Origin of the sequence: Profundicola chukchiensis (assembly GCF_029664245.1) — a bacterium.
Lineage (GTDB): Bacteria > Bacteroidota > Bacteroidia > Flavobacteriales > Weeksellaceae > Profundicola > Profundicola chukchiensis.
This window is the reverse complement of the sequence record NZ_JANAIE010000004.1, coordinates 115,343-173,013: the sequence shown is the minus strand read 5'-3', so window position 1 is coordinate 173,013 and position 57,671 is coordinate 115,343. Positions and strand designations below refer to the sequence as shown.

The window sequence follows — 57,671 nt, the reverse complement described above, 5'->3', positions numbered from 1 at the left end:
CAGATCGTTCATATGCTGGATTCTATCAAGCTGCTATTGACGATAACAGAGAGAACGGAACATTAGACGTTACAACTATGGGTACGGTACCAAATGTTGGTTTGATGGCTCAAAAAGCTGAAGAATATGGATCTCATGATAAAACTTTCCAAGCTAAAGGCGAAGGAAAAATCAAAGTTGTAGACCAAGACGGAAGCATCTATATGGAGCAGAAAGTTGAGGAAGGAGATATCTTCAGAATGTGTCAAGTTAAAGATGCTCCTATTAAAGATTGGGTAAAATTAGCTGTTAATAGAGCTAGATTATCTGATACGCCAGCGATTTTCTGGTTAGACCAAGGAAGAGCTCACGATAGAGAGATCATTAAAAAAGTAAATACTTATTTAGCTGATCACGACACCGAAGGTTTAGATATTAGCATCATGGATGTAAAAGACGCCATGAGAAAAACATTAGAAAGAGCACGTGCAGGTAAAGATACCATCTCAGTTTCTGGAAATGTTTTAAGAGATTATTTAACGGATTTATTCCCAATTCTTGAGTTAGGTACTTCTGCTAAAATGTTATCTATCGTTCCATTAATGGAAGGCGGTGGATTGTTCGAAACTGGTGCAGGAGGAACAGCTCCAAAGCATATCGAACAATTTATTGAAGAAGGATATTTACGTTGGGATTCATTAGGTGAATTCTTAGCCTTAGGTGCTTCATTAGAGCATCTAGGACAAGCATTTAATAATCCAAAAGCTTTGGTTTTATCTGAAACCTTAGACGATGCCGTAGATAAATTCTTACAAGAAGATAAATCTCCAGCTAGAAAATTAGGTTCTATCGACAACCGTGGATCTCACTTCTATTTAGCTAAATATTGGGCAGAAGCCTTAGCTAAGCAAGATAAAGATCAAGAGTTGAAAGATAAGTTTACTCAAGTTTCTAATGAGTTAGATAAAAATGAAGATAAGATCAACGAAGAATTGATTGGATCTCAAGGTAAAGCTCAAGAAATTGGAGGTTACTACAAACCAGACGAGAAGTTGACTGAAGCGGCTATGCGTCCTTCTAAAACTTTAAACGAAATTATTAATTCGATTTAATCGATATTTTTAAATTGTTATTGTTCATCTCTCCAAGGTCATAGACTTTGGAGAGATTTTTTTTAATACTTTTGAGTTCATTATTTTTGTCTCCATTAATCCCTTCATTATATGAAAAAGCACATTCTGTTCTTAATATCAATGCTATATGTTGCTGTACAGGCGCAGGACAACACGCATCCACTCTACAAAGACGTCCGACAAGCTGCTTGGGTAGACAGTGTCTATAATAGCATGAGCATGGACCAAAAAATCGGTCAGCTTTTTATGATGGCAGCCTACTCCAACAAGGGTACATCTCACAAAGAAGAGCTAAAAAGACTGATTCAAGAAGAAGAAATTGGTGGAATGATTTTCATGCAAGACGATGCTCAAGTTCAAGTGGAAATGATCAACGAATTCCAAAGCTTAAGCAAAGTTCCACTTCTAATTGGAATGGACGCTGAATGGGATTTATCTATGAGGTTAAAAAACACAAATAAATTTCCATGGGCCATGACCACTGCCGCACTAGCAGAAAATGATTTAATCACCCAAATGGGAACCAAAGTTAGTGATCATTTAAAACGTGTTGGAGCTCATTTTAACTTTGCTCCCGTGGTGGATGTAAACGTGAATCCTAAAAATCCAATTATTGGTAATCGTGCATTTGGAGCAGATCCGGTGAATGTGAGCGAAAAAGGATTTGCCTATATGAATGGAATGCAAAAAAATGGAATTTTAGCTTCTGCTAAACATTTCCCTGGCCATGGAGATACAGATAAAGACTCTCACAAAACCCTTCCTTTAATTGGACATGATCGCCAAAGATTAGATTCCATCGAACTTTATCCATATAGATATTTAATAGACAGAGGCTTAACCAGCATTATGGTGGCACATTTGAACGTTCCATCTTTAGAACCGAATGCGAATCTTCCTTCTTCCTTATCTAAGAAAATTGTAACTGAACTTTTAAAAGAAAAGCTAGGTTTTAAAGGTTTAATTATTACCGACGCTTTGAATATGAGCGGTGTAACCAATAGCTATCCGAATGGATTGACGGATTATATGGCTTTTGAGGCTGGAAATGATATTTTGTTATTCTCTCAAGCTGTGAAAGTAGGAAAAGAGAAAATCAAAGCAGGAATTGAATCGGGAGACATTCCAGAAAGTCGATTAGAGGAAAGTGTGAAAAAGATATTAATGTCTAAGTATTTTGTTGGTTTAAATAATTTCAAACCTATTTCAACTAAGAACTTAATGGCGGATTTAAATGATGCTGAAAGCAAAGCTTTAACCCAAAAAATATTCGAGAAATCTGCTACTTTACTTAAAAATGAGAAATCTATTCTTCCGATTGTTGATATAAAAGGCAAAAAGTTCGCTTGGTTAGGATTAGAAGAAGGCGACAAAGAAGATTACTATCAATATTTAAGAAAATATGTTGAAGTTGACAAAATCGACTTAAACAAAGGATTCACAGTTAATGACCTAGATAAATATGACTATGTATTTATTTCTGTTCATAAATCAAATGAAACACCTTATAAGTCTTATGTGGTATCACAAAACTCAAGGGATTTGATTCGCAGAATCGGAATGAAATCTAAGGTGATTCTTAGTGTTTTTGGTAGTCCTTATGCCCTATTAAATTTAGATGATCATACGTCTAATGCCACCATTGTAGCTTACCAAAACCACGAGGATGCAATGAAAGCTGTTCCACAGTTAATCTTTGGTGCGATTCCGTTTAAAGGTAAATTACCTGTAACAATTAATAAAGATTATCATTATGGAAGTTGTTTAGAAACTGAAACTACGCAACGTTTGGGATATTCTGCCCCTGAAAATGTAGGAATGAGCAGTGCTATGTTAGATCGCATTGACGAAATTGCGAATTGGGCGATGCAAATTCAAGCTACGCCGGGTATGCAAATTATTGTAGCAAAGAATGGAAAGGTAGTTTATGATAAATCCTTTGGTTATTTCACCTACGACAAGAAAAAAAAAGTTGAGTGGGATGATTTGTATGATGTAGCTTCCATTACCAAAGTGGTTGGAGCACTTCCACTAATTATGGACCAAGTAGATCAGAAAAAGTTTAACCTAGACGAGCCTCTGCGAAATTTAATTCCAAGGGCTATTTTTAGTGATAAAAGCAATGTTACACCAAGAGAAATCTTAGCGCATCAAGCGGGTTTTTATCCTTGGATTCCTTTTTATAAAGAAACCTTGGATAGTGTGAACTACACACCTCTTCCTACCTATTATTCAAGCGCACCTAAAGCGGGATATGAAATTCCCGTAGCAAATAATATGTTTATGTTGAATTCTTATAAAGATTCAATGATGAACAAAATCTTTTTAAAAGAAAGCGTTCCTAAAAGATATAGATATAGTGATTTAGGTTATTATTTATTCAAAGATTACTTAGAAAGAAGCAAATATCAACCGCTAGATATTCAGGTTAAGAATCAATTCTATGCTCCGCTAGGGATGAGTTTCACCACCTATAATCCATTGAATGAGTTTCCGAAAGATAAAATTGTACCGACAGAAAATGATCAGATTTTCAGAAAGCAATTAATCCAAGGTTATGTTCATGACCAAGGTGCTGCTATGATGGGTGGTGTTGCAGGACATGCGGGTATATTTTCGAACGCGAATGATTTAGCCAAGATGATGCAAATGTTTTTGAACGATGGTTTGTATGGAGGGAAAAGATATTTCAGCAAAGAGGTAATTCGTGAATTTACTAAGTACCAATATAGAGCTCAAAGCAATCGCAGAGGCTTAGGTTTTGACAAGCAATTTGGAAACAAAGGACCTGCTTGCCCATGTGTTTCATCTTCTAGCTTTGGACATTCTGGTTTCACTGGCACTTTAGCTTGGGCAGATCCAGACAAGGATTTAGTGTATATTTTCTTATCAAATCGAGTTTATCCATCGGCAGAGAATAGAAAATTAATTCAACACGATATCCGAGAGAAAATTCATCAGCGTATTTATGACGCAATTAATTAAGTGAAAAATGAAGAATGAAAAGTGACGAATGGAAATTGAAAAATGATGAGTGAAAAGTACTGACTTTTTCATTGTCTCTTAAATTTCTTTCTCCTTTATAGCTCCTTCTTTCTATTCAATTAATATCTTTACATTCAAATTACAGGAATATGAATATCGGAATTGTCTGCTATCCTACATATGGAGGAAGTGGTATTGTAGCAACGGAGTTAGGTATGGAAATGGCCAAAAAAGGGCATAATGTACACTTTATTAGCTATAGCTTACCCGCCAGATTAGATGTTACAATTCCTAATATCACCTTTCACCAGGTGAATATTCAAGAATATGATTTATTCCATTATCAGCCTTATTCATTAGCGCTAAGTACCTTAATTGTTGATATTGCTGAGAGAGTTGGTTTGGATGTGATTCATGTGCATTATGCAATTCCACATGCTTATGCAGCCTATATCGCTCGACAAATCTTACACGAAAAAGGAATTACACTACCGGTGATTACAACTTTACACGGAACAGATATTACCTTAGTTGGTAAACATCCCGTTTATAAATCGGCGGTAGAGTTTAGCATTAACAAATCGGATGTAGTTACCACAGTATCAGAAAGCTTGAAGAAAGAAACTTTTGAAGTTTTTGATATTAAAAAAGAAATTTTAGTTATTCCTAACTTTATTGATAATCAGCTTTATAAAGAAAATGGGAATTGCATAAGAAGCAATTTTGCTGAACCTGATGAGAAAATCGTAATCCATGTTTCTAACCTTAGAAAGGTGAAACGCGTAATGGATGTGATTAAAATTTTCAATGAAATTCAGAAAGAGGTTAAATCTAAATTAATCATTGTGGGTGAAGGTCCTGAATGGGATAATGCTCAGCAATTGATTTATGAATTTGGCATTGAAGATAAAGTTAGAAACGTAGGAAAAGTCAAGAATTTAAATTCTATTCTTAAAGTTTCAGACGTATTCTTATTACCATCTCAACAGGAAAGTTTTGGTTTAGCCGCTTTAGAAGCTATGGCTGCGGGAGTTCCTGTGGTGAGTTCTAATGCCGGTGGAATTCCAGAAGTGAATGTAGACGGGGAAACAGGTTATGTAAGAGAAATTGGTGACGTTAAAGCCATGGCACAAGCAGCAATTGGCTTATTGAAAGATGATGAAAAACTGAATCAGTTTAAGAAATCAGCTAAGAAGCATGCCTTGAAATTTGATATCGATGCTATTTTACCAATGTATGAGAATTTGTATTGCGAATTAAGCCAATGCAAAGGCGTTCTTAAAAATTAAAACTTATTTTGCTGGACTAGTAAAAGGATTGTCTTTTATTCTAAATCGCCACGGCATAGAATAATAAGGCTCGGGTACACTTTGGCCTAAACCTACCCTAGCCGATGCAATTATCTCACTGTCATCCACTCTGGGAGCATCTTCTATCCAAATCAAATCTTCTTGTAAGGATTCATTATTATGCTCTAATTCTATTCCTAAGGCCATAGAAGTTAAACCCGGTCCACCTGTGATATTTCTTTTAACTTGTTTTAAGTTTCTACGTTTCAGCATAATACCTATCCCATCAACAGGTTCAATCGCACGAATCAATACCGCATGTGGAATGCCCTCGACATTGGTAATTACATTGAATAATTTATAAACGCCATAAATTAAGTACACATAACTAATGCCGCCCATTTCATAAAAAGCCTTAGTTCTTGGTGTGAATCGATTATTAAAGGCATGTGAAGCTGGATCTTCAGGTGCTCGGTAAGCTTCGGTTTCTACAATAATGCCCGAAGTAAATTCGTTGTTGATGTTGGTACACAACTTCTTCCCTAAAAGATCTTTAGCTATTTGAACGACATCATTTCGTTGATAAAAAGACGTAGATAATTTAGAATGATTCATTCTACAATAATACTCTAATTGCCTATTTTTATAAAAAAATAAGCATGAAAAGAATTGCATTTGTTACGGGCGCCACTTCGGGTATTGGCGAATCCTTGGCGTATCAGCTTTCTACGATGGATTATAAGCTGATTTTGTGTGGTAGAAATCAACAAAAGTTAGATCGATTACAGTCAGATTTATCTTCTCAAACCGAAATCATCACCTTAAAATTTGATGTTCGAGATAAACAAGCAGTTTATGATGCAGTCAACTCACTTCCAGACGAATGGAAAAAGATTCAAGTTTTGGTCAATAACGCTGGAAATGCACATGGTTTGGCTGAGTTTAAAGATGCGATGATGCAGGATTTAGAAGACATGATCGACATCAATGTAAAAGGTGTAATGTATGTTTCAAAAGTGGTGATTCCACTAATGATAGAAAACGCTCCAGGGCATATTGTCAACATTTCGTCTATTGCCGGGAAAAGCACTTATAAGAATGGCGTTGGATATTGTGCTTCTAAAAAGGCTGTTGAAGCTATTTCCGAAGGTTTTAGGCTAGAACTTTTAGATAAAAACATCAAAGTGAGCAATATTGCGCCTGGACTGGTAGAAACAAACTTCTCTATGGTTAGGTTTAAAGGCGACGAGGAGCGTTCAAAAGCAGTTTATTCAGGATATGATGCTCTGCAAGCAAAAGACGTCTCTAACTTGATTATGTACATTCTAGAAGCGCCTGCACATGTAAATATCGCGGATGTGACCATTCTTCCTAAAGCACAAGCCTCTTCTACTGATTTAGTAAAGGATAGCTAAAAAGTTTAATATATACTGAAAGCAATAGAGATCGCCTTGGATTAATAAGACGATCTCTTTCTATTTAAATCTAATTGTGTTTAATTATAATTTAATTTTCTTACGAATTATTTTTCCCGAAATGGTTCTAGGAAACTCATCAACAAAAATAATTTCTTTAGGCTGTTGATTTCTTGGAATTAAATCAGATGGATAGTTAATTTCAAAAGCTTCTTTACTTTCCACAACTAAAACTAGCTTTTGCCCCAATACTCTATCTTCCTTATAATGAATAATGAAAGGCGTGTTTATATAAAGCTTTAGTTTGCCTTCTAAAGTTTCTGGATTTACTTTAATTCCGCCGGAGTTTATAATATTATCTACTCTTCCTACGAGTTTAAAACTGTTTTTATTTACGATTTCAACCACGTCATTTGTGATAATTTCCTCATCAAAATAAGGAGTTTTAATCACCAAACAAGCTCTGTTATCTTGACTAATTTCTACATTTTTCAAGGTTTTGAAATAAGCATCTTGATTGAGTTCGCGCATAGCGATATGCGTAATAGTTTCGGTCATTCCATAAGTTTCGTAGATTTGAATATCGATAGATGCAAATCTCTTTTCTAAATCCGTAGAAACTTTAGCGCCTCCTAAAATGACTTTATCCATCTTTAAGGTTGAATCGGAATTAAAGAAAGAAGCCTCGGCTTGCATAGGTGTTAATGCTCCAAAATTAATTTCTTGATCGAATTCAATTTTCGTTTTAGGTTCAACGCAATAAAGCTTCAAGCCTATCTCTATCGCACGGACTATCATCATCTTACCAGCTATATACTTAACCGGCATGCACAATAAGGCAGAATCTCCGTGTTTTAAACCTAAAAACTCTCCCGTCATCTGAGCCGATTGAATCATGGCAGATTTAGGCAATTCAATGCTTTTAGGCTTACCTGTAGAGCCAGAAGTATTTACTGTAATTATTTGATTTTCAGAAAACTCTTGAATAAAGTCAATAATTTCTTGTTGCCAAGGTTGGTCAACCTTTGGCAATTCAATTTCTTTGGTAAAATCTAATAACAAATTCCCTTGTTTAAAACATTAAAAACCAACAAACCACAATTCCTCACCTCTTATTTCTAAAGGCGATTCTGTGTTATTGGTGAACAATCCTCCAGTCCCCAAACCTTGTGGCATAGGATTATTTAAGGTAAATGTCCATTGTGCAATAGCGTTTAAACCTACATTAGATTCCAACGCAGAAGTAATCCACCATCCAATGCCTAGTTCTTCCGATAGATCTATCCACTCTTTACTCCCTTGAAAACCACCAACTAAGGCAGGTTTTAAAATGATGTATTGCGGACGAATAGCCTCCAACAAACGTTTTTTATCTTCTAATTCAAATACACCGATTAATTCCTCATCTAAAGCAATTGGCGTTGGTGTAGTTTTACATAAGTCTGCCATTTCCTGCCAGTTTCCGGCTTTAATCGGCTGTTCAATCGAATGTATTTCTAAAGCTGCTAAATCTTTTAAAACTTGTTGAGCTTCCTCAAAACTAAAAGCTCCATTGGCATCTACTCTTAATTCTAATTGTTCCGCCGGGAAATCCTTTCTAAGCTCGGTTAACATAGCTTTTTCTTGTTCCCAATTCGGACCAATTTTGAGCTTAATGCATGTAAATCCTTGATCTAATTTATCCTGAATCTGTGATTTCATATAATCGAAATCTCCCATCCAAATTAAACCATTGATTTGAATTCCCTTTTTAGAATCCGTAAAAGCAGAAGGAAATAAAACTTCTCCCTCTGCTTCTAAAGATAAAAGAGCTTGTTCGTAGCCGAATTGAATTGATGGAAATCTTCTATAATCTTCCCATTTAATTTCATCTCCTCGATTGATTTTTTCACAAAATTCAGAGAGGACTTCTTCGTAATTACTAACATCGTCAGCACTTAAACCTTTGAATAAATTACACTCTCCAACCCCCTTATTATCAAAATCTTTTAATTCTAAAAAATAAGTTTCTTTTTGTCTTAAAACACCTCGAGAAGTTCCACTAGGAACTTTAAAATCTAATATGTATTTTTGATATGATGCTTCCAAGAATATTAAGCTTCAACCTTTAATAAATCACAAATTTGATCTGCTAATTCTACTCCGATTCTATCTTGAGCTTCCACAGTTGATCCTCCCACATGTGGTGATAAAGATAATTTTGGATGCATCAATAACTGAATTTCTGGCGTAGGTTCTTTCTCAAATACATCTAAAGCCGCTGCAGCTACTTTACCTGAATCTAAAGCTTCTACCAAAGCAACTTCGTCAATCACACCACCACGAGCTGCATTTACAATAAATACCCCCGTTTTCATGCTTTCTAGTTCCTTTTTACTGATAACATAATCCTTTTGTGCCGGAATATGGAAAGTAATAAAATCCGCCTCTTCTATGGCTTCAATCATAGGTTTTACCTCAATCTTATAATTGAAAACTTCGTCATTAAAGAATTGGAAAGGAATGGTCTTGATTCCATCTGTATCAGAGCTATCCACACCGATTACGTGCATTCCTATACCTAAACCAATTTTAGCTACTTCTTTTCCAATACGACCTAAACCAACAACGGCTAAGGTTTTACCTCTTAATTCAACCGCACCTGCATAAGATTTCTTTAAATCCTTAAATCTAGAGTCACCTTCTAATGGCATATTTCTATTGGAATCGTGTAAACCTCTCGCCATACCAAACATATGTGCAAAAACTAATTCCGCCACAGAAGTTGAAGATGCTGCAGGCGTGTTAATCACATAAATTCCCTTTTTTCTAGCATGATCTACATCAATATTGTCAAGTCCAACTCCACCTCTACCAATCAGTTTAAGGCTCTCTACATTGTCGATGATATCTTTTCCAACTTTGGTTGCACTTCTCACTAAAATGGCATCGATTTGCTCTTTATTCATAAAAGAAATCAAATCATCTTGAGCAACTTTATCCTCATATAAAGTAAAACCTGCTTCTTTTAAAGCCTTTGCGCCAGAAGCTGACATTCCATCATTTACTAATATCTTCATTTATCTATTTTTCTATTCTAATTAAGCTTGTTTTTCTAATTCTTGCATACAATCCACTAAAACTTGAACGCTTTCTAAGCTAAGCGCATTGTACATACTTGCGCGGTAACCACCTACCGAACGGTGTCCTTTTAAACCATTGATTCCAGCATCCATCCAAATGCCATCGAATTTCTCTTGATAAGCCTCATCGACTAAATTAAATGTTGCATTCATTGTAGAACGATCCTCTGCTACAGCATAAGCTTTAAACATTGGGTTTCGCTCGATTTCTGCGTATAATAAATTTGCTTTTTCTTGATTGATTTTTTCAATCGCAGGAATTCCACCTTGTTGATCTAACCAATGCAGCGTCAACATAGAAACATAAACCGCAAATACAGAAGGTGTATTGAACATAGAATCCTTATCTATATGCACTTGGTAATCTAAATAAGCAGGAATATTTCGGCCTGTTTTACCTAAAATATCTTTCTTAACCACCACTAAAGTAGCTCCAGCAGGTCCCATATTTTTCTGAGCTCCCGCATAAATTAAATCAAACTTTGTAAAGTCTAATTCGCGAGAGAATATATCTGATGACATATCACACACTAATGGTACTTTCACATCTGGGAAAGATTTCATTTGCGTTCCATAAATGGTATTATTAGAAGTGCAGTGGAAATAATCTGCATTTTCATTAACTGTATAATCCTTTGGAATATGATTGAACCCTTGCTCTTTAGAAGAGGCAACAATATCAACAGTAGAAAGCCTTTGAGCTTCTTTAATTGCTTTAGACGCCCAAGTACCTGTATTTAGATAAGCAGGATTTCCGCCTTCTTTTGCCAAGTTAAAAGGAACCATTACAAATTGTAAGCTAGCTCCACCTTGCAAGAATAAAACCTCATAATCATCTCCCAGTTTCAATAATTTCTTAACCAGACTTCTTGCGCTTTCTATCACTTGAACAAAATCCTTACTTCTATGCGAAATCTCTAATATAGAAAGGTCTAATGCGTTAAAATTAAGTACCGCTTTAGAAGCTTGTTCAAAAACTTCTTGTGGTAAAATACAAGGTCCAGCGCTGAAATTGTGTCGTTTCATATTTTAATGGTTTATGCATCAAATTTAATTAAAATTTATAGCTATTACTTAATATTTAGATTAAATCTTTTTTAGTAAATCTTTTATCAAAATTCAGGCGATTTCTAAGTCTAGCTTTTAAATTTTTTATCCTTGACTCCTTAGTAAAATGAGAAAGCCGCGTTTAAACAAATAAACACGGCCTTCTTCGGGTTGGGATTTTAATATTATAAGTGAAGCATTTCTTTTTTCGCTAATAATTCTGCTTCAGATTCTTCATGATCTTCGTCCGGAATACAACAATCCACTGGACACACTGCCGCACATTGAGGCTCGTCGTGGAATCCTTTACATTCTGTACATTTATCTGTTACAATGAAGTAAACATCATCACTGATAGGCTCTTGTGGCTCATCAGCGTCTGCAGATCTTCCGTTATGCCCTACTACATAGCCTGTTAAATCAGTTCCATCAGAAAAGCGCCAATCCATAGCACCTTCGTAGATTGCATTATTTGGACATTCAGGTTCACAAGCTCCACAATTTATACATTCATCTGTTATTTTGATTGCCATAATACTTTATATTAGATTTGCACAAATTTAAACAATAAAGATGCAAACTGCTAAACGAATAGAATCATTTTCTGTTTTAGGTAATTATTTAGAATCGTTCGTAAATAATTTCGATAAAATAGATACCTCTGAGAATCAAGAGAAATTCAATCAAATGCTACATGGTTCTAAAGCTAAAAACAGCTGGTTTACTATTGAAAATCAACTATATGCCATAAAATCCTGGGCGGAAGCTTTAAAGAAGGAAAACCTAGAAAAATGGCTCGAACCTTATGCTCAAATTGAGTCCAAAAATAAAACTATTGGAATCGTTGCTGCAGGTAATATTCCTATGGTGGGCTTTCATGATATTTTAACAGTTTTAATCTCAGGAAACAAAGCACAGGTAAAGCTTTCGAGTAAAGACGACGTTTTGATTCCTTATGTACTTGACCTACTTTTTGAAATCGAACCTAAATTCAAGGATCAATACGAAAGTGTAGAAAGATTGGAGAATTATGACGCAGTGATTGCAACGGGAAGTGATAATACAGCTCGATATTTTGAAGCTTATTTTAAAAAAGTTCCTAACTTAATTCGTAGAAACCGTACTTCTGTAGCCATTTTAGATGGTAGCGAAACAGAAGAGGATTTAGAAGGTTTAGCACATGATATGTTGCAATATTTTGGCTTAGGCTGTAGAAATATCACCAAATTGTTTGTACCCAAAGGTTATGATTTAGACAAAATTTTCAATGCACTATATCCTTGGAAAGACATCATTCACCATCATAAATACGCTAATAATTATGATTATTTCAGAACGATATTTTTAATGAAGCAAATTCCGATTTTAGAAAATGGATTTGTTTTGTTTAAAGAGGGTGAAGATTTCTTCTCTCCTATTTCTACTGTATCTTATGAGTATTATGAAGATAAAGACAAGTTGAAGGAGCATTTAGCGCAAAACGAAGAAAAAATTCAAGCCGTGGTAGAAAAATCCGAAAGTGGTATTCCTTTTGGACATGCACAACAGCCACAATTGTGGGATTATGCAGACAATGTAGATACCCTAAAGTGGTTGATGGAATTATAGGACTCGTTTAAATAACTTGCCTTAGTTCGTTCAAATTAAATTTTAGTAATTTTAAATAAAAATATATCATGGAAATACAGACAATTATCAATCAAATAAATCTGGCGAACTATTCAGATCAAATTATTGAGGATTTAGTTGGCAGAATTAATGGCATCAATCTCGAGAGTAAATCTTCAACCATTGCCAAACTAAAAGAGTACAAGGGAAAAATGGACAACGAAGAAAAAAATAAAACTTTAGAAGACTTAATTCAAGCTTTGGAAAAATAATTATATGGGTTCAACAGTAGCATCAGAAGATGTCAAGCGCTTTATGCCTTATCTGCTAGCGACGGCTATTTTTATGCAAATGTTGGATTCAACGATTCTTAACACTGCATTACCAGCCATTGCCGAAGATTTAGGCGAATCTGTACTCAACATGCAGTCGGCAATTATTAGCTACGTTCTTACGTTGGCCTTATTTATTCCAGTGAGTGGATATTTAGCGGATAAATTTGGTACAAGAAAGATTTTCATGCTGGCTTTGATCTTATTTAGCCTTGGGTCGCTGTTTTGTGCTATGTCCCAAAATCTACTACAATTGGACATGGCGCGTGTTTTTCAAGGACTTGGAGGAGCATTGATGACACCAGTAGCTCGTCTTTCGATGATTAAAACTTATCCTAAGAACGAGATCGTTAGAGCCATGAATTATGCTATTATTCCAGCTTTAGTAGGTCCGATTATTGGTCCATTGATTGGTGGATATTTAGTTGAATGGGTTAGCTGGCATTGGATTTTCCTTATCAACATTCCGATGGGAGTTTTGGGTTTATTATTTAGCTTAAAATATATGCCCGATTACAAAGAAGAAAAGCCACAATTAGATTTAAAAGGATTTTTCATTTTTGGTTCGGCATCGGTTTTACTTTCTGTAGGTTTAGAATTACTGGGTCATCCTAAAAACACATCTATAATTTTGGTTCTCTTGATGGCAGGATTCCTCATGTTGTTTTTATATTTTAAACATGCTCAAAAAGCCTTAAAACCTCTTTTCCCCTTACATTTATTTCAAGTTCGGACTTTTCGTGTGGGCGTAATTGGTAATTTAGCTACCCGAATTGGAATTAGCTCCATTCCTTTATTAATACCACTTTTAGTTCAAGTTGCTTATGGTAAATCAGCTTCTTTAGCAGGTTGGATTGTTGCGCCAATGGCATTAGCCGCCATGTTTGGAAAAACCATGGTGGTTCCGGTGATGAATAAGTTTGGATATCGAAAGATTTTAAGGTTTAATACAGGAGCACTAGGAATTCTTATCATGACTTTAGCTATTCCAGGATTAGACGCTAATATCATTTGGTTTATCCCTGTGATGTTATTCATGGGAATACTAAACTCGATTCAATTTACTGCGATGAATGCGATTGCAATTTCTAACTTAAGAGACTACCAGAACAGTAGCGGAAACAGTTTATTGACGGTTAATCAGCAATTAGCCATTGGGTTTGGTATTGCGATTGGTATGTCGGTTTTAAACCTGTATCAAAATCAATTTGGTTCGGGCGAAGTGGAGATTCACAAAGCCTTTAGATATACATTTATAACGATTGGTTTATTAACCTTCTTCACTGCTTTTATCTTTAGAAGACTTCACACAAAGGATGGTGATAATTTAAAAACTGAGGATTAGGCTAATTTTAATTAAAGTTTTAAAAATTAGAAACTAAAAAAATCCCATCTACTGATGGGATTTTGCATTTTATATAAAACAGTCTAACCTTTCTTAATTTAACCTAATTACTTATCTGAAGACTTCTCTTCTACTCTTTTAATATCTAAATCCACAAAGTCAAAACTAAAGTCGGTGATGCTAGAAATAGCTTTCATTTTAAAGCCAGTTGATTTTCCGTTTTCATCAAAATTAAATAATAAAAATGCATCAGCATCAAAGCTTCTGTTATCCCATTTAGCAATATAAGTATGTGCATTATATGGAATTAATTCTCCTTTTAATTGAGGTTGATTATCCATACTAATTCTCAAAGTTTTATTTTCTTCAACAATATGGATATCTCCCAACCATGCATCTTTATATTTTCCAATAATCTGCTCCTTATCGGTGATACATCCTTTTGACTGAAAAGCAATCGCTTGAGCAAAAACATCAGCCTTTTCTTGGTTCACTTCATTGAAATAATTATCCATACGATCGCCGTATTTCTTTACCCAATTTCTGTTTTTATACCCCAAATAACTATCTTTAATTTCATTATTAATGGCAGAAAAAGCTGCTCCAGATTGCTGATTGGTTAGTACAACAATTCCGATTTTCTTCTCAGGTAATAATGTAAACTTAGTTACAGTTCCGATTAATCCACCTGAATGTGTAACTTCTAAAGTTCCTGCTACGTCACTCAAGAACCAACCTAATCCATAGCCATAAAAATTAGTATCATAAGGATGGTTTTTCGCCACTGGAATTGGCGTTTGCAAAGTCCATAATTCATGCATTTGCTCCTCACTTATCAAGCGTTTACCATCTTTTGTAACACCGCCATTCATAAGAAATTCAGCCCAAGTAAGCATATCTGTAATATTACTCATAATTCCTCCTGCTGGATTAGCAAGTTCACTCCAATCATGAGGAATTTGTTTAATCGTTCCTGCTACAGGCGCATGTGCATCGATAATGTTGCTTCTATCGCTTACACGATTGTACGATCCTTTAGAATTATTCATTCCTACAGGTTGTAAGATTCTTGTTTCAATAAATTCAGCCCAAGTTAAACCACTTACGCGACGCAAAACCTCTCCTGCAATATTGTACATATTGTTATTGTACTGGAATTTTGAGCGAAAAGAACTTTCAGGCTCTAATTGTGCCACTCCATGAATCACATCATCAACTGAGTAATTGTTGCCTTCTGGAAAGAACATTAAGTCTCCAGCTCCTAAGCTCAAACCACTTCTATGTGTCACCAAATCACGAATAGTGAATTCGTTGGCAGCATATTTATCTTTTAAATCAAATTCAGGAATATATTTTTTAACCTTATCATCCCAATTTAATTTCCCTTCATCTACCAATAATGCCAAAGCGAAACAAGTGAAACCTTTGGAGTTAGAAGCCACTCCCACCAGAGTATTTTCGTTCATCGGCTTGTTATTCGCTAATGATCTTACGCCATGTCCTTTGGCATAAACTACTTTTCCATTTTCTATCACTCCAACAGAAATTCCTGGAACATCGAAAGTTTTAATGCTCTCCTGAACTAATTTATCAATCTGTTTTTCTGATAGTTGCGCGCTTACATCCGTAAGGGAAATAAGGAATAAAACTAAAGTAAAAATCGAAGTATATTTCATATTGTTAATTTTCAATCTCTCAAAAATAGAAATAAATTTAATGATGTATTCCTTTAATTATAGTTAATGTATATAATATCTCCTATATACTCTGAAACATTTCTTAATTTCGTCAAGTTTTTATAAATCAATAACAATGCATCCAAAACATCTATTTATTTACTTATTCTTTTGCTCAACATTTTTGGGTTTCGGACAAAAAGTTTACCATCCAGAGGCGGAAAGAATAAATAATTTAGAACACACCAAGCTTAAAGTTTCTTTTAACTATGAAAATCAAACCATGCCTGGCGAAGCTTGGATTACATTAAAGCCACATTTCTATCCTACAGATTCATTGAACTTAAATGCTCAGTCTATGTTAATTCATGAAGTTGCATTGGTAAAAAATGGAAAAAACTCAAAAATCAATTATGATTACAAAGACGACTTGTTGCGTATCGATTTAGATAAAACATATAAAAAAGACGAAGAATATACCGTTTATATTAAATACACAGCTCAGCCAGAAAAGGTTGCAGCAGCAGGTGGAAGCGCTATTTCAGATGCAAAAGGTTTGTATTTTATTAATCCAAAAGGTGAAGATCCAAACAAGCCGATTCAAATTTGGACACAGGGAGAACCTACCTCTAGTTCAGCGTGGTTTCCAACGATTGATGAGTTAAACCAAAAAACTTCTCAAGAATTGTATATGACGGTTCCATCTGAATATGTTACTCTTTCGAATGGTGTGTTGGTTAAGCAAACTCAGAATAATGACAACACCAGAACAGATTATTGGAAGCAAACTTTAAAACATGCACCTTATTTATTCTTTATGGGTGTTGGAGATTTTGCTGTCATTAAAGATAAATGGAAAAACGTTCCTGTAGATTATTATGTAGAACATGAATATGCTCCTTATGCTCAGGAAATCTTCGGGAATACCCCAGAAATGATGACTTTCTTCTCTGAATTATTTGATTATCCTTATCCATGGGATAAATACTCTCAAATCGTTGTAAGAGACTATATAAGCGGCGCGATGGAAAACACAGGTGCCGTGGTTCACTTAGATAGAGCACATCAAAAACATGGACAATTAGTAGATGATAATACATGGGAAGATGTAATTGCACACGAATTGATGCACCACTGGTTTGGAAACTTAGTCACTTCTGAAAGCTGGCCAAATCTATCTATGAATGAAGCATTTGCGAACTATAGCGAATATTTATGGAGAGAACATAAATACGGAAAAGCATCGGCAGATGAACATAGATTTGAGGATTTACAATCTTATTTTGCAGATATTAATTTCAATAAGGATTTGGTAAGGTTTGATTATGAGAAAGTTCAAGATATGTTTGATCATGTGACTTACAACAAAGGAGGTTATATCTTACATATGTTGAGAAGCTATTTAGGAGATGATGCATTCTTTGCCGGTTTACAGAAATATTTAAAGGACAATCAATACGGAAAAGCAGAAGCACACCAACTTCGTTTGGCGATGGAAGAAGTAAGTGGTCGTGATTTGAACTGGTTCTTCAACCAATGGTTTTATGGACATGGACATCCAAAAATGCATGTAATTGTTGAGAAAAATGCTACAACAGCAACCGTTCATATTAAACAAAATCAAAAACCTCTATTTGAGTTCCCTTTTGCGATTGACGTTTATGAAAACGGAAAAGCAAAAAGACATCAAGTTTGGGTAGAAAAGAAAACCGTAAATACTTTTAAATTTAAAACTAACAAAGAGGCTGATTTGGTTTTAGTAAATGCAGATCATGACTTAATTGCGGAAATCACACAAGATTTCACTGCTCAAGAAAATGCTAACCGCTATCAATGGGCAAAAGATGAGTACACTGATAGAATGTTGGCTTTACAAGAATTATCTGGAGAACAATTAACCAGTGATATAGCCGAAAAGACCTTATTAGCTGCTTTGGACGATCCATATGATGGAATTCGCGAACAAGTCTTATCAAGCATTGAGTTTTCAAGTTTGAAAAACAAAAAAGGATGGTTGAGCAAAGTCGAGAGTTTAGCGAGCTCAGATCCAGAAACGCTAGTTCAGGCGGCGGCGTTACAAAATTTGGTTTCCTTGAATGATAAAAAGTATATGAGCACATTTGAAAAAGCTTTAAAATCTGAATCATTCTCAGTTCAAGCAGCTGGATTATTAGGAATTATGGAGTTAGACAAAAATAGAGCTTTAGAGTTATCAGAAGGATTAGACGACGATGTTTTGGCTACATCTCCAGATTTATTAGCGAGCTTGATTCCTTATTGGAAATCTAAAAATGATACAACGCACTTTAATGTTATAGCTGAATTAGCTGCATTTTATAGCTTTACCGCGATGCAAGACCCTTCGATGGCAAAACCTGCGGAAGATGCTTTTGTGTGGATTATGTCAACTGACAGCCCACAAGCGACTGGTAAAGTCTTAAGACTTCAAGAGCTAGTTTATAATCAATTAAAAGAATCACAACCGATGGCATTACCATATATTAAAATGATGGTAGAAAGAGCGATGAAAGTAAAAACAGAAGCAGCGAAAGCTAATCCTACTCCATCGATGGAAAAACAAATCGAAGCTATCCAGAAGACTTTGAATGGGATGAAATAAACGAATTACACGAGGACAGGAAAATGGCATTGACTTTTAGTTGATGCCATTTTTTATTTTTAAAATTAAACAAAAAAAGCCATGCTAAATTTGTTTTGATTTTATTTAATTCAGCATAGATTCAACTGTATCAAATAGTAATAATTACAAAATACTTCAAGATCTAAACATTGAATTTAGACTTAAAATTAAATGGATTAATAAAGTTTATTGGGATTTTGAAACTTGGTTCTAAAAGGGAAAAATCACATGAACCAACTAAGAATAATTTGAGCGGGAGACGAGACTCGAACTCGCAACAATCAGCTTGGAAGGCTGAAGCTCTACCAATTGAGCTACTCCCGCAATAATTAAATTACAGGGCAAAAGAACAAAATAAATTTGAAATTTAAAAATCCTGAAATCACTTTTTTTAATAGAATTTTGAATTCAATTATTAAGCTATTCATTTTAAAATAATTAGGAACTAAAAAATATTAAATATTTTTCTATAAGCTAGTGTTCATCTGAGTTGAGTAGGCTAATATGTCCCCTTTTAAACCTTCCATCTGGCAAATTAATATGATACCAATAAGAACCAGAAGGTAGTTTTCTACCATAATAAGTTCCATCCCATCTAAAAACTTTTTCACCTTGACTTTCGAAAATCACTTTACCATATCGATCAAAAATATAAACTTGACTTCCCTCAAAATTCTCTAAACCTTTAAGTTCCCACACATCATTTAATCCATCCGCATTGGGTGTTATAACATTAAATGTTTTAAGTATATAAGTATGCATTTCATCAGAAACGCATTCTCCAAATTTCATTTGAACAACATGAGCACCATTCTCAACATTATTAAAAACATTACTACTTTGCCATTCGCCATCATCAAGTTTAAAATATAATCCTTCATCGCTAGGAATATTATGATGAGCAATGATTTGATTTTCATCCACCACCTCTAGTCTATCTAATTTAAAATTAGACATAATTACACGAATCGGTACCAAATCATAACATTTGGAATTTAGATGAATTACCCGCGCATAATAGATTCCTTCCTGTACTTCATCAGGATAACTGAGAGGATTGATTCCAATGGCTGCATCCGATTCAGACCTATGATAGGTAACCTCAATTTGGTATTGACTATCGACCACAGAGGTGTTCCAAATCGAAAAATCATATAATTCACTGCCATCGTTATCAACATCGCAGATATAAATATCTTCAATATTTGAAATACTGTAGTCTAATAAAGGATTGTCCAAAATGGCTGTTCCTGTCCAAGTTAACTGAAAAGCAGAATTTCCATGTGGTCTATCGATTACAATGAAATAAGTTTCACCTGCAACCACATCTAACCATTTGAGAAAAGAGTCTCCATCCGGTCCAGGACCTTCGGAAACATCGGTAGAAGATTCATTTAAGCCCGTATGATTATTGGCTTGTCCGGCGGCTTGTGGGTTGGTGGTTGAGCATCTAATCGCTTCACCCAAATTACCGCATTGTGCATTAGGCCCAAACACCCAAAAGTCATAATCCTCTTGGATAGAAAGACTTTCGGGTGTTAGTGTAAAACCTAATGTTCCTGATTCTTTAATTGTTACTTGTAGCCAAAGCGAATTGTGTTCCTGTGAATTACATGCATTATCACCAATTTCCTGAGCTCCAGCGCCAGCAACATTTAAATTAATATCATAATTTCCACAAACTTGAATATAATTCACACAATCGTTAGGTAATCCCTGTGCGTTTACTAACAGTTGCAGTAAAACTAATAAAACGATTGTTAAATTATATTTCATTTACCATTGGAAAAGTGGATAAGTTGACATTAATTCATGAACTTCTTTACTGATATTATTTAAGTTGTTTTCATCCGTTGGATTCGAAATTACTCTATCAATAAAGTCAGCAATCGTAACCATATCTTTTTCTTTCAGACCACGCGTAGTAATCGCTGGTGTTCCGATTCTAATTCCTGAAGTTACAAATGGAGATTTATCATCAAAAGGCACCATGTTTTTGTTACATGTGATGTCTGCCTTCACTAAAGCCTCCTCTGCGTCTTTACCGGTAATATCTTTATTTCTAAGATCTATCAACATCATGTGGTTTTCTGTACCACCAGAAGTTAATTGGTAATCTCTCTTCACTAATTCTTCTGCTAAAGCATTAGCATTTTTAATGATTTGTTTTGCATAATCCCCAAACTCTGGCGTTAAATCTTCACCGAATGCAACTGCTTTTGCCGCAATCACGTGCTCTAATGGTCCACCTTGGCTTCCTGGGAAAACAGCACTATCTAAAATTCTAGACATCATTCTTGGTTTTCCTTTAAATGTTTTGCCCCAAGGATTTTCGAAGTCTTTACCTAACATAATAATACCACCTCTTGGTCCGCGTAATGTTTTGTGGGTAGTAGAAGTAATAATATGACAATGTGGAACTGGGTTGTTTAATAAACCTTTTGCAATAAGCCCTGCTGGGTGAGCAATATCTGCCATTAATAAAGCACCAACTTCATCAGCTACTTTTCTGAATCTAGCATAATCAATATCTCTAGGATAAGCCGAACCACCACAAATAATCAATTGAGGTTTTTCTTTTCTAGCCGTCTCCTCCATCGCGTCATAGTCGATAAGTCCTGTTTCTTTATCAACTCCATAAAAACAAGTTTCAAAACGAATACCAGAGAAGTTAACCGGAGAACCGTGCGTAAGGTGACCTCCATGAGATAAATCTAATCCCATGATTTTGTCTCCTTGTTTTAAACAAGCTAGGTAAACCGCTGCATTGGCTTGAGATCCCGAGTGTGGTTGTACGTTGGCATACTCAGCACCGAATAATTCTTTTAAACGATCAATGGCTAAATTCTCTACTTTATCCACTACTTCACAGCCACCATAATACCTTTTTCCTGGGTAACCTTCTGCATATTTGTTGGTTAACACAGAACCCATAGCTTTTAATACATTCTCACTAACGAAATTTTCTGAAGCAATAAGCTCGATACCGTTGATTTGGCGTTGCTTTTCTTCTTGAATAAGTTGAAATATTTGATCCATTATAATTGTTTAAAAAAATTTAAGACTCAAAAATACTGAAAATAAACATCAAAGTCATATTCAAAACACACATAAAATTGAGTCGATTTTGAAGTAAAGTGAATGCCTATGATTTGAATGTGACAAAGGTCATATAAAAACAAGCATTTAATTAAAAAACACGACAAAAGTCATTGTTGAATCCATAATATGCGCCGTATATTTGCACTCAGAATTACGAAACAGTTAATAAATAGTTTGTTTAAGTGATTTTTATTAAAAATTGAAGATATGAAAAAATCATTATTAATTTTAGGTTTAGTAGCATCATCATGGTTAAGTGCTGGTTCTCCTACGAATGAAAAAGAGGCGAAAACAGTATTCCCAACGAAGATTGAAAGATCAGCTTTTAAAATCGACATTTTAAAGGCAAAAATTTTAACGATTCAATTACAAGATAAGAATCAAAAAAGCTTGGAAAGAAGTATTAAGCTTTTAAATGAATTAAAACCAATTATTGCAAAACTTGAACGTGATTTGAGACAAAATTAAGAAAGTAGTTGATTATTAATTGATAGATTTTTGATTCCCTTTGACCTTGTCGAAGGGATTTTTTTTTGAGTAATTTTTAAATTAAATCTAATAAATAAGGAAGCCTTTCGACTTCCTTTTATATTTTTGAATCAGCTAAATTGAATTACAATTCGCTTACATATCTTTCCGCATCAATAGCAGCCATACACCCTGTACCTGCAGCTGTAACAGCCTGACGATAGATACTATCCTGAACATCACCCGCAGCAAATACGCCATGAACTTTAGTTTTGGTTGATTTAGGCTCAGTGATTAAGTAACCTGTTTCGTCCATATCTAATTTACCAACAAATAAGTCTGTGTTAGGTTTATGTCCAATTGCAATGAAAACACCATCTACCGCCAACTCACTCGTTTCGTTTGTTTGATTATTAATGATGTGTGCTTTTTCAACCACTTTATCACCACTCATACCTTTTAATTCTGTATGATACATAATCTCGATGTTAGGTGTATTCTTAACACGCTCTTCCATAATGTTAGAAGCACGGAAAACATCTCTACGCACCAATAAGTAAACTTTGTTACAAATCTTAGCTAAGTATGTAGCCTCCTCTGCTGCTGTATCACCAGCTCCAACAACCACTACATCGCGATTTTTATAGAAAAATCCGTCACAAGTTGCACACGCAGAAACTCCACTTCCCATATATTTCTTTTCGTCTTCTAAACCTAAATATTTAGCAGAAGCTCCTGTAGAAATGATAACGGTTTTAGTTTTATAAACATCGCCATTCATAGTGGTTAGGGTGTGAATTCCTCCTTTCTCTTCAGAAAATTCAACTTCCGTCACCATATCCATAATCACTTTTGCACCAAACCTTTCAGCTTGTTTTTGGAAGTCACCCATCATCTCTGGTCCCATAATTCCCTCTGGATAACCTGGGTAGTTTTCAACATCTGTAGTCGTTGTAAGTTGTCCTCCAGGCTCCATTCCTGTGATAACTAATGGACTCATATCTGCACGTGCTGCATAGATAGCTGCTGTATATCCGGCAGGTCCTGAACCAACAATGATGGTTTCGTGTATGTTGTCTGTCATGTCAAAATCATTTTTGCAAAAATAGTCAAATTTTTATCGAACTCCCAGTCACATAAATCACATTTTACTATAGAAAATGCACAATCATCGAAGTTTAAACAATTATCTTAAGAAATACATATTAAAAATATCAATTCTATAAATCTTGTAGGTAATCTTATGAAATCTTAATTGATAGCTTCTTATTTAAATTCATACTAATTTAAATATGTTTTGTACTTTTGCGTTCGATGCGAGAATTCATCTTTATATCTCACTTATTTTTATCCTTGCTATTTATAGCAACGCCATCACTTGGGCTTAATTTTCAGCTCAACTATCAAGCGCAGGAAGAAATGATGTGTTGTGTAGATGTTAATGCTGATTCAGAATCTGTTGATGCGAAATCTTGTCACGAAGACGATATTGCCAATCAACATTCTTGTAAGGACACTTGCAAAGACAAATGTCAAGATCATGCGGCACATGTGGTTACGCATAGCATTGAACCACCTTCTCAAAATTCAGAAATTTCTATTAAAGAAGAAATTAGCTCGTTGAACCAATCCTCTTACTTTCAGGATTTATTTCAACAACAATTCACTCTAACTTTTTGGAATCCTCCAAAACAGGTTTAATCATTACTTTAAGCTAATTACTGATTTCAAATTCAGATAATTAGGCTTATACACAATTTCGGAGAACTTTCCGAAGGAATCGTAGTTTTTAAGATTAAAACTTAGAATCCACTCAAATCATTAAACTTTTTTAAGAAAATCATTCTTAGGCCAAATTCACGAATTTTTAGTGAAATAATTCCCATGAAGGTACTTTCTTAAAGCCATTTTTAAAATATAAAATCAACAAACAGAATGTATAAACAGATATTTTTTGTACTGACTCTGCTCCTATCCATTGGATTATTTGGACAAAAAAGTACAATCACAACCGAAGAAATTTTGGTGCGCGGAAATTGCGGAATGTGTAAAGACAACATTGAAAATGCTGTTAAAAAAGAATCTTCTGCGGAAGGAACGTGGAATGTTAAAACCAAAGTGTTAAAACTAAGTTTTGATGCTAAAAAGACTAATTTAGATAAAATCATGCGTCGCGTTACGGCAGCTGGTTACGATAATCAATTATACACGGCAGACGACAAAGACTATAGAAATTTAGCCGATTGTTGTCAGTATGATCGCGTAACTGCTTGGGATAATATTGAAAATAGCGAAGGAACTCATTTTGATGGACAAGCTGAAGCACCCCAAGAGTTTGCAACAATAACTTCAAACCAAGTTAAAACTATCACTAAATCATCAGACTTTAAAGAGCAAATCTTGGTTCGTGGAAATTGTAGCATGTGTAAAGAAACCATAGAAACTGCAGTTAGTAAAGAAGCAACAGCTAAAGGAACTTGGAACATTCAAACCAAAGTATTGGAATTAGATTTTGACGAAAGTAAAACTAGCTTAGACAAAATCATGCGCCGTGTTGCTGCCGCAGGTTACGATAATCAATTATATACGGCAGATGACAAGGATTACAATAATTTACCTGATTGCTGTTTGTATGATCGAGTAACAGCTTGGGATAATATTAAAAACAGCAAAGGAACTCATGTGGATGGTGAAGCTACACCAGAGCAGAAGAGTGTTGCTGATAGTAATACGGAATCAGAAGAAGATGAGGATTATTCTTGGTTAGATGAAGACGCAATTAGTCTAGCCAATGTTAGCGCTGTTGGAAATAAAGCAGCGACAGCTTTAGACGGGAAAAGCGCTGGATTGACATTTAATATCGATTCAAAAGAATTATTAAAAGCAGCATGTTGTAACCTTTCGGAGAGTTTTGAAACCAATGCAACGGTTGATGTGAATTATGCGAATGCGGTAACCGGAACCAAACAAATCAAAATGTTAGGTTTAGACCAAAAGTACACTTTGATTACTAAAGAATTATTACCAGAAATTAGAGGATTAGCATCCGCTTATGGAATGAATTTCATACCAGGAAGATGGGTTCAGGGAATTCAATTAACCAAAGGAGGAAGTACAGTAACCAATGGTTATGAATCTATTTCAGGGCAGATAAATACAGAGTTATTCAAGACACACGACAAGAATAAAACATCGCTTAACTTCTTTGGAGACACTAACTCTAGAATCGAAGGGAATATTGTACATGCTGATACAATCAATGGAAAGTGGGCACATAGCTTTTTAGCACATGCGAATGCAACTATCGATAGACAAGACAGCAATGATGATGGTTTTATGGACCAACCCATTGGAAAACAATTAAATGCAACTTATTTATTGAATTATAATGATTTAGATAATTCAGGAATAGGAACTCACTTCGGGATTAGCTTTATAGACGACCACAGAACAGCGGGACAGGTTGATTTTGTTGAAGATTACCATAAGTTAGGTACAGAAAAGTATGGCGTTGGGATTGATATTTCTAGGTTTCAAGTTTGGAATAAAACAGGATACGTATTTAAAGATAAGCCTTACCAATCTTTGGGTTGGATGAATCAATATACTTATCATGAGCAGAAATCTTTCTTTGGGACTACACCTTATAATGGTATCCAACGTTCCATTTATTCTAATTTAATTTTTGAAAGTATTTTAGGTAGTACATTACATAAATACAAAGCGGGAGCTTCGTTATTACATGATCAATACGACGAGGTTTATCAGGTAAATGATTACAAAAGAACAGAAACAGTTCCAGGAGCTTTCTTCGAATACACTTATACCGGAGACAAATTAACTGCCGTGTTAGGTTCGAGAGTAGATTTCCACAACTTGGCAGGAACTCAGTTTACGCCGAGAGCGAATTTAAAATATGATTTATTTCCTAAGACAACCTTACGTGCTTCGGCAGGAAGAGGTTTCAGAACGGCCAATGTGTTTTCTGAAGCTCAGAGCTTCTTAGCGAGCAATAGAACCGTTGAAATTATTGATGGAGGCGGTGATATTTATGGTTTAGATCCAGAAATCGCTTGGAACTATGGAATAAGTTTACACCAAGAATTTAGAATTTTCGGGAATAAATCGAATATTATTGCAGACTATTTTATCACAGATTTCGAAAATCAAATCTTACCAGATTTAGATCAGTCAACGCAAAAGATTCTTTTCTATAATATGGAAGGAAAATCTTATGCTAGAGCATTCCAAATTCAGTGGGATTTTGAGCCAGTGAAGCGATTGGAAGCAAGATTAGCTTATAAGAATTACCAAACACAAGGCGATTATTTATCAGGTGCTAAAAATTTACCATTTACGCCAGAGCATAGAGGTTTTATGAACTTAGCTTATAATACTTGGATTAAGGCTAATGGTAGCCAATGGAGCTTTGATACAACTTTACAGTATGTTGGAGAGCAAAGGATTCCAAACACCTCAACGAATCCTGTAGAGTTTCAAACACCAGATTATGCAGATTCTTACTTCTTGCTAAACGCACAAATTGCAAGACAATTCAACAAGACACTTAGAATGTATTTAGGCGCTGAAAACATCTTAGGATACACCCAAGACAACCCAATTATTGATGTTCAAAATCCGTTCGGAGAATACTTTGATGGTGGAATGGTTTGGGCTCCAATAATGCCAGGTTCAGTATATTTAGGATTAGATATTGAGTTTTAATTCAGACAAAATCTAGTTCAAACAAAACGCCCTTGAAATAAATAATTTCAAGGGCGTTTTTTTATTATTAAAAATGAGTTTAAAAACTAGAAAGTAAAGTCATTTATACTTGCTGCTCCACTCATGTCTAGCGCATTATTAAAGTTTAAAACCTCAGGAGCAAAATCTGCAATATCAATTGAAATTCCGCCAAGACTGATATTGGTTGTTAGGTTTAAGTCATTAAAAGAGTAGTCATAATCCGTTTTAATAATTCCAACATCTTTAGCTAAAAATAAATCTAAAGTTCCATATTGTTGTTGCTCTACCAATTCATGCTGTCTATTTAATGGAATGCTTTCTCCTCCTACCTCAACAATGGCTTGAATGTCTAAAACCATTTTGATATCATACTCCATTCTTTGTTGTGTAATTCCTTGGTAGCTCATAGAATTTACCGTCATGTTGTTGGTCTTATTGATATGTCTATTTCTAATGGTGATATAAGTCGTTGGCGTAACCGTTCCTGTGATTCCGCTTTCGTTTTCTGGAATTGGCATCGCATCTCCCTCTAACTGAGCTTCAGATTCTACCAACACAGTATTTGGTTGCATGCTGTTTTGAATAAATCTCATATCTCCAAAATCAACAAATTCATTAAAAACATCCACCATTGGACGAATAGTAACTTCTTTATTCAAGTTTTTCTTAAAGAATACCTGGTTCATCGATCCAATTAAATAAGTGGTATTATCTAAAATTTGGTAAGCTTCGCCATCAATCATGGTTGAGCCATTGATATCTATAATCGTATTTCCAGAGTTGTTATTTCCTTGTAGGCTTTGATTAAAATCATAAAACCACATGGCATTCTGAGTTACGGGAAAATAATCACTTTGATCTATGCTCCCACCCACTCCATCGTCGTCACTTGAACAAGAGAACATGAAAGCTGAAAGAAGACTTAACATTAATAGTTTTTTCATCATTTATTTTTAAAGGTTAATGGCTTAAAGTTAGTATTATTTCTTTTGCAATTCAATAAAAATCTCACTTCCTAGCCTAGGTGGAATGGATTTATTTGTTTCATCGAATTGTATAAAATTAAAATAAGGCTTAAAAATAGGGTGATATTCCTCTTTGGTTCCGCCAAAAGGTGGACCATCTGATTCGAAGTTTTTATTAAACATTAATCCCACTAAAACTCCTTTAGGTCGAAGCAATTCATGCATTTTCTCCGCATGATCTTGTCTTAAGTTAGGATTTAGAGCACAGAAAAAAGTTTGTTCTATGATGTAATCATACTGCCCTTGATGGTCAAAAAAATCCTGCTGTATTACCTCAATTTCATCACGATCTTTATACTTTTCCTTTAATCGAGCTACGGCTTCATCTGAAATATCTAAAATTCTAATATTTTTAAAACCTCTTTCTCTGAGCGCTTCTGCTTCGTAGGCGTTTCCACATCCAGGAATTAATATATTGATTTCTTTATCTTCAATCTTGTCAAAATAATCAACAATAGCCGGAGAAGCATAACCAATATCCCATCCGGTTTCGCCGTTTCTCCAACGCTGATTCCAAAATTCTTTATCTAATTTATTCATAAGTAGAGATTAAGATTTTTAAGTTAGTAATTATTTAAATAAACTTTTGCATTCGGCCTTAAATTTAAAACAAAAAAAAAAAGGCACACTCCTTAGAGTGCACCTTTCATCTCAAAATCAAATAATCAATAATTATTGAATTATTATACCTTCTGTAGCTTGTCTTCCATCTTTAGAGATTCTAACGAAATATTTACCAGTTGGTAAACCATCTACATTAATTTTAATAGACTCTCCTGTGAAAATTCCAAACTTGATTAAACTTCCATTCATATCAAACAGCTCATAAGAACCATCTTTCAACTCATTTGATTTAATGTTTACAAATCCTGATTTAACTGGGTTTGGATATACATTAAGTCTTTTCGCTGCTGCATCAACACTAATTAAAGCGATTGATTCAATGCTTGCGTAAGTTGAATTTCCTCCTGTAGAACTGATGTTTACTGTGTAGTCCTCAACTTCTCCATAACCGAAGCTACCACATGCACTGCTGCTTTGGTTGTATTTCATAGCTACTCTCATTCGAGTTTTTCCTTGCTTAGCTGTTGAAGGAATATTCAAGGTTCCGTTCAATGTTTGAGAGCTTCTTGCTGATCCGCTAATCAGTAATTCAGAAGAAGAGAATACACCATCTTGGTTTAAATCAACCCATACATACCAATACTCCGTATATATTGAACTTGAGAATCCTGCGCTCAAATAAACTGTATTTGCACCATATCCAATATTCGCTACTTTGTTGGTGTAATCTGCATATCCACCATCATTTCCAGTAACATTGCTCATGTTTCCTAAGGCTACATAATCAATCCACTCATAGCTTGAGTTGTTACCTTGTAATGAACAATAATCAACTGGCGCAGGCGTGTTTACATCTGTAGTAGCACTTACACTATTACTCTTAACTGATTCATTATCCGCAGCGTCGATGGCTGAAACCCTGAATGAGTAAGATGTACCCTCACTTAAATTCGTCATGGTAGTTGAAGTTCCCGTTACTGATTTAGCAAAAACTCCATTTTGATATACTTTATACCCAACCACACCAACATTATCCGTTGAAGCTGACCAATTTAAAGAAATACTTGAGGTTGTTTTACCTGATACTGCCAATGAAGTAGGCGTACTTGGCGCTTGTGTATCACTCACTGAATCTACAATATTAACTGTATAATCTTCTGTTTCACCATAATTATAAGTTCCACAAGCAGCTGCACCGCTATTGTAGCTTATAATAATTCTCATACGAGTCGCACCTGTTGCAGCATTTGCTGGAATAGCCACATTTACGCTCTTATTAGCTACTTTATCTGCTGGTTCATTTAAAATTAATTCACCTGCATCATCAAAATCACCATCTCCATTAAAATCAATCCATGCTCTTACAGCTTCATTATAAACAGTTCCTGTCCAAGCTTTTGTTAAGTTTAATGTATAAGTTTCTCCTTTTGTTACATCTGTAGATAAATGTGTATAATCACTATACCTTGTGTTAGCAGAAGAGTTATTAATACTTCCGAAAACTACTTTGCTGATATATTCATCATTGCTATTGTTACTGCTAGATGTACAATAAGCTACAGCTGGTCCGTCTAAAGTTGTCGCTGAAACGCTGTTACTAAAGTTTGATTTGTTACCTGCTGCATCATATGCTCTAACTTTAAATGCATACGTTGTATTCGGTGTTAAACCTGTAATCTCCTCACTAGTTCCAGAAACAGTTCCATATAAAACATTATCCATATAGATTTCATAACCTGTTACACCAACATTGTCTGTAGAAGCGTTCCAGTTTAGGTTTAAGCTTGTTGCTGTTGCGTTAGATGCTGCTAAGTTTAATGGTGCTGTAGGTGCTACTGTATCTTCTGAAGCTTGACCTGAAATTCCAGTAACAATTAATGAGAAATTTTGAGCTCCACCGCTTAAACTTCCGCTATGTGTAACTTTAATCGTATACTCATCAGAAGCATTACTTATATCAACTCGCTCGAATGGGTCTACATTGTTCACTCCTTTTCCGTTGGTTGTAACGCCTGTTAATTTCCAAGGATAGTAAGAAGTTGAATTTTTAGTAACGACTAAATTTAAATCATTAACTAACACAGGTGTACTAGAGTTAGTAGCTGTTACAGCATTTCCAGCAGGGTCTGTCCAACTGATTGAAACTTTTAAATCCTGTGGATTCGCAACATTTACTGTCGTTGTATAAGTTTGATTGTTAGACAAAGTCAATTCTTCAATCAATGATTTACTACCTTTTTGTGAAAGCGCTTCGGCTGCTGCTTTTGCATTCATCAATCCCCAACCAGTTTCTGCATCTGGCCCTACAGGACTAATATCATCTGCTGTATGTAAAGCAAGCCCTTTTAAAGTGGCCGCTTTCATTATATTTCCATATAAATTGGTGTGATGTTGCTGTAATAGCAATAGCGTTCCCGTAACATTCGGAGAAGCCATAGAAGTCCCGGTTAATGTTTGGTATGAACTACTTGACTCAACACTAGATGAGTAAACACTTGTACCGTTTCCAGCAATATCTGGCTTGATTCTATAATCATCTGTTGGCCCTTCACTACTTGAATAGTTACGAGTTACCGACACTAAATTTCCTTGTGAATCGATTTGAGCATCTTGAACATTGGCTACTACTAAATTATTCTTAGAAACCGAATGCCCAGTAAGCTTATCAAATGCAGAGTTACCTCCTAAAGGTTGTGCATTATAATTATCATTCCCTCCATCATTTCCTGCAGCAACCACCATTAAATAGTAAGGTGCGTTGTACATAATCTGATCCCAAGTTCTAGATTCATCGATATAAGCTCCAAAATATTGATCTGGAACCATATCACTTCTATAACCATAAGAGTGGTTAGATAAAATCATGGAATTAGCCGCTGCCGAACTAGCTTCTGAGGAATCGTTAGTCCAATCGTATGAAACACCATAAGCTTTTGATGCCATACCTTTGGCGTTGGCTTGATATCCCGAACTAAGGATTGTGCCCATTACGTGACCTGAGTGATAGTTGGTACTATATCCACTATCTCCAATACTCACTCGATTTTGTCCGCCTGGACCATCATATTCTTGGTGTGTAGTCAAAGCATGACCACCATCCCATACATGCACCAACATACCTTCTCCATTTAAGTCTAAGTTTAATAGACCTCCAGAATTTAGTGTATTTGCTCTTGTAGAAATAGCTGCATTTTTATTATACGTCTGATAATAAATAGGCGTTCCATCGGCAGTTACTTTCATTAGTTCAAAATAAGCACCATCTAAGGTCCTACCTTGAACTTCCCAACCTCTTTGCAGAGCAATCCTTTCTGCCTTACGTTTTTCTTTCAGATTAAAATCAGAAAGCTCAAGGCCTAAGCTCTTGAGCTCACTAACATTGGTTAGTTTTTTAATCTCAACTCTCTGTTGAGCAGTTTGTGCATTTAAGCCAATACTCCCTATCGAAAAGAAGATAAGAGCAGTGGCTAATCTTTGGTAAAGTTTCTTCATAAAAAAATTTAAACTGTTGAACATTTAAAATTAAATCAGCCCAAATGTAAATTTTATTTATTTAATATAAAAACCATTTTACAAAGAAAATTTCAATAAAATTAAGTTTTGACAATACGGATTCTAAGTTATTTCACTCAAATGTTACATTATCAGTAAAAAGTGTAGATTCTACACCGCTCAAATATTATCTTAATATTTTAACATTTAATTCTATACAGTATTCATAGGAATATTCACTTATTCTTAAAAAGTTTACTCAAATCAACTAATCTTCTTGGATTGAGACATAAAAAAAGCCTGCATTATGCAGGCTTTTTTTAAATGTATTTAAAAGGTTAAATTATAAAGTACCTCTCTTAGCTTGTTCTCTTTCGATTGACTCGAATAAAGCTTTAAAGTTACCAGCACCAAATCCTCTTGCTCCCATTCTTTGAATAACCTCAAAGAATAATGTAGGACGATCCTCTACTGGTTTTGTAAAGATTTGTAACAAGTAACCTTCCTCGTCGGCATCAATCATAATACCTAACTTTTGAAGTTGCTCTAAATCTTCTTTCATCTCATGTTGGAATTCTTTCAATCTAGCCGGAATAGCCTCATAATAAGCGGCTGGAGGGGTTGATAAGAACTCTACACCACGACGACGCATTTCTGATACAGTAGATAAGATATCGTTGGTTGCAACAGCAATATGCTGAACCCCTGGTCCACCGTAGAAGTCTAAATACTCTTCAATTTGAGATTTCTTTTTACCTTCTGCTGGCTCGTTAATAGGGAATTTAACACGTCCGTTTCCGTTGGCCATAACTTTAGACATCAGCGCAGAATATTCTGTGTGAATTTGCTTATCGTCAAATGAAAGGAAATTTTGGAAGCCCATTACATCCTCATACCATTTAACCCAAGTATTCATTTCATTCCAACCTACGTTTCCAACCATATGGTCAATGAATTTTAGACCTACTGGCTCTGGATTATATTCAGATTCCCATTTTTCGTATCCTGGCATGAAAACACCATTATAATTCTTTCTTTCAACGAATAAATGAACAGTTTCTCCGTAGGTATAAATTCCTGCTTTTACTATTTCCCCATGCTCATCCTCCAAAACGGTAGGTTCCATGTAAGATTTAGCTCCACGTTTGGTTGTTTCCTCATAAGCAGCTCTTGCATCATCTACCCAAAGTGCAATGATTTTAACTGCGTCACCATGCTTAACAATATGATCATTGATTGGATTGTCTGGCGTTAATGGTGTTGTAAGAACTAAGCGAATTTTATCTTGCTGTAAAACATAAGAAGCTCTATCTCTAACTCCAGTCTCTAAACCAGAATAAGCTAATGATTGAAAACCAAAAGCTGTTTTATAGAAGTGAGCTGCTTGTTTTGCATTTCCTACATAGAATTCGACATGATCCGTTCCCAAAAGTGGCAAGAAATCTTGTGCACCTTCAAAGATCTTCTCTAATCCGTATTCTGTGTTTTTTAATTCGTTACTCATATTTATTATTTTATTTTAAACTCTAATTTTGCTGTAATATTTGCTGTTTTATCTTTTGATGTGGTATTAAATACACCACCATAGGTAAACTCTTCGTTACTATATTGACCGGTAATTTGAAAAATCCCAAGTCGAGCTTGTTTTAATTCACCAAGGCTTGCATTAGATTCCTTTGCAATATTCTCGGCGCGTTTTCTAGCATTTTCTGTGGCTTGAGAAATCAATTCTAATTTTAAATCTTCTAATCCCGAAAAGTAATAACTCGGTAAACTTGAGTTTAATTCAATTCCTTGGGAGATTAAATTAGAAATCTCTCTAGAAACATTCTCAATACGCTCTAAATCTTTAGATTTTACTTCTACAGACTGAAGCAAGCTATACCCATTGAAAATTCTTTGGGAGCCACCATTATTATCATATCTGTATTCAAAATCCTTAGAAATACTAACCGCACTAAAGACAATTTCTTCCTTTTTAACGCCTTGACTTATCAAGTATTCTTCTACTTTCCTTTTGTCGTCACTTAATTGTTGAGATGCAGCTTTCAAATCAAAATTATTAGTTTGAAAATCAGCATTCCAAATAATTAAATCAGCTTGAAAATCTTTTTTACCTAAGCCCGTAACTTCTATAGTTTCATTGACCCTATATTTATACTTATATGCATTGCCAATAATTGCAGCCCCCACAACAACTGCGAGTGCGAGAATAAGACCAAGAACTATATTCGAAAGTTTCATAATTATTATTTTTAACTAGTATTAAATTTTCATTTGATTAAAGAATATTTAAACTCTAGTTAATCTCATGCTCTATATTATTCTATTTGCGGAGGAATTCCTTTCATGTCCTCCTCTTCTAACCAAGAAGTAACATAGGTTTCATCCTCTAAATCCAATGCTTCTTGAGTTAATTGCAATGGTCTAAATGGATCTACCATCACGGCTAACTCGCCTGTTTCTTTCTTTCCAATACTGCGCTCCATAGCTCCTGGATGTGGTCCATGTGGGATTCCACCTGGGTGTAATGTAAAGAAACCTTTTTCAATATGATTTCTACTCATAAAATCACCATCTACATAATATAATACCTCTTCTGAGTCAATATTACTATGATTATATGGTGCAGGAACCGAATCTGGATGATAATCATATAGTCTAGGCACAAACGAACAGACTACAAAATTATGCCCTTCGAAGGTTTGATGAATTGGAGGTGGCAAGTGAATTCTACCTGTAATTGGCTCAAAATCGTGAATACTAAATCCATATGGGAAGAAATATCCATCCCAACCTACGACATCAAAAGGATGTGTTGCGTAATTAATATCATACAACATTCCTTCTTTTTTAACTTTAACCAAGAAATCTCCTTTTTCATCGATAGGCTCTTGATAAGTTGGTAGTTTAATATCTCGTTCGCAGAAAGGAGAATGCTCCAATAACTGACCAAATTGATTGCGATATCTAGATGGTGTTTCAATTGGTGAATTACTCTCCAATACCATCAACCTATTATTCTCATCATTAAAATGAAGCTGGTAAATCGTTCCTCTTGGGATAATTAAATAGTCACCATATTCAAACTCGATACTACCCAACATGGTTTTCAAAACTCCACTTCCTTCGTGAATAAAAAGCATTTCGTCTTGATTACCATTTTTATAGAAGTAATCGGTCATAGATTTTTTAGGAGCAGATACTCCAATTGTCAAGTCATTATTAAAAAATAAGGTCGTTCTACCTTCTAAAAAATCATCTTGAGGTTTAACATGGAAACCTTTCACCAAACGTGGTGTGATATTTTTTTGCACAGCAGCTTTTGGTGACACATCTCTACCCTCGCCCACTGTTTTAATTTGTGTCGGACGGTGGATGTGATAAAGCAATGACGAAAAACCATGAAACCCTTCAGTTCCAAATAGTTGCTCATAATAAAACTTTCCCTCTTCTGATTTAAAAACTGTATGTCTTTTAGGTGGAATCTTACCTAATTTATGATATAGCATTTTAATGTAATTTAAGTGGTCTAAAAATACAAAGAATAATATTGAATTCTAAATTATGACACTAAAATATTCATAAATCATTGCAAATTTTAAGGTTAGGATTATTTATATTCGTAAAAACGACTGGAATGAAAAAACTTTACTTTTTAATATTTACATGCCTCCTATGCTTTCAGGTTTCAGCTCAGACCAAAAAAGAATATAGGCTTCTAACGAATAAAGTATGCGAAAGAATGGAGAGCCTTAAAGAGCATGATTTAAATTATAGTCTTGATCTTATTTTTGATGAATTAATTTTAGAATTCATTATATACCACCCAGAATCAGATCCCAACGAAATTATTAATAGAATTTTTGAGGAATTACATAACTCTTGTGACTTTTACAAAAACAAACTAGAAAGTGTACATTCGTTGGAATCAGAGGATGAGAACATTTACGAGGTTCGTCCAGCCTATAATCTAACAGCAGAAGCTTGCAGTCGATTTAAAAAAGAAGAAGAGTTTCACTATACGGCAAGTGGCGATAAGTTCGTGAATGTTGTTTTCACAGAAAAAGTTTGGCAGGATTTCTTTACCGACCAAACCACTACAGTGAATCATGTAAATTGGGGCGATGATTGTACGTTTCGTTTAACCTTTTTACGGAGTGATAACCCAGAAAGAAATCAATTGATATCACCTGGCGACATGTTTTATTATCAAATAATAGATGAAACCAAAGATGCTTGGATTATGATTACAGAAATTTATGGGAATAAATATTTAAAAGCTAAACTCTATAAAGGTCCTGCTAGATAGTTTTGCGCTATTATCGGCTTTAATCTTGGCATAAAAGCGAGCTTTTGATTATATTGCTCAAATGAAAAAGTTTTCGGAAATACGCAAAGAGTTTCATCAAATCGCAGAACTTTCTGGTAAAGAATATAAAACCGCCAAAAAAGTAGTTGAGATTCTTAAGAATTATAATTGTGAAATTGTTCCCAATATTGGAAACACCGGTATTTTAGCCATTTTCGATAGTGGAAAAGAAGGAAAAACCATTAGTTTTAGAGCAGAATTAGATGCACTTCCTATTCAAGAAGTTAATGATTTTGATTATAAATCCTTGACTGAGGGAGTTTCACACAAATGTGGCCACGATGGACATCTTACCTGTTTATTGGCCTTAGCTGAGAAATTAGATCAACAGCCACCTAATGTTGGAAGAGTGATCTTGCTTTTTCAATCAGCAGAAGAGAATGGCGAAGGCGCTTATGCCATATTCCATGATGAGAAATTTAAAGATTATCATCCTGACTTTATTTTTGCATATCACAACTTACCAGGCTACCCATTGAATGAAATCGTATATAAATATGATTCATTTACTCCAGCAGTCACCAGTATTATCATAAAATTAAACGGAAGAACATCACACGCTGCCGAACCCGAACATGGCGACAATCCCGCCTTGGCTATGTCTAAGATTATGCAACGAAGTTTAGCTATTGCTAAAAATGACATAAACGATAAGGATTTTTCTGTGGTAACTCCAATTTACCAAACTTTAGGAGCCAAAGATTATGGGATTTCGGCAGGCTATGGTGAACTTCATTTCACTTTGAGATGTTGGACACAGAAAGCACTGAATGAATTAGTAGAAAATATCAAAGAGATTTCTAAGAAAGAAGCCCAAAAAGAGTCGCTACAAGTTAGTTTCGATTTTACACAAGACTTTCAAGCGAATGAAAACCACGATGAAGCGGTGGATATTTTAGATCAAGTCATCAAGAAACATAATTTTAGTAATCAAAAACGAGCTTATCCATTTAAATGGGGAGAAGACTTTGGATTATTTACTCAAAACTTTAAGGGTGCTATGTTTGGAATTGGTTCTGGGGAAAATTGTCCTGCGCTTCACAATCCAGACTATGATTTCCCAGATGAATTAATCGATCATGCTTCGGATATTTTCTTTGCGATTCAAAAAGAAATTTTAGGTTAAACTAGATTAAAACTCAATTTATGCATCCATCTACCTATATTCAAATTAGCAAGTCTGCTTTTAAACAAAACTATGATTTCATACAATCTATACTCCTACCCAATGTTAAGTTTTCCTCTGTCATAAAAGGAAATGCTTATGGACATGGTATTGAAGTCATTGTTCCTGTGTTGGAGGAAATTGGAGTGAATCATTTTTCTGTTTTTAATGGTGATGAGGCATTTAGAGTAAAGCAGGTTTGTGGTCCAGATACCGAAATTATGGTCATGGGCATGTTGACTCCAGCTCAGCTAGAATGGGTAATTGAGAAAGATATTGAGTTTTATATTTTTGATATTCATCGTTTAGAGCAAGCGATTGAACTTTGTAAAGAACTAAATAAAAAAGCTAAAGTTCATTTCGAGATTGAAACCGGAATGAACCGTACAGGTTTATCTAATGATGATTTGAATCAAGCGGTTGAGTTACTTAAGAAAAATGCGGACTATTTAGAGCTTTATGGACTTTGTACTCACTTGGCGGGCGCGGAAAGCATTGCTAACTATTATCGCATTAAGAATCAGCTAATTAATTACAAAAAGACGCTTAAGCAGCTTAAAGCTATGGACATCGAACCAAAATATAGACATGTCTCGTGTTCTGCAGGAACGATTAGATTCCCTGAAACACAGTTTGATATGGTTCGAGTTGGTATAATGCAATATGGATTTTTCCCTACCAACGAGGTGATGATCAACTACCTTACTCAACATAAAGAAGTAGATGATCCATTGCGTCGTGGCTTAACTTGGAAAAGCCAAGTAATGAGTGTTAAAGAGGTTGCAACCGGAGAATTTATTGGTTATGGAACCGCCTATTTTGCAAGCAAAGACATGAAAATTGCCACGATACCAATAGGTTATGGTTATGGGTTTGCACGAGCTCTTACCAATCAAGGAAAGGTTTTGATACATGGTGAATATGCTCAAGTGGTAGGTATCGTAAACATGAATATTATCTCTGTTGACATTACTGATATTGATGACGTTCAAGTAGGAGATTCAGTTACCATCATCGGCCGCGATGGTGACAAAGACATCACCGTGTCATCATTTAGCGATATTAGTAACCAAGTGAACTATGAGCTTCTCACACGTCTGCCCAATGACATTCCCAGGGTTGTGGTGGATTAGACTTTGAAAAAGTAATTTTAAGTTTTAAAGAAAACTAGCATTAAAATTAAATATCAAAAGGTCTATTTTTCAGTATTTAATTCCTCGCTTAGCCCTTTTTCATCTACTACAAAAATATCTCTCCACACTTGTGGACGCTCATCTACTCGCCAAACAAAATCTGGTAATTTTCTTTGATCTTCGGGCAGTTTGCTTGGTGGATAAACCTTAGATTCAGCATTAATCCTACAAGCTAAAACATTAATTTCTCTTTCCTCGAAATCAGCTTCTACAATTCCACAATCTGAACGATTAATACCAATTAATTCTTTCACCGGTGGCAGATTAGAATTTGTGCTATCTTTTTTCTCCTCCTCCATATAGAGCAAGGTTTGAGCATTTCCTTCGCCTTGAACCCAATCTAATTGCTCATCAACAAAAAGTCCTAGCATTTCGCGGCTTTTCATTTGATGAAACTGAGTTTCAGTTATAGAATCTGTTTTGGAAATAGCAAACGCATTTTGTCTTACTTTCATCGAATCAAGGCGCTCTGCAACAGTATTAATGTAAACAGAAATCGTATCACCTGTAATTTGTCGATAACCACTCCAAACAACTGGTTTTCGAAAGAATCTCATCACACCTTTATCTTCTGCAAAAGAAATTGAATCTGCTTTTCCCTGAAGATTACTTTTAAAGAATTTAGCTTTGTGATAAGCTCTGATTAGATTCTTTTCATTTCGTTTGGTAGACATCAAAGTATCTGCATGTAAGTAAAGAGAATCTTTTTCAAAAGCTCTCACCGCATAAGCCTTCTGTGTAACATAACCCGAATCTTGTTGCTGGAAATACTCCCCAAAACCACCACGAATAAATTGTTTTTCCTTAGGATTATCAATCAAAACATCACCTGTTCCCTTTCCATATCCAGATGTTTGATTAAAATAAATATCATCTGCGGTTAAAACGGTTCCATCCATGTGAACAGAAGATCTATTTTCTAAAAAAGCCTCTTTTTTATTTAAGAAATACTTTCCTTTAGTCGTTCTAATGAATTGATTGGGATTCTTACGGTTTTGAATATAAGTATCATCAAAAAACTCCATATAATCTCCATCTGCATAATGGCGAATATTCTTACTTTCTATGTAATAATCCTTGTTTACAATTCGAACATCCTTATCGAATTTAATACTTTTTGTAACTAAGTCATACACACCTTCTTGGCTGGTAATCGTCTCATTATTAGAAACGATTGTTCCTCCGGTATTAAAATAAGCCTTTTGCGTATTTCTGTTATACTCTAATTTGTCTGTGTATAAAGTTTGCTCTGAATCTCTTAACACAACATCGCCCGTAGCTTTGGCGATTTTGGTATTTCCGTTATATTCTAAAGCATCAGAGGCAAGATGATTTTCTTGCATATCCAACTCCACATTAGAAAATGCCTTGAAGTAATTTTCTAATTCATAATAAACAACACTATCGGCTCTAAGAATTGCGCCGTCGTGTTCCAATATTACTTTTCCTGATAAAAGCAGATTTCCGTCGTATTTACCTGGAATCTTTTGAATTCTGTTGGAATGGATTTGTTTAATCTTCTTAGGTTTATTCTGAGCTAAAGCCATCATAGGCAATAACATTAAAACCCAGAAGAATTTAAACATTTTTAGGTTTTCTTGTACCATAAAAATACAACGAATGTTTTTCTATTTTAATATCAAATACTTCCTCAATCGTATCCTTAATGGTCTGGATTCTTGGATCGCAAAACTCTAAAACCTCCCCTGTATCGGTAAGCAGAATATGATCATGTTGTTTGTCGAAATAAGATTTCTCAAAATGCGCCTGATTATCACCAAACTGATGCTTACGAACCAATTTAGCTTCTAATAAAAGTTCTATAGTATTATATAAAGTGGCACGACTCACACGATATTTTTTATCTTTCATTCTCATGTAAAGCTCATCAATATCGAAATGATCGTTTACACGATAAATTTCTTCTAATATCGCATAACGCTCTGGCGTTTTACGGTGTTTATGCTCATCAAGAAAGTTGGTTAAAACCTCCCTAACTATTAAAACCTGATCGTCAATCGTTACTCTATCTAATTCTTTGCTATCCATGTTCAACCTTGAACCGACAAAAATACGAAATTATGTTCAATCTTGTTTTCTATTAATTTTTGTAACTCCTTCTACATTTTTCAATCGCTGCATCACACTATCTAAATGTGATTTATTGGCCACCGAAACCAAGATATTACCATTAAATATTCCATCTTCAGAAGAGAAATTAATACTCTTCATGTCGATATTTAAGTTATTGGATAAGACATCAGTAATATCTTTTACCAGTCCCATTCTATCAATACCTTTAATAATGATTTCAGTTCTAAAGGTGATTTGAGAAGAGTCTACCCATTTAGCCTTTTGAACTCTATAGGCGTAATTTGCCTGTAATTCAATAGCATTTGGACAAGTTAATTTATGAACTTTAATCCCTCGATTCACAGTTACGAAACCAAATACTTTATCACCAGGAATCGGATTACAACAATTAGCCAATGTATAATCTAGTTTCTTTTCTTCGTCACCAAAAACAATTAAATCTAATTTACCACTTGGCGGCATTACATATTCCTCCTTGGATTTACCAATAGATTTAGAACGGAAACGATTAATGAAACCAACAACTCCAGAATTCTTTTCTGCGAATCGCTTAATATCAGCGTTACTAATTTTACCTGTCAACACATGATAAAATAAATCCTGCGAAGTTCTTTCATTAAAGAAACTCACCATGTTGTTAATGGTTTTCTCGTTAGCCGTTAGCCTTAAGTGGCGTAGCTTACGCTCTAAAATCTCTTTTCCTTCCTCAGCCGATTGTCTTTTCTCTGCATTTAAGGCCGCTTTAATTTTGGATTTTGCACGCGAAGTTGTTACATAATCCAACCAATCTAATTTAGGTTGTTGATTCTTAGAAGTAATAATTTCTACTTGATCACCACTTCTCAACTCATGACTTAAAGGGTATAGCTTACCATTAACTTTTGCTCCCAAACAAGTATCTCCAATATTGGTGTGAATAGCATAGGCAAAGTCTAAAGAAGAAGCTCCTCTAGGCAATGAAATCAACTCACCCATCGGCGTAAACACATAAATTTCTTTGGTATATAAGTTAAGCTTAAAGTTATCAATAAACTCGGTAGTATCTTGTATATCTTGATTTTCAAGTATCTCCCTCACCTGAGAAATCCATTCATCAACTTTAGAATCTTCTACCTTATAGTTCTCTTTATACTTATAGTGAGCAGCAATACCTTTTTCTGCGATTTCATCCATTCGCTCCGAACGAATTTGAACTTCTACCCATTTACCATCATCTCCCATAACGGTAATGTGAAGTGATTCATAACCCGTAGGTTTTGGTTGTGTAATCCAGTCTCTTAAACGAGATGGATTTGGTTTATAAATATCCGTTACAATCGAATAAATCTTCCAAGCAATAAATTTCTCATTTTTCTTGTCAGAACGATAAATAATACGAATCGCAAACTTATCATACACCTGATCGAAGCTTACACCTTGGGTTTGCATTTTGCGATTGATGGAATGAATTGATTTAGAACGACCTTTAATTTGATATTCTAATCCTTCTTCGTCCAATCGATCTGAAATCGAATCACTAAATTTTTGAATGTATCTTTTTCTATCCTCCGCCGATTCTTTTAATTTCTTTTTAATGTCGGCGTAGTTCTCTGGTTGGGTATATTTTAAACTTAAATCTTCTAACTCACTTTTGATATTATACAATCCCATTCTATGCGCCAAGGGTGCATAAATAAAGACGGTTTCAGAGGCGATTTTGAGCTGTTTGTGCTGCGGCATAGCATCCAAAGTTCGCATGTTATGCAAACGGTCGGCAATCTTCACCAAGATAACTCTAACATCCTCTGATAAGGTTAAAAGCAATTTCCTAAAGTTCTCAGACTGAATAGATAACTCTTGATTATTTAAAACAGAGATTTTAGTCAATCCATCGATAATTTTGGCAATCTTTTTACCAAACATCGCCTCCATATCCTCTAGCGTGTATTCGGTATCTTCAACCACATCATGCATAAGTGCAGCTGCAATACTTGTTGCTCCTAAGCCAATTTCATCTGCAATGATTTTAGCCACCGCAATCGGATGATAGATATAGGGTTCTCCCGATTTCCTGCGCTGATGTTGGTGTGCATCGACCGCTAAATCAAAAGCCCTACGAATCAGTTTTTTATCATCTTCGTTTAGGTTGCGATATGTATTAAGCAATAAATCTCTATACCTTCTCGCTATTTCTGCGTTCTCCTCCTTAATTTGTTCCTCCGTCATAAAAAGATAATATTTGAATCAAAAGTGTTAAGTGCTAGGGTAAATTTACATTATTTAATTCAAATTTCAGAAGTTCAAATCCATGAATTATGTTATATGTATCGATTTTAAGCTATTAAGTTAAATCCATCAAGTCGATTTTTAAATTTGGTCTTATCTTTGTGTAAAATTAATCCATGAAAAAAATACTTTCTTTAGTTGTTTTGGTAGCAACGCTTCAATTCGGCTTTTCACAGATATCTGTAGGTTCTAATGTTACAGAAGGTAAGTGGCGTGTTGGTGGTGGTTTAGGATTAAACTTTGGTAACAATGGTTATTTTGGTTTAAACATAGCTCCATCTGCTGGTTATATGATTACTCCAAAATTAGAAGCAGGTGTTTCTGCTGGTTATCAATATAGTAAGAGTGATTATTATAAATCTAACTTGTTTTCAGGTGGACCTTATATGAATTATCATGTTTTTGATGGTTTATTTGCACGTGGTCACTTTGAACATTTTACAGGAAATCAAAAAATATTATCAAACAATCATGAGATTAGCATTGACGAAAGTGCACTTTGGTTAGGTGGTGGTTACTCTACACCTGGTCCAGTTCGTTTTCAAGTAGGTATTATGTACAATGTTTTGCATGATGAAGATGATAGTGTATTCAGTAGTCCAGTTCGCCCCTTTGGTGGTGTAGCAATATCTTTATAATTTATGGATAATATGATTCTAGTTTGGAGTGGGTTAATAGCCTTTATTGTCTTACTCCTATTTTTTGATTTATTCGTTCTTCACAAGAATGATAATATATCTAACAAGAAAACGGCGCGTGAAACTGCCTTTTGGATTTTAATGGCATTGGCGCAATCCATAGTTATATACTTTTTATACGATCGCGAAATTGTCGACAATCCTACCGAACTTACGGCTAAAGGAGCGGTAATGAAATACGTGACAGGTTACCTTGTCGAGTTATCACTATCAGTGGATAATCTATTCGTGATTGCGATGATCTTTAAATCCTATAAAATTCCGCTTAAATACCAGCACAAAGCTTTGTTCTGGGGAATTTTAGGTGCTATTTTCTTTAGAGGTTTAATGATTGCCGTAGGTGTTGTTTTATTCAACAAACTTACATGGATTCCTTATGTTTTCGGAGGTTTCTTAATCTTAACCGCCTTCAAAATGCTGTATGAGGAAATTACACATAAAGAAGAGGATGAGCACGTTAGAGAATCATTAGGAAATAGATTATTGAGTAAATATTTTAATTTTAGCTCTGGATTAGATGGAAATAAATTCTTTACCATTCAAAATGGAAGAAGATTAGCTACTCCTCTATTTGCAGCTTTAATCCTAATCGAGTTTACCGACATTATGTTCGCTGTGGATAGTATTCCAGCTATTTTAGCGATTACACAAGATGCATTGCTTGTTTTCTATGCAACCATTTTTGCAACCTTAGGTTTAAGGTCAATGTATTTCTTTTTAGCCAATATGCTAGAGAAGTTCCATTATCTTAAGTATAGTGTTTTCGTAATTTTGTTCTATATCGGTATCAAATTAATTTTAATGCACCATATAGATATTCCAGAATGGCTATCTTTAAGCGTGATTCTGTTGAGTATTACAGTAGGTGTTATAGTTTCTTTAATTAAGCAAAATGATTAATTTAATAGTTGCCGTTTCAGAGAATAACATCATTGGTAGAGACAACCAATTGATATGGCACATTTCAGAAGATTTAAAAAGATTTAAGCGATTAACGCTTGGCCATCCTATGATTATGGGTAGAAAAACTTTCGAGTCTTTCGGTAGTAAACCTTTACCCAAAAGACATCATTTTGTGGTTTCTAGTCAAGATCATGAAGATACAGATCAAGTAACTTGGCTTAAATCTTTGGAAGAAGCCATTGAAAAAGCTCAAGAACTAGACAACGAAATCTACATAATCGGTGGTGGAAGTATTTATGAGCAATCTATACATTTAGCCAACAAATTAGAAATCACACGCATTCACAAACATTTTGATGGAGATACTTATTTTCCAGAAATTCCGGAATATTTTGAGTGTATAGAAGATGAAAAACATTGGATTGAGACTTTGCCTTTCGAGTTTAGTTATAGAACCTACATCAATCGAAAAACTCAAAAACCGTAGATAGAAAAATAATTGATACACAATCTCATAAAAACCTAATTTCCATTGAAGTTAGGCTTTTATTTTTTTACTTAAATTTCATTTTTCAATTATTTACATTCAATAACAAACTGAGTATCAATAAGCTTTATAAATCGACAATTATTTAGTATATTGAGTCAGCTTTAAACATTCTATTAAACTTTTGTTAATTAGAGCTTCAGTAGAAATATATCTCGCCATTACGCGTTAAATTTATAATTCATTAGTTAATAATTTTATTTCATAGTTAAGCATTGCATAGCAATGTGCATTAAGAGGTTGATCAGGACGTTAAAAACTGCAGTCTATTATTCAAATTATTTTTGATATCAAGAAAATCATTTGAGTTCTAGCGTTTTTATACAGAACGAGGACCTCTTTCCTATTCTACCTACTTCAACTCCACAAAAGACTATTTAATTTTAATTCAATGAATAAATTTTTGAGCATTCTGCTTTCAAAATTGTAACTTTAGTTTTATTTTTTAATTATGAAGAAATTATTGTTATTAATTCCGGCGCTCTATCTCATGAGTTCGTGCGGAACCACCTCTGTTTCACAATCTAATCAAGTTCCCGTGAATGTAGATAAATATACTAGTTTTACGCTTACTACCGACTTATCTCAACTATCAGCTAACGAACGTAAGATGCTTCCTTATCTTATGAAAGCGGCTGATATTATGAATGAATTATTTTGGTATGAAGCTTATGGTAAAAAGAATGCCTTATTAGATTATCTAAAAGGTGACGCCAAGAAATTCGCTGAAATCAATTATGGCCCTTGGGATCGTTTAGCCGGCAATAAATCTTTTGTGAAAGGAATCAGCGACAAACCTTTGGGAGCAAATTTCTACCCAACCAACATGACAAAAGAAGAGTTCGAAGCAGCCAATCTAAAAGATGGAAATAGCTTATATACTTTTGTTCGAAGAGATTTAGAAGGAAACCTTTATACGATACCCTATCACGTGATGTTTGAGCCTGAAGTAAAAATGGCTGCAGATTATTTAAGACAAGCTGCAAGATATGCGGATGATCCAGGTTTAAAGAATTATTTACTTAAAAGAGCTGATGCTTTTTTAACCGATGAATATTACGAAAGCGATCTGGCTTGGATGGACATGAAAGACAACGGAATCGATATTGTAATTGGTCCAATTGAAACCTATGAAGATGCACTTTATGGTCAAAAAGCAGCGCACGAGGCTTATATACTTGTTAAGGATAAGGAATGGAGCAAGCGATTAGAGAAATACGCAGACTTCTTACCTGAACTACAAAAGAATTTACCTGTGGATACTAAATATAAGCAAGAAACTCCAGGAAGTGATTCTGATTTAAATGCTTATGATGTAATTTATTATGCTGGTGACTGTAATGCCGGTAGTAAAACAATTGCGATTAATTTGCCTAATGATGAACAAGTTCAATTAGAGAAAGGAACACGTCGTTTACAACTTAAGAACGCTATGCAAGCTAAGTTTGATAAAATTTTAGTTCCGATTTCGAATGAATTGGTAACGCCAGAACAAAGAAAACATGTGAAGTTTGATGCTTTTTTCGCAAATACAATGTTCCATGAAGTTGCTCACGGTTTAGGAATTAAAAACACTGTGAATGGTAAAGGAAGCGTTCGTGAAGCTTTAAAAGAGCATGCATCAGCTTTAGAAGAAGGGAAAGCAGATATTTTAGGCTTATATATGGTAAATCAACTTCTTAAGAAAGGCGAATTAGAAGGAGATATAAAAGACTATATGGTGACTTTTATGGCGGGAATCTTTAGATCTGTTAGATTTGGAGCTAGTTCTGCCCATGGTAAAGCCAATATGATTCGTTTTAATTTCTTTAAAGAGAAAAATGCTTTTACACAAAAAGCAGATGGTACCTATCAGGTTAACTTCGACCAAATGGAAGTTGCTATGAACGAACTTTCTGAATTAATTCTTGAGCTTCAAGGAAATGGAGATTACGAAGGTGTAGAAGAATTGGTAAACACCAAAGGAATTATCCCAGCTGATTTACAAGCAGATTTACAACGTTTAAATGATGCAGGAATTCCAGTGGATGTTGTATTTAATCAAGGAATGCAATATTTAAAATAATTTACTTTAATATTTAAAAATCAAAAATCCCTGAACATTAATTTGCTCAGGGATTTTCATTTGGCTTAAACTCAACTTAAACCTTATGGCGTTAATTAATATTAAACATCCATACTCTCTCCTATTCCTAATAGAAGTAATTCTTTGTTTGCAGCTTTAAAGGTTTCTTTAGCCGACTCATGGTCTATCTTAATCGGTGGAAAGGTATCATAATGACAACCTAATACTTTGTCACATTCAACAAAATCTGCCGCCATGCTAGCTGCTTTAGCGTCCATAGTGAAGTTATCTCCTATAGGAAGAATAGCTAAATCAATCTTACCACACAATAATGGAATAAGCTTCATATCATATGTCAAGGCAGTATCTCCTGCGATGTAAATAGTTTTACCATCAGCTTGCAATACATATCCATTTGGGTTTCCGCCATAAGTACCATCAGGGAACACACTCGAATGATGTGCAACCACACTGGTTAATCTACCAAATGGAAAGTCAAAACTTCCACCTGTGTTCATTCCATGGCCTTGATAACCTTTTTTATCGTAATACGTAACAATCTCAAAATTCGAAATGATTTTAGAATTACCCAAAGTGGCTAAATTTTCAACGTCAGCAATATGATCTTCATGTGCATGCGTTAATAAAATATAATCTGGATGGAATTGAGAAGCTTTAATTTTATCATTCAAAGGATTGCCAGAAATAAATGGATCGACCATTATTTTATGATTTTCTGTTTCTATCCAAAGACTGTTGTGACCTAAATAGGTAATTTTCATTTTGATATTATTTTTAAGTATTCGTATTCTTTTTATTCAATAACGGTTCCGTTGGGCAAAATTGCATCTTTCTTAACCACTACAATACCGTCTACAATTTTATAGGCTTTCGTTTCACGTTCCTCTAAACTACTGCTACCGATAATCCTTACATCATCCCCAACCCTAACATTTTTATCTAAAATAGCATTTTTAATATTACATCTCTCGCCAATTCCCATTGCTGGAATTCCCTTTTCATTAAATTCCTCAATATCTTCTATGGTTTCATAATAATCGCTTCCCATAATATAGGTGTCATAAATATTACTTCCACGTCCGATTCTAGTTCTGATTCCAATCACACTATGCTCAATTCTACTTGCATGGCAAATAGCACCTTCAGATAAAACTACATTCTCCAAAGAAGTTCCAACCACTTTGGCCGGCGGAAGCATACGCGCGTGCGTAAAAATAGAATTTTCGTTGTCGTATAAATTAAATTGAGGTAGATTATTTGTTAAATCTAAATTCGCCTCGTGAAAAGAGGAAATAGTTCCGATATCTGTCCAATATCCCTCGTATTGATATGAATTGATTTTATACTTACCAATCGAAGCTGGAATGATATTTTTACCGAAATCCGCTCCTTCATTTTCAGATAATAAATCTCTTAACACCTTTTTATTAAAGAGATAAATCCCCATCGAAGCTAGATAATTTCTTCCTTCTGATTTCATTTTATCCCCTGTTTCTGAAGTCCAATCTTTTAATTGATCTGCATTGGGTTTCTCAATAAAAGAAGTAATATTATCATTTTCATCAGTTTTCATAATGCCAAATCCTGTAGCATCCTCGGCATCCACTGGAATGGTAGCAATCGAAACATCAGCTTCAAAATTAACGTGATCTTCTAGCATTTTCTGAAAATCCATTTGATATAGCTGGTCACCTGATAAGATTAAAACATAATCATGATCGGTGGTGCTAAAATGCTGAAAACTTTGACGAACTGCATCCGCTGTACCTTGATACCATTCGCTACTATCTACGGTTTGTTCGGCGGCTAGAATATCCACAAAACCTCGACTAAACAAGTCAAACGTATAACTATTCTTAATATGTCGGTTGAGCGAAGCCGAATTAAATTGTGTTAAAACATAAATCTTATTAATTCTAGAGTTCAAGCAGTTTGAGATAGGAATATCTACCAAGCGATATTTACCCGCTACAGGCACAGCTGGCTTCGATCTTTGTTCGGTGAGCGGGTGTAATCTTGTACCTCTACCTCCACCTAGAATAAGTGCTAATGTCCTTCTGTGTGCTTTATCTAAATTCTTCATATAGTTTCATGTATTTTTTAGCTGAAGTTTCCCAAGAAAAATCTTGTTTCATTATAAATTTTCTAGTCTTTTGAAATCTTTCTTTATCCTCATACAACTCAGTGGCACGATAAAAAGAATGCAACAAGTCGTCGGTATTAAGGTTTATAAATCGAATTCCATTTCCACCTTCATCATTTATGTCTTTCACCGAATCTAATAAACCTCCTACAGTTCGTACGATTGGAACAGTGCCATATCTCAATGCATAGAATTGATTTAAACCACAAGGCTCAAATCTAGATGGCATAATTAAAAAGTCTGATCCGGCATATACCTTATGTGCTAAAGCCTCATTATAACCGATAAAGCAATTAAACCTTCCATCGGTAAATATTTTCATTTGCTCTAAACCATTGGCTAATTGATTATCTCCACTTCCTAAGATAAGGAAATTAATCTTCGAATCATAATTGGTAAGCGCTTTCCAAATGGCATCTGATAATACATCAGCTCCTTTTTGATCTACAAACCTTCCAATGAAAGAGATGATAGGATAATCGGAATTAAACCCAAAATAATCACAAAGTTGCTGCTTGTTTCTTTTTTTACCTTCCTCTACTGTCTTTCTCGAATAAGGATGATCTAATTTGTTGTCAGTAGCTGGATTCCATTCTTCTATGTCAATACCATTTAAAATACCCACACATTTTTTTCTTTCATGCCTCAACAAACCACTTAAGCTCGAATCTCCTTCCATTAACTCTTTCATATATTGAGGAGAAACTGTAGTCACACGCCAAGCAGTTTTAATTGCGGTTGCCATAGCATGAAGTGTATTATCAAATTCCAACAATGGTAAATCCCAAGTATTAAACCATGGGAAATAATCTACCACATCCCACGACATCTGTCCTTGGTATTGTCCATTATGAATAGTGAAAATACTAGGTATATTTCTAAATCTAGGATATTGATGTGCGTGCTTCATGAAAAACGGAACAAATCCGGTATGATAATCATGACAGTGGATTACATCTGGTAAAAGAGCCCATTGATGAATCCAATTTAAAGCAGCGATTTGAAAAGCTGTAAAGAAATAAGGGTCATTTCTATAGCCATAAACTTCTTCTCTATGCGTGAACCCTTCTATTTGAACCAAAAAAACAGGAAATCCTAAGTCATCATTCTTAAGGATTTTCACAAATAGCTGTCGATTCCCGAAAGGCATGGTGGTTTCGTAATCCATAATAAGCTTACGAGTTTTGGTAAATTCATTTTCAACAAATGGCATCACGACCATCGACTGTACACCATCTAAATTATTAAGGTATTTGGGCAAGGCTCCCACCACATCTGCCAGGCCTCCTACCTTGGCAACGGGATAACATTCCGCAGAAAGATGAACTATTTGCATATCCATTATTTTGTTTAAAGATAGAAAAATTTATGATATAATTAAATGATAAACATCGGTTTTAATCAAAGTCAACTAGCGGTAAAATCTTTTTATTTAAGCTAATATTTAAGATTAAAATTAGGTTAATAAATCTATGATTTTAGGAATAAAAATGATCATTCCAATGATAAAACTAGACAAGGCTAAAATCAATACAGCGGCGGCAGCCATATCTTTGATATGACCAATGTTAGGGTTAAATTCGGGATGCATAGTGTCTAAATATTTCTCAACAACTGTGTTGGCAATTTCCGCAGATAAAACCAGGGCTATACATATAATTATAAATATCCATTCGATCCAATTTAAGGAGAAAATTAAACCCATAATTATCACCAACAAGCTAGCTGCTAAATGAATCCTCATATTCATCTCTGACTTGATAACCTCGCGGATACCATTCAAAGCATATCCAAAACTTTTGAGCCTAGCCTTCATTTTATAATATTTTTAAAGCTTCTATCGAATTTAATCTAATCCCTTAAATTACAATTTTTATCTTTGAATTAATTAAAGTCAGCTCAAGAATTAGAAATTAAAACCAAACTATGATCAAAAGTATGTTATTCGTGTTTTTAGGAGGAGGATTAGGAAGCATGCTTCGTTTTGGGGTTTCTCAATTTCTTAATACAGATTTCCCATACGGAACTCTACTAGTAAATCTGCTGGGAAGCTTATTGATTGGTCTGTTTTTAGGATTATTTGAAAGGCAGCTTATAACCCAAACTCTATTGCTTTTATTAGCCACAGGTTTTTGTGGAGGATTCACCACATTTTCGGCATTTGCAGCAGAGAATCTAAAACTACTCGAAACCGGCCACACAGCGCAATTCTTGGTCTATAGCTTAGGTAGTTTAGTTTTAGGAGTTTTAATGGTATTAGTAGGCTTTAAAATCGCTAAATTCATCTAATAAAAAAACCTCACTATATTTCTATAGCGAGGCTCAAAAATCATAGGTTAAATGGTTTTATTTTAAAATAACTTTTTTGTTTACTTTCATGTTATCATTAGAAATAACTACAAAATAAACACCCTTCGCCATTCCTTCTACAGAAATAGCTTGGCCGTTAAACTGAGCTGTTTTCACTAAACTACCAAGGGTATTATAGATTTCCACCTGAGCCGCGTCAACTCCTTGAATATAGAATCTATCAGCTACTGGATTTGGATAAACCTGAACTTTGTTAATTGCTAAAACAATATCTGAAGTATTTAATCCTTCTACACTGTTGTCGTAGAAGCCATTCGAACCAATTCCAGCATTAAAAGTAGCTACTAAACTTCCTGTCTCTTTGCTGTAAGCTCTAATAATCGACGCCTGAGTAAATCCATTAGAATCAGAAGTTAAAATATAATCGTCTACTACTCCAAAGCCATAAAGCGTGCTCCAAGCGTTATCTGGCACAGAAGTAACCAAACTTGGTTCGCTCATTAAATTATCTTCTACACTAAAAATATCAGTACTATTCCCAATGAAATATAATTTCCCTTCTGAATAAGCAATTTTACCAGCACCAGTGATATCCTCTGCAATTATAGTTGCAGCTAAAGATAAATCTGTTGCATCAATTTTATTAATTACCGTTCCGTTGGCAGTTGATGAAAGCGTATAAAGAAAATCTCCATTAGAAATAATTCCATTGATTCCTTCATCCACTTCCAAAATAGAATTCAATGTGTTGGTTGTTGCATCAATAACAGCCACAGAGTTTCCGCTTCCCCAGTTTCCTTGCTGAACAAATACATAGTTACCCGCAACTTCTACATTATTAACCGATCCTAACTGCTCTATCTTAGTTATAAAGCTTCTATCAGCTTCATTATAAATACTTACGTAACGTCCGCTTGAGTTTGAAACAAACAACTTGTCATTCGCAAATCCAATAAATCTTGGAAGACTAATTTGTTCTGTAATCACATCGATTTTCTCAAAACTAGCTCTATCTACAACAACAATTTTATTAGAATTATTCATTACTAAATAAGCCTTATCTCCATGAATTCTTATGTGCTGCAACACGTCACCTAATGGCTCATTATTCACAGCTTGATAAATATTATTGCTAATTTCATACGTATCTTGATCAATGTAAGACACATCAGCATTAGGAGAACCAAAGTTTCCTTCATTTGAAATTAAAACACCGTTGTCGTATTGGGCATTTAATAATTGACCCACTAGAATTAAACCCAAAAAGTTAATTTTGAGGAAATTGTACATGTTTTTCATATTTAAATTTTAAAGATTTATTTTCAATTGAAGACCATAGTTACGCATAGGCATTGGTCTATACAAAAGCGGTTGATAGTAGTAATTGAAAAGATTGTTTACCTTAAATCCAAGGTTAATTCTATAATTACTACCAAATTCATAGTTTACACCCGCATTCCAGACTTGGTATTTGTCTATTTTGAACATTTCTGATTCATCTGTGGTAGAGAAAACCTCTCCCACATACATACCTTGTAGAAACCAAGAAAAATCTTTGTAAGCATGTGTTAAAGCCACATTTGCTTTATGATAAGGGACATAACTCAATTGTTTTTCGGTTGCTTTGTTTCTAGAAATGGTATAGGAATAGTTAGCGTTCAATTGAAGATGGTGATTAGCAAATGATTTTTGAAGATGCGTAAATACTTCAACTCCTTTTGAAATTACTTCATCGGTATTCATAGGCGACCATACAAATCCATTCATAGGCACCCAACGAATCATATCGCTGATATCGTTATAATACAAATTAACTCCAAGCGTGTTTTTCTTCCAGGTAAAATTTTGACCCAATTCAAATTGAAGACTATTTTCTGCTTTTAAGTCCAAATTCCCGCCTGGCTCCCAATACAAGTCATTAAAACTAGGAACTCTATAGTTTTTAGAAATATTAAATTTCGCTTCATAAAACTTAATTGGACTATAATTTACACCAAAGGAATACAATAATGGGCTTTCATAATCCTCCGTAAACTCAGTTCTAATTCCAGCTTCATAATAAAGTTTATCCAACAACTGATGCGACATCAATAAAGCTAGGTTCAACGTATTTCTTTGTGGATTCACAATACCATTACCATCGCCTTTAGCTCTATCAATGGTATATTCAGCAAGAAAAGAAGTATTGAGCTGGTTGTTAACTCTAAATGTACCATCATACTTTCCGATAAGCGAATTCAGCTTACCATGAGATGTAGGATCATCTTCTAATCTATCATAAAATTTAAAATCCTCATTTAGAAAGGCTAACTTAAAATTAGAATTCAATCGATTCCAACGATTTTCCCATGTCAATAATCCTCTAAAATTTTGGTTTTCGTATTTGGTTTTGGTTGCATATTCTTCAACAATTGCAAAATGACGTTCATCTTGATAAGCTTGCAAGAACAAAGAGAACTGATTTCTTGCATCTAACTTATAACCCAAACTTCCATCGAATGTATTATTCCAAAATTGTCCATTACGATTAATATAATTTTTGGATTCAATCTCAAAGTCATTGTCCGAAGAGTTTCTTGCATAAGAAAGATTATAACTCAATCTATCATTAGAATTAGAGAATTTTCCAGCTAATCCTAAAGTATTAAAACTTCCATATTTTGCTAAAAGATCAACTCCTAGACCTTTTCTAAATTTTAAATTATTATTTAAATGCACACTTCCTCCAATCGCTCCCGAGCCATAAATAACGCTACCTCCTCCTGGTTTAATAGCGATTTCGTCATAATTAATTCCAGTTCCTGAATTAAAATCAGATTGCCCCAAGAATCTTGAATTAATACTGATTCCATTCCATAAAACAGAAGTTTGCTGTGCCGTAGTTCCTCTAAAACTTGGCGACGAAACCATTCCTACACCATTCTCCTTGAAATAAATAGAAGAATTAAGGTTTAATAAATCTGTTAGTGAATTTGAGTTTTTTGTTATGACAGAATCATTCAAAATCAAAACTTGCTGTGTTTTGGATTGATTTTTAAGTCTTGAATCCGACACAATCACATCACTTAAATGAATAGTATCCATCTGAGCTTCAACCGATGAAGCTAATAAAATAAAAAGCAGGAAATAATATATTCTCATATCAGTTTACCTTTTTTCCCGAAGGTTATTTATACATAATATGGCAGGTCTCCTGGCTTGTTTTTGATAAATCGGCCTTCCCAAACGTTTGAGCTGTTCAGTGGCTTGAATGATTTACCTTAATAAAACTTACAGTTGCGGGTACAGCAGCGGAATTTAACCGCTTTCCCTTTTCATTCCGACTTTAAACCGGAACACCATTCGGCGACAAAATTAAACATATTAATCTAATTTTAGAGCATTTAATTTTAAAATTAAAGTCAAGCTTTTAAAGAAACTTCTTCTATCAAATGAAATTCCGTCCTGGCGATATTTACCATGTTGATTCTCTTGTGTTCAACAGATAAGTTCTATTCTCTTGCGCATCTAAGTACGAGAATCTACCTATGGCTGTTCCTCAAAAGTTGGCATTTTCATGACAGCATCTATGGATCTTAAACTTAAGGAAACCAAAGACTTGATTGAATTTAATAATAATTTAATAATCAAATTTGGATTAAAGCACTGTGCATTTCACTCTTAGTTTATTAAAGACACAGAAACCCTATCATGTAGAAATGCTCTTTAAGTCTAAAGAACAAGATAGAATTGAAGAATTATTATAAAAATATGCCGTGATGGTAACCAACGAAATGTTGCAAATCATTCCACCTGAAGATTATCCAACAAACTGATTTTAGGCACTTTAATAATATCTAGGCTGAAGGAAGTTTTCTAAATCGATGATTAACCCAAAATGATCGGTATTAGAAGATGAATGATATTGTGCGTGTGCATATTCAAGTCTAAACGAGCTAATTCTAAGTCCAAAGCCTGCAGTGAAACCAGAGAAATTCTTAGTGGCATCTGTACTCAACTCATTTCCTCTTTTGAAATTATATCCAAATCTAAGATTAAATCCAGCTTGAGGAAAAAACTCTGCTCCTAATGAAAGGTGATCGATTGCTTTTCGCATTTTCGATACTTCTCTTCCATCCTCTTTATATTGCTCGGAAATATCAAATTTCTGTAGGTCATGTAAAGTTGCCGTAACCTCTAATGGCACATGTTCTAATTTATGAGAAATACCCAAATTAACTTGAATAGGCAAAGGCTCTTTTAAATTATCATAAGGTTTAAACTGGGTACCAATGTTACGTATAGAAAGCGCAACATTGGTATCGTAGTCTATATCATGAAAAACAACTCCTAAATCCATTGCCGCCGCATAACTGGTATAAGATTCAATCTGCGAGTGGATGTATTTAAGGTTGGCTCCTACTGTAAAAAAGTCATTTAGATTATGTGCATATCCTAAGGTGATCGCCGCATCTTTAGCATTAAAATCACCGGTTACATTTCCTATTTCATCAGCAGCAATAAATTCTCCATAGTCCACATATTGCCCGTGAATTGAGAAAAAATTTCGCTTATTGTATTGATACACATAAGACGCCGTACCCGATTGTATATCAGTTAAATAATTAACGTAATTAATTGCTAACTTAGAATGTGTTTCTGGGTTCATCAAGGCAGGATTCCACAAGCTCATATTAGGATCAGAATCCCACATAGATTGTGCATTTCCACCCAAGGCCGCCTGACGTGGTGAGGTGGTAATATTCAAGAATTCGTACACACGTGTACCATCTTGCGCTGCAACGTGTAGCAACATGCCGAATGTAAAACAGAAAGCAATACTGAATCTATACATCAGTTATTAAAACTAAATATGATGACTTTTCGTATAATAGGATAAGGATTTATTTTGTGTATAAGTAAGCCAACATTTTATAATATAATTTCGCTGCTAAGAAATCCGAAGATCTTTCGTTTTCGTTTGGCATCAATTCAACAATATCAAATCCAACCACATTCTTAGTTTGTATAACTTTTTTCAACAATTTTAAAGTTGGATACCACTCCAAACCTCCTGGCTCTGGCGTTCCAGTAGATGGACAAATAGAAGGATCAAATGCATCTAAATCAATAGTGATGTAAATCGGGTTGTCGCCTAATTTATTATAAACATCTTCTATCCAATTCTTATTCTCAGCAATGTCATGAGCAAAAAACACATTGTCCTCTTTCAGGTATTGAACTTCCTCAGTATCCATACTTCTGATTCCAACTTGCACCAAATGATGCTTTTCATTCGCTTCAAAAACCGCACAAGCATGATTACATTTACTTCCGTGATATTCAGGGCGAAGATCTGTGTGTGCATCTAACTGAAGAACTGTTAAGTCCTTATATTTATCTCCAAAAGCTCTAATACTTCCGATTGAAATAGAGTGCTCGCCACCGAATAAGGTAACCACTTTTTCATCTTTTAAGTACTTAGCAACTCGTTGATGCACTGCATCTGTCATAGCTTCTGGTGAAGAATCTTCAGATACGGGATCATCTAAAAAGATTCCCATTTTATATGGTTCAGATTTAGTTTCAATATCATAAATCTCCATATTGTCGGCAGCCTCTAAGAAAGCCTCTGGCCCTTTATCAGCGCCTTTCAACCAAGTAGATGTTCCATCATATGGAACTGGAATTAATACAACTTTTGCATTGTCATATTGACCATATTCTTCTTCAACACTAGCAAATATTCTCATGTACATTTATTTAATACGCGAAATTAATGGAAATTATTTGAGTTTCGACCAAAAAATTGACTATTTTTGTAAGGTATGTTTATGCGTAATCATCACATATTACTTGTATTTCTTATGTTCTTGTGTTCTACAGGAGCATATGCGCAGATACATATAGGTGATGGACTGAGCATTGGCGAAGGCACGAGCATTAC

General features: G+C 34.7%; 47 protein-coding genes, 1 tRNA gene and 1 riboswitch (2 of these 49 running past the window's edge). Of the genes, 20 read left to right on the top strand and 28 right to left on the bottom strand.

The genetic code is table 11. The features are described from left to right. The 3 genes from NLM59_RS07205 to bshA all read left to right on the top strand — a co-directional run. Positions 1-1,091: the 3' portion of an NADP-dependent isocitrate dehydrogenase gene (locus NLM59_RS07205; RefSeq protein WP_304417086.1), read on the top strand. The gene continues 1,120 nt to the left of window position 1, outside the view; only the last 1,091 of its 2,211 coding nucleotides appear in the window; the start codon falls outside the window, past its left edge; its stop codon occupies positions 1,089-1,091. A 111-nt stretch (positions 1,092-1,202) separates the two neighbouring features. Next, positions 1,203-4,097, top strand: a complete 2,895-nt coding sequence (locus NLM59_RS07200; protein WP_304417085.1) for a glycoside hydrolase family 3 N-terminal domain-containing protein — start codon at positions 1,203-1,205, stop codon at positions 4,095-4,097. 149 nt (positions 4,098-4,246) lie between these two features. Next, positions 4,247-5,386, top strand: coding sequence for an N-acetyl-alpha-D-glucosaminyl L-malate synthase BshA (gene bshA / locus NLM59_RS07195; RefSeq protein WP_304417084.1), 1,140 nt, complete (start codon positions 4,247-4,249; stop codon positions 5,384-5,386). A 3-nt stretch (positions 5,387-5,389) separates the two neighbouring features. On the opposite strand, the gene NLM59_RS07190 is transcribed toward bshA, so the two are convergent. Beyond that, positions 5,390-6,001, bottom strand: coding sequence for a DNA-3-methyladenine glycosylase (locus tag NLM59_RS07190; RefSeq protein WP_304417083.1), 612 nt, complete (start codon positions 5,999-6,001; stop codon positions 5,390-5,392). A gap of 44 nt (positions 6,002-6,045) precedes the next feature. Here NLM59_RS07190 and NLM59_RS07185 point away from each other — a divergent pair, with 44 nt between their 5' ends. After that, positions 6,046-6,801 (top strand): SDR family NAD(P)-dependent oxidoreductase, encoded by a 756-nt coding sequence (locus tag NLM59_RS07185; RefSeq protein ID WP_304417082.1) that lies wholly within the window; start codon positions 6,046-6,048, stop codon positions 6,799-6,801. Between the two features lie 84 nt (positions 6,802-6,885). On the opposite strand, the gene NLM59_RS07180 is transcribed toward NLM59_RS07185, so the two are convergent. The 5 genes from NLM59_RS07180 to NLM59_RS07160 all read right to left on the bottom strand — a co-directional run bounded on the left by NLM59_RS07180 (position 6,886) and on the right by NLM59_RS07160 (position 11,503). Continuing rightward, the gene (locus NLM59_RS07180) at positions 6,886-7,863 is read right to left on the bottom strand and encodes an AMP-binding protein (protein WP_304417081.1); all 978 of its coding nucleotides are present in this window, start codon (positions 7,861-7,863) and stop codon (positions 6,886-6,888) included. An 18-nt stretch (positions 7,864-7,881) separates the two neighbouring features. Next, positions 7,882-8,889 (bottom strand): o-succinylbenzoate synthase, encoded by a 1,008-nt coding sequence (gene menC / locus NLM59_RS07175; RefSeq protein WP_304417080.1) that lies wholly within the window; start codon positions 8,887-8,889, stop codon positions 7,882-7,884. A gap of 5 nt (positions 8,890-8,894) precedes the next feature. After that, the gene (locus tag NLM59_RS07170) at positions 8,895-9,860 is read right to left on the bottom strand and encodes a D-2-hydroxyacid dehydrogenase (protein ID WP_304417079.1); all 966 of its coding nucleotides are present in this window, start codon (positions 9,858-9,860) and stop codon (positions 8,895-8,897) included. Positions 9,861-9,881: 21 nt separating this feature from the next. After that, the gene (gene serC / locus NLM59_RS07165) at positions 9,882-10,949 is read right to left on the bottom strand and encodes a 3-phosphoserine/phosphohydroxythreonine transaminase (RefSeq protein WP_304417078.1); all 1,068 of its coding nucleotides are present in this window, start codon (positions 10,947-10,949) and stop codon (positions 9,882-9,884) included. Positions 10,950-11,155: 206 nt separating this feature from the next. Beyond that, positions 11,156-11,503 carry a 4Fe-4S binding protein gene (locus NLM59_RS07160; RefSeq protein WP_304417077.1) on the bottom strand — a complete coding sequence of 116 codons (348 nt, stop codon included), beginning with the start codon at positions 11,501-11,503 and terminating at the stop codon, positions 11,156-11,158. Between the two features lie 40 nt (positions 11,504-11,543). On the opposite strand from NLM59_RS07160, the gene NLM59_RS07155 reads away from it, so the two are divergent. The 3 genes from NLM59_RS07155 to NLM59_RS07145 all read left to right on the top strand — a co-directional run bounded on the left by NLM59_RS07155 (position 11,544) and on the right by NLM59_RS07145 (position 14,255). After that, the gene (locus NLM59_RS07155; protein WP_304417076.1) at positions 11,544-12,578 is read left to right on the top strand and encodes an acyl-CoA reductase; all 1,035 of its coding nucleotides are present in this window, start codon (positions 11,544-11,546) and stop codon (positions 12,576-12,578) included. A gap of 68 nt (positions 12,579-12,646) precedes the next feature. After that, positions 12,647-12,850: a hypothetical protein gene (locus NLM59_RS07150; protein WP_304417075.1), complete on the top strand. Its 204-nt coding sequence runs from the start codon at positions 12,647-12,649 to the stop codon at positions 12,848-12,850. A gap of 4 nt (positions 12,851-12,854) precedes the next feature. Then, a complete protein-coding gene (locus NLM59_RS07145; protein ID WP_304417074.1) occupies positions 12,855-14,255 on the top strand; it encodes an MFS transporter in 1,401 nt (466 codons plus the stop codon). 107 nt (positions 14,256-14,362) lie between these two features. On the opposite strand, the gene NLM59_RS07140 is transcribed toward NLM59_RS07145, so the two are convergent. After that, positions 14,363-15,931 (bottom strand): serine hydrolase, encoded by a 1,569-nt coding sequence (locus NLM59_RS07140; RefSeq protein ID WP_304417073.1) that lies wholly within the window; start codon positions 15,929-15,931, stop codon positions 14,363-14,365. A gap of 136 nt (positions 15,932-16,067) precedes the next feature. Between NLM59_RS07140 and NLM59_RS07135 the strand changes: the two genes are divergently transcribed. Continuing rightward, positions 16,068-18,551: a M1 family metallopeptidase gene (locus tag NLM59_RS07135; protein WP_304417072.1), complete on the top strand. Its 2,484-nt coding sequence runs from the start codon at positions 16,068-16,070 to the stop codon at positions 18,549-18,551. A 272-nt stretch (positions 18,552-18,823) separates the two neighbouring features. Here NLM59_RS07135 and NLM59_RS07130 read toward each other — a convergent pair. The 3 genes from NLM59_RS07130 to glyA all read right to left on the bottom strand — a co-directional run bounded on the left by NLM59_RS07130 (position 18,824) and on the right by glyA (position 21,611). Beyond that, positions 18,824-18,896: transfer RNA gene (locus tag NLM59_RS07130), tRNA-Gly, on the bottom strand. Between the two features lie 150 nt (positions 18,897-19,046). After that, positions 19,047-20,348 (bottom strand): T9SS type B sorting domain-containing protein, encoded by a 1,302-nt coding sequence (locus tag NLM59_RS07125; protein WP_304417071.1) that lies wholly within the window; start codon positions 20,346-20,348, stop codon positions 19,047-19,049. After that, entirely contained in the window at positions 20,349-21,611 is a 1,263-nt protein-coding gene (gene glyA, locus NLM59_RS07120) for a serine hydroxymethyltransferase (protein ID WP_304417070.1), read from the bottom strand. A gap of 270 nt (positions 21,612-21,881) precedes the next feature. Between glyA and NLM59_RS07115 the strand changes: the two genes are divergently transcribed. After that, the gene (locus NLM59_RS07115) at positions 21,882-22,142 is read left to right on the top strand and encodes a hypothetical protein (RefSeq protein WP_304417069.1); all 261 of its coding nucleotides are present in this window, start codon (positions 21,882-21,884) and stop codon (positions 22,140-22,142) included. Between the two features lie 145 nt (positions 22,143-22,287). Here NLM59_RS07115 and trxB read toward each other — a convergent pair whose 3' ends face one another. Continuing rightward, complete coding sequence (gene trxB / locus NLM59_RS07110; protein WP_304417068.1) at positions 22,288-23,226, bottom strand: thioredoxin-disulfide reductase; 939 nt, start codon at positions 23,224-23,226, stop codon at positions 22,288-22,290. Positions 23,227-23,495: 269 nt separating this feature from the next. Here trxB and NLM59_RS07105 point away from each other — a divergent pair, with 269 nt between their 5' ends. Together NLM59_RS07105 and NLM59_RS07100 are read left to right on the top strand one after the other, a co-directional pair. Next, complete coding sequence (locus tag NLM59_RS07105) at positions 23,496-23,843, top strand: hypothetical protein (RefSeq protein WP_304417067.1); 348 nt, start codon at positions 23,496-23,498, stop codon at positions 23,841-23,843. A 234-nt stretch (positions 23,844-24,077) separates the two neighbouring features. Next, positions 24,078-26,867, top strand: a complete 2,790-nt coding sequence (locus NLM59_RS07100; protein WP_304417066.1) for a TonB-dependent receptor domain-containing protein — start codon at positions 24,078-24,080, stop codon at positions 26,865-26,867. 86 nt (positions 26,868-26,953) lie between these two features. Here NLM59_RS07100 and NLM59_RS07095 read toward each other — a convergent pair whose 3' ends face one another. From NLM59_RS07095 to NLM59_RS07070, 6 genes are all read right to left on the bottom strand, one after another. Beyond that, entirely contained in the window at positions 26,954-27,832 is an 879-nt protein-coding gene (locus tag NLM59_RS07095; protein ID WP_304417065.1) for a hypothetical protein, read from the bottom strand. Positions 27,833-27,868: 36 nt separating this feature from the next. Further along, entirely contained in the window at positions 27,869-28,453 is a 585-nt protein-coding gene (locus NLM59_RS07090; RefSeq protein WP_304417064.1) for a methyltransferase domain-containing protein, read from the bottom strand. Positions 28,454-28,585: 132 nt separating this feature from the next. Further along, positions 28,586-31,969: a GEVED domain-containing protein gene (locus tag NLM59_RS07085; protein ID WP_304417063.1), complete on the bottom strand. Its 3,384-nt coding sequence runs from the start codon at positions 31,967-31,969 to the stop codon at positions 28,586-28,588. 343 nt (positions 31,970-32,312) lie between these two features. Continuing rightward, positions 32,313-33,473 carry a 4-hydroxyphenylpyruvate dioxygenase gene (hppD, locus tag NLM59_RS07080; protein ID WP_304417062.1) on the bottom strand — a complete coding sequence of 387 codons (1,161 nt, stop codon included), beginning with the start codon at positions 33,471-33,473 and terminating at the stop codon, positions 32,313-32,315. 5 nt (positions 33,474-33,478) lie between these two features. Further along, entirely contained in the window at positions 33,479-34,213 is a 735-nt protein-coding gene (locus tag NLM59_RS07075; RefSeq protein ID WP_304417061.1) for an SIMPL domain-containing protein, read from the bottom strand. 77 nt (positions 34,214-34,290) lie between these two features. Then, positions 34,291-35,481, bottom strand: coding sequence for a homogentisate 1,2-dioxygenase (locus NLM59_RS07070; protein WP_304417060.1), 1,191 nt, complete (start codon positions 35,479-35,481; stop codon positions 34,291-34,293). 233 nt (positions 35,482-35,714) lie between these two features. Between NLM59_RS07070 and NLM59_RS07065 the strand changes: the two genes are divergently transcribed. The 3 genes from NLM59_RS07065 (at position 35,715) to alr (ending at position 38,639) form a co-directional block, all read left to right on the top strand. Further along, positions 35,715-36,281 carry a hypothetical protein gene (locus NLM59_RS07065; protein WP_304417059.1) on the top strand — a complete coding sequence of 189 codons (567 nt, stop codon included), beginning with the start codon at positions 35,715-35,717 and terminating at the stop codon, positions 36,279-36,281. A 61-nt stretch (positions 36,282-36,342) separates the two neighbouring features. After that, positions 36,343-37,467 carry an amidohydrolase gene (locus NLM59_RS07060; RefSeq protein WP_304417058.1) on the top strand — a complete coding sequence of 375 codons (1,125 nt, stop codon included), beginning with the start codon at positions 36,343-36,345 and terminating at the stop codon, positions 37,465-37,467. Positions 37,468-37,487: 20 nt separating this feature from the next. Continuing rightward, on the top strand, positions 37,488-38,639 hold the full coding sequence (alr, locus tag NLM59_RS07055; protein ID WP_304417057.1) for an alanine racemase: 1,152 nt from the start codon (positions 37,488-37,490) through the stop codon (positions 38,637-38,639). A 62-nt stretch (positions 38,640-38,701) separates the two neighbouring features. Here the strand turns inward: alr and NLM59_RS07050 are convergent, their stop codons facing one another. Genes NLM59_RS07050 through NLM59_RS07040 form a run of 3 tightly spaced genes read right to left on the bottom strand, consistent with a single transcriptional unit; the run spans position 38,702 to position 42,998 of the window. Beyond that, complete coding sequence (locus NLM59_RS07050; protein ID WP_304417056.1) at positions 38,702-40,285, bottom strand: OstA-like protein; 1,584 nt, start codon at positions 40,283-40,285, stop codon at positions 38,702-38,704. Then, a complete protein-coding gene (locus tag NLM59_RS07045; protein ID WP_304417055.1) occupies positions 40,278-40,748 on the bottom strand; it encodes a Fur family transcriptional regulator in 471 nt (156 codons plus the stop codon). Before NLM59_RS07045 ends, NLM59_RS07050 begins: the two co-directional genes overlap by 8 nt. Positions 40,749-40,784: 36 nt before the next feature. Beyond that, positions 40,785-42,998: a RelA/SpoT family protein gene (locus NLM59_RS07040; protein ID WP_304417054.1), complete on the bottom strand. Its 2,214-nt coding sequence runs from the start codon at positions 42,996-42,998 to the stop codon at positions 40,785-40,787. A 176-nt stretch (positions 42,999-43,174) separates the two neighbouring features. On the opposite strand from NLM59_RS07040, the gene NLM59_RS07035 reads away from it, so the two are divergent. The 4 genes from NLM59_RS07035 to NLM59_RS07020 all read left to right on the top strand — a co-directional run bounded on the left by NLM59_RS07035 (position 43,175) and on the right by NLM59_RS07020 (position 47,271). After that, the gene (locus tag NLM59_RS07035) at positions 43,175-43,696 is read left to right on the top strand and encodes a hypothetical protein (RefSeq protein ID WP_304417053.1); all 522 of its coding nucleotides are present in this window, start codon (positions 43,175-43,177) and stop codon (positions 43,694-43,696) included. Between the two features lie 3 nt (positions 43,697-43,699). Continuing rightward, positions 43,700-44,656, top strand: a complete 957-nt coding sequence (locus NLM59_RS07030) for a TerC/Alx family metal homeostasis membrane protein (protein WP_304417052.1) — start codon at positions 43,700-43,702, stop codon at positions 44,654-44,656. Beyond that, the gene (locus NLM59_RS07025; RefSeq protein WP_304417051.1) at positions 44,649-45,146 is read left to right on the top strand and encodes a dihydrofolate reductase; all 498 of its coding nucleotides are present in this window, start codon (positions 44,649-44,651) and stop codon (positions 45,144-45,146) included. Before NLM59_RS07030 ends, NLM59_RS07025 begins: the two co-directional genes overlap by 8 nt. A 511-nt stretch (positions 45,147-45,657) precedes the next feature. Then, positions 45,658-47,271 carry a dipeptidyl-peptidase 3 family protein gene (locus NLM59_RS07020; RefSeq protein ID WP_304417050.1) on the top strand — a complete coding sequence of 538 codons (1,614 nt, stop codon included), beginning with the start codon at positions 45,658-45,660 and terminating at the stop codon, positions 47,269-47,271. Positions 47,272-47,372: 101 nt separating this feature from the next. On the opposite strand, the gene NLM59_RS07015 is transcribed toward NLM59_RS07020, so the two are convergent. The 4 genes from NLM59_RS07015 to NLM59_RS07000 all read right to left on the bottom strand — a co-directional run bounded on the left by NLM59_RS07015 (position 47,373) and on the right by NLM59_RS07000 (position 51,251). Beyond that, positions 47,373-48,053 carry a metal-dependent hydrolase gene (locus tag NLM59_RS07015; protein WP_304417049.1) on the bottom strand — a complete coding sequence of 227 codons (681 nt, stop codon included), beginning with the start codon at positions 48,051-48,053 and terminating at the stop codon, positions 47,373-47,375. Positions 48,054-48,085: 32 nt separating this feature from the next. Then, on the bottom strand, positions 48,086-49,375 hold the full coding sequence (locus NLM59_RS07010) for a glucose-1-phosphate adenylyltransferase (protein ID WP_304417048.1): 1,290 nt from the start codon (positions 49,373-49,375) through the stop codon (positions 48,086-48,088). Continuing rightward, positions 49,359-50,771 (bottom strand): glycogen synthase, encoded by a 1,413-nt coding sequence (locus NLM59_RS07005; protein ID WP_304417047.1) that lies wholly within the window; start codon positions 50,769-50,771, stop codon positions 49,359-49,361. Before NLM59_RS07005 ends, NLM59_RS07010 begins: the two co-directional genes overlap by 17 nt. Before the next feature lie 120 nt (positions 50,772-50,891). Next, entirely contained in the window at positions 50,892-51,251 is a 360-nt protein-coding gene (locus tag NLM59_RS07000) for a diacylglycerol kinase family protein (protein ID WP_304417046.1), read from the bottom strand. A gap of 110 nt (positions 51,252-51,361) precedes the next feature. Between NLM59_RS07000 and crcB the strand changes: the two genes are divergently transcribed. Further along, positions 51,362-51,724 (top strand): fluoride efflux transporter CrcB, encoded by a 363-nt coding sequence (gene crcB / locus NLM59_RS06995; RefSeq protein WP_369426778.1) that lies wholly within the window; start codon positions 51,362-51,364, stop codon positions 51,722-51,724. Between the two features lie 57 nt (positions 51,725-51,781). Here crcB and NLM59_RS06990 read toward each other — a convergent pair whose 3' ends face one another. The 4 genes from NLM59_RS06990 to speB all read right to left on the bottom strand — a co-directional run bounded on the left by NLM59_RS06990 (position 51,782) and on the right by speB (position 57,477). After that, positions 51,782-53,035, bottom strand: coding sequence for a DUF5074 domain-containing protein (locus NLM59_RS06990; protein ID WP_304417045.1), 1,254 nt, complete (start codon positions 53,033-53,035; stop codon positions 51,782-51,784). An 18-nt stretch (positions 53,036-53,053) separates the two neighbouring features. Continuing rightward, positions 53,054-54,886: a TonB-dependent receptor plug domain-containing protein gene (locus tag NLM59_RS06985; protein WP_304417044.1), complete on the bottom strand. Its 1,833-nt coding sequence runs from the start codon at positions 54,884-54,886 to the stop codon at positions 53,054-53,056. A gap of 25 nt (positions 54,887-54,911) precedes the next feature. Then, positions 54,912-55,103: riboswitch (cobalamin riboswitch) on the bottom strand. Between the two features lie 468 nt (positions 55,104-55,571). Further along, the gene (porQ, locus tag NLM59_RS06980) at positions 55,572-56,579 is read right to left on the bottom strand and encodes a type IX secretion system protein PorQ (protein ID WP_304417043.1); all 1,008 of its coding nucleotides are present in this window, start codon (positions 56,577-56,579) and stop codon (positions 55,572-55,574) included. Between the two features lie 49 nt (positions 56,580-56,628). Then, positions 56,629-57,477, bottom strand: a complete 849-nt coding sequence (gene speB, locus NLM59_RS06975) for an agmatinase (protein WP_304417042.1) — start codon at positions 57,475-57,477, stop codon at positions 56,629-56,631. Between the two features lie 81 nt (positions 57,478-57,558). On the opposite strand from speB, the gene NLM59_RS06970 reads away from it, so the two are divergent. Further along, on the top strand, positions 57,559-57,671 hold the beginning of the coding sequence (locus tag NLM59_RS06970; RefSeq protein WP_304417041.1) for a hypothetical protein. Its footprint extends 514 nt past the window's final position; the window shows 113 of its 627 coding nt (coding positions 1-113); it begins with the start codon at positions 57,559-57,561; the stop codon falls past the right edge of the window.

Coding starts and splice junctions, on each gene's coding strand:
- NLM59_RS07200 (WP_304417085.1), top strand. CDS start 1,203: ATGAAAAAGCACATTCTGTTCTTAATATCAATGCTATATGTTGCTGTA.
- bshA (WP_304417084.1), top strand. CDS start 4,247: ATGAATATCGGAATTGTCTGCTATCCTACATATGGAGGAAGTGGTATT.
- NLM59_RS07190 (WP_304417083.1), bottom strand. CDS start 6,001: ATGAATCATTCTAAATTATCTACGTCTTTTTATCAACGAAATGATGTC.
- NLM59_RS07185 (WP_304417082.1), top strand. CDS start 6,046: ATGAAAAGAATTGCATTTGTTACGGGCGCCACTTCGGGTATTGGCGAA.
- NLM59_RS07170 (WP_304417079.1), bottom strand. CDS start 9,860: ATGAAGATATTAGTAAATGATGGAATGTCAGCTTCTGGCGCAAAGGCT.
- serC (WP_304417078.1), bottom strand. CDS start 10,949: ATGAAACGACACAATTTCAGCGCTGGACCTTGTATTTTACCACAAGAA.
- NLM59_RS07160 (WP_304417077.1), bottom strand. CDS start 11,503: ATGGCAATCAAAATAACAGATGAATGTATAAATTGTGGAGCTTGTGAA.
- NLM59_RS07155 (WP_304417076.1), top strand. CDS start 11,544: ATGCAAACTGCTAAACGAATAGAATCATTTTCTGTTTTAGGTAATTAT.
- NLM59_RS07150 (WP_304417075.1), top strand. CDS start 12,647: ATGGAAATACAGACAATTATCAATCAAATAAATCTGGCGAACTATTCA.
- NLM59_RS07145 (WP_304417074.1), top strand. CDS start 12,855: ATGGGTTCAACAGTAGCATCAGAAGATGTCAAGCGCTTTATGCCTTAT.
- NLM59_RS07140 (WP_304417073.1), bottom strand. CDS start 15,931: ATGAAATATACTTCGATTTTTACTTTAGTTTTATTCCTTATTTCCCTT.
- NLM59_RS07135 (WP_304417072.1), top strand. CDS start 16,068: ATGCATCCAAAACATCTATTTATTTACTTATTCTTTTGCTCAACATTT.
- NLM59_RS07125 (WP_304417071.1), bottom strand. CDS start 20,348: ATGAAATATAATTTAACAATCGTTTTATTAGTTTTACTGCAACTGTTA.
- glyA (WP_304417070.1), bottom strand. CDS start 21,611: ATGGATCAAATATTTCAACTTATTCAAGAAGAAAAGCAACGCCAAATC.
- NLM59_RS07115 (WP_304417069.1), top strand. CDS start 21,882: ATGAAAAAATCATTATTAATTTTAGGTTTAGTAGCATCATCATGGTTA.
- trxB (WP_304417068.1), bottom strand. CDS start 23,226: ATGACAGACAACATACACGAAACCATCATTGTTGGTTCAGGACCTGCC.
- NLM59_RS07100 (WP_304417066.1), top strand. CDS start 24,078: ATGTATAAACAGATATTTTTTGTACTGACTCTGCTCCTATCCATTGGA.
- NLM59_RS07095 (WP_304417065.1), bottom strand. CDS start 27,832: ATGAAAAAACTATTAATGTTAAGTCTTCTTTCAGCTTTCATGTTCTCT.
- NLM59_RS07090 (WP_304417064.1), bottom strand. CDS start 28,453: ATGAATAAATTAGATAAAGAATTTTGGAATCAGCGTTGGAGAAACGGC.
- NLM59_RS07085 (WP_304417063.1), bottom strand. CDS start 31,969: ATGAAGAAACTTTACCAAAGATTAGCCACTGCTCTTATCTTCTTTTCG.
- hppD (WP_304417062.1), bottom strand. CDS start 33,473: ATGAGTAACGAATTAAAAAACACAGAATACGGATTAGAGAAGATCTTT.
- NLM59_RS07075 (WP_304417061.1), bottom strand. CDS start 34,213: ATGAAACTTTCGAATATAGTTCTTGGTCTTATTCTCGCACTCGCAGTT.
- NLM59_RS07070 (WP_304417060.1), bottom strand. CDS start 35,481: ATGCTATATCATAAATTAGGTAAGATTCCACCTAAAAGACATACAGTT.
- NLM59_RS07065 (WP_304417059.1), top strand. CDS start 35,715: ATGGAGAGCCTTAAAGAGCATGATTTAAATTATAGTCTTGATCTTATT.
- NLM59_RS07060 (WP_304417058.1), top strand. CDS start 36,343: ATGAAAAAGTTTTCGGAAATACGCAAAGAGTTTCATCAAATCGCAGAA.
- alr (WP_304417057.1), top strand. CDS start 37,488: ATGCATCCATCTACCTATATTCAAATTAGCAAGTCTGCTTTTAAACAA.
- NLM59_RS07050 (WP_304417056.1), bottom strand. CDS start 40,285: ATGTTTAAATTCTTCTGGGTTTTAATGTTATTGCCTATGATGGCTTTA.
- NLM59_RS07045 (WP_304417055.1), bottom strand. CDS start 40,748: ATGGATAGCAAAGAATTAGATAGAGTAACGATTGACGATCAGGTTTTA.
- NLM59_RS07040 (WP_304417054.1), bottom strand. CDS start 42,998: ATGACGGAGGAACAAATTAAGGAGGAGAACGCAGAAATAGCGAGAAGG.
- NLM59_RS07035 (WP_304417053.1), top strand. CDS start 43,175: ATGAAAAAAATACTTTCTTTAGTTGTTTTGGTAGCAACGCTTCAATTC.
- NLM59_RS07030 (WP_304417052.1), top strand. CDS start 43,700: ATGGATAATATGATTCTAGTTTGGAGTGGGTTAATAGCCTTTATTGTC.
- NLM59_RS07025 (WP_304417051.1), top strand. CDS start 44,649: ATGATTAATTTAATAGTTGCCGTTTCAGAGAATAACATCATTGGTAGA.
- NLM59_RS07020 (WP_304417050.1), top strand. CDS start 45,658: ATGAAGAAATTATTGTTATTAATTCCGGCGCTCTATCTCATGAGTTCG.
- NLM59_RS07015 (WP_304417049.1), bottom strand. CDS start 48,053: ATGAAAATTACCTATTTAGGTCACAACAGTCTTTGGATAGAAACAGAA.
- NLM59_RS07010 (WP_304417048.1), bottom strand. CDS start 49,375: ATGAAGAATTTAGATAAAGCACACAGAAGGACATTAGCACTTATTCTA.
- NLM59_RS07005 (WP_304417047.1), bottom strand. CDS start 50,771: ATGCAAATAGTTCATCTTTCTGCGGAATGTTATCCCGTTGCCAAGGTA.
- NLM59_RS07000 (WP_304417046.1), bottom strand. CDS start 51,251: ATGAAGGCTAGGCTCAAAAGTTTTGGATATGCTTTGAATGGTATCCGC.
- crcB (WP_369426778.1), top strand. CDS start 51,362: ATGATCAAAAGTATGTTATTCGTGTTTTTAGGAGGAGGATTAGGAAGC.
- NLM59_RS06990 (WP_304417045.1), bottom strand. CDS start 53,035: ATGTACAATTTCCTCAAAATTAACTTTTTGGGTTTAATTCTAGTGGGT.
- NLM59_RS06985 (WP_304417044.1), bottom strand. CDS start 54,886: ATGAGAATATATTATTTCCTGCTTTTTATTTTATTAGCTTCATCGGTT.
- porQ (WP_304417043.1), bottom strand. CDS start 56,579: ATGTATAGATTCAGTATTGCTTTCTGTTTTACATTCGGCATGTTGCTA.
- speB (WP_304417042.1), bottom strand. CDS start 57,477: ATGAGAATATTTGCTAGTGTTGAAGAAGAATATGGTCAATATGACAAT.